This is a genomic window from Enterococcus sp. AZ040 (assembly GCF_050499185.1).
GTDB lineage: Bacteria > Bacillota > Bacilli > Lactobacillales > Enterococcaceae > Enterococcus_D > Enterococcus_D entomosocium.
The window spans coordinates 230,686-288,200 of record NZ_JBMHEW010000001.1 but is presented as its reverse complement, the minus strand read 5'-3'; the positions used below and the strand labels follow the sequence as shown (position 1 = coordinate 288,200).

The 57,515-nt window shown below is 43.3% G+C and carries 62 protein-coding genes (2 of these 62 only partly in view); 11 read left to right on the top strand and 51 right to left on the bottom strand.

Features of this window, described 5'->3' with window-relative positions; all coding sequences use genetic code 11:
• From IGK63_RS01395 to thiD, 24 genes are all read right to left on the bottom strand, one after another.
• A protein-coding gene (locus IGK63_RS01395; protein ID WP_005227100.1) for an adenylate kinase crosses the window boundary here: on the bottom strand, nt 1-289 show its 5' portion. 356 nt of this gene lie to the left of the window's left edge; only the first 289 of its 645 coding nucleotides appear in the window; it begins with the start codon at nt 287-289; the stop codon falls past the left edge of the window.
• A 60-nt stretch (nt 290-349) separates the two neighbouring features.
• On the bottom strand, nt 350-1,645 hold the full coding sequence (gene secY, locus IGK63_RS01390; protein WP_005227099.1) for a preprotein translocase subunit SecY: 1,296 nt from the start codon (nt 1,643-1,645) through the stop codon (nt 350-352).
• Complete coding sequence (gene rplO / locus IGK63_RS01385) at nt 1,645-2,085, bottom strand: 50S ribosomal protein L15 (protein WP_003128016.1); 441 nt, start codon at nt 2,083-2,085, stop codon at nt 1,645-1,647. The genes secY and rplO overlap by 1 nt, the downstream gene beginning before the upstream one ends.
• Before the next feature lie 40 nt (nt 2,086-2,125).
• A complete protein-coding gene (gene rpmD / locus IGK63_RS01380; RefSeq protein ID WP_003128015.1) occupies nt 2,126-2,305 on the bottom strand; it encodes a 50S ribosomal protein L30 in 180 nt (59 codons plus the stop codon).
• A 13-nt stretch (nt 2,306-2,318) separates the two neighbouring features.
• Nucleotides 2,319-2,819 (bottom strand): 30S ribosomal protein S5, encoded by a 501-nt coding sequence (gene rpsE, locus IGK63_RS01375; RefSeq protein ID WP_003128014.1) that lies wholly within the window; start codon nt 2,817-2,819, stop codon nt 2,319-2,321.
• Between the two features lie 20 nt (nt 2,820-2,839).
• The gene (gene rplR, locus IGK63_RS01370) at nt 2,840-3,196 is read right to left on the bottom strand and encodes a 50S ribosomal protein L18 (protein WP_005227097.1); all 357 of its coding nucleotides are present in this window, start codon (nt 3,194-3,196) and stop codon (nt 2,840-2,842) included.
• 57 nt (nt 3,197-3,253) lie between these two features.
• On the bottom strand, nt 3,254-3,790 hold the full coding sequence (gene rplF, locus IGK63_RS01365) for a 50S ribosomal protein L6 (RefSeq protein ID WP_005227095.1): 537 nt from the start codon (nt 3,788-3,790) through the stop codon (nt 3,254-3,256).
• Between the two features lie 31 nt (nt 3,791-3,821).
• On the bottom strand, nt 3,822-4,220 hold the full coding sequence (gene rpsH, locus IGK63_RS01360) for a 30S ribosomal protein S8 (RefSeq protein ID WP_005227093.1): 399 nt from the start codon (nt 4,218-4,220) through the stop codon (nt 3,822-3,824).
• 32 nt (nt 4,221-4,252) lie between these two features.
• Nucleotides 4,253-4,438 (bottom strand): type Z 30S ribosomal protein S14, encoded by a 186-nt coding sequence (locus IGK63_RS01355; RefSeq protein WP_003128010.1) that lies wholly within the window; start codon nt 4,436-4,438, stop codon nt 4,253-4,255.
• Between the two features lie 18 nt (nt 4,439-4,456).
• Nucleotides 4,457-4,996, bottom strand: a complete 540-nt coding sequence (rplE, locus tag IGK63_RS01350) for a 50S ribosomal protein L5 (protein WP_005227088.1) — start codon at nt 4,994-4,996, stop codon at nt 4,457-4,459.
• 27 nt (nt 4,997-5,023) lie between these two features.
• On the bottom strand, nt 5,024-5,335 hold the full coding sequence (gene rplX, locus IGK63_RS01345; protein WP_005232526.1) for a 50S ribosomal protein L24: 312 nt from the start codon (nt 5,333-5,335) through the stop codon (nt 5,024-5,026).
• Nucleotides 5,336-5,370: 35 nt separating this feature from the next.
• Nucleotides 5,371-5,739, bottom strand: coding sequence for a 50S ribosomal protein L14 (rplN, locus tag IGK63_RS01340; RefSeq protein ID WP_003128006.1), 369 nt, complete (start codon nt 5,737-5,739; stop codon nt 5,371-5,373).
• 60 nt (nt 5,740-5,799) lie between these two features.
• Complete coding sequence (gene rpsQ, locus IGK63_RS01335) at nt 5,800-6,066, bottom strand: 30S ribosomal protein S17 (RefSeq protein WP_005232528.1); 267 nt, start codon at nt 6,064-6,066, stop codon at nt 5,800-5,802.
• 24 nt (nt 6,067-6,090) lie between these two features.
• Nucleotides 6,091-6,279 (bottom strand): 50S ribosomal protein L29, encoded by a 189-nt coding sequence (rpmC, locus tag IGK63_RS01330; protein ID WP_005232529.1) that lies wholly within the window; start codon nt 6,277-6,279, stop codon nt 6,091-6,093.
• Nucleotides 6,269-6,703 (bottom strand): 50S ribosomal protein L16, encoded by a 435-nt coding sequence (gene rplP / locus IGK63_RS01325; RefSeq protein ID WP_005226918.1) that lies wholly within the window; start codon nt 6,701-6,703, stop codon nt 6,269-6,271. Before rplP ends, rpmC begins: the two co-directional genes overlap by 11 nt.
• A gap of 2 nt (nt 6,704-6,705) precedes the next feature.
• Nucleotides 6,706-7,362 (bottom strand): 30S ribosomal protein S3, encoded by a 657-nt coding sequence (gene rpsC, locus IGK63_RS01320; protein ID WP_005226916.1) that lies wholly within the window; start codon nt 7,360-7,362, stop codon nt 6,706-6,708.
• A gap of 13 nt (nt 7,363-7,375) precedes the next feature.
• Nucleotides 7,376-7,723, bottom strand: coding sequence for a 50S ribosomal protein L22 (gene rplV, locus IGK63_RS01315; RefSeq protein ID WP_003127973.1), 348 nt, complete (start codon nt 7,721-7,723; stop codon nt 7,376-7,378).
• Nucleotides 7,724-7,746: 23 nt separating this feature from the next.
• Nucleotides 7,747-8,025: a 30S ribosomal protein S19 gene (rpsS, locus tag IGK63_RS01310; protein WP_005226914.1), complete on the bottom strand. Its 279-nt coding sequence runs from the start codon at nt 8,023-8,025 to the stop codon at nt 7,747-7,749.
• Between the two features lie 42 nt (nt 8,026-8,067).
• Entirely contained in the window at nt 8,068-8,901 is an 834-nt protein-coding gene (rplB, locus tag IGK63_RS01305) for a 50S ribosomal protein L2 (RefSeq protein WP_005226912.1), read from the bottom strand.
• A 39-nt stretch (nt 8,902-8,940) separates the two neighbouring features.
• Nucleotides 8,941-9,234, bottom strand: coding sequence for a 50S ribosomal protein L23 (locus IGK63_RS01300; protein WP_005226911.1), 294 nt, complete (start codon nt 9,232-9,234; stop codon nt 8,941-8,943).
• Nucleotides 9,234-9,857: a 50S ribosomal protein L4 gene (gene rplD / locus IGK63_RS01295; protein ID WP_005226910.1), complete on the bottom strand. Its 624-nt coding sequence runs from the start codon at nt 9,855-9,857 to the stop codon at nt 9,234-9,236. The genes IGK63_RS01300 and rplD overlap by 1 nt, the downstream gene beginning before the upstream one ends.
• 29 nt (nt 9,858-9,886) lie before the next feature.
• Nucleotides 9,887-10,516 carry a 50S ribosomal protein L3 gene (rplC, locus tag IGK63_RS01290; RefSeq protein ID WP_003127967.1) on the bottom strand — a complete coding sequence of 210 codons (630 nt, stop codon included), beginning with the start codon at nt 10,514-10,516 and terminating at the stop codon, nt 9,887-9,889.
• 22 nt (nt 10,517-10,538) lie between these two features.
• On the bottom strand, nt 10,539-10,847 hold the full coding sequence (gene rpsJ / locus IGK63_RS01285; RefSeq protein WP_003127966.1) for a 30S ribosomal protein S10: 309 nt from the start codon (nt 10,845-10,847) through the stop codon (nt 10,539-10,541).
• 340 nt (nt 10,848-11,187) lie between these two features.
• A complete protein-coding gene (gene thiD, locus IGK63_RS01280; RefSeq protein WP_034872079.1) occupies nt 11,188-12,018 on the bottom strand; it encodes a bifunctional hydroxymethylpyrimidine kinase/phosphomethylpyrimidine kinase in 831 nt (276 codons plus the stop codon).
• A gap of 107 nt (nt 12,019-12,125) precedes the next feature.
• Here thiD and IGK63_RS01275 point away from each other — a divergent pair, with 107 nt between their 5' ends.
• Both IGK63_RS01275 and IGK63_RS01270 read left to right on the top strand, forming a co-directional pair.
• Nucleotides 12,126-13,571 (top strand): PLP-dependent aminotransferase family protein, encoded by a 1,446-nt coding sequence (locus IGK63_RS01275; RefSeq protein WP_016611501.1) that lies wholly within the window; start codon nt 12,126-12,128, stop codon nt 13,569-13,571.
• A complete protein-coding gene (locus IGK63_RS01270; RefSeq protein ID WP_005232539.1) occupies nt 13,555-14,280 on the top strand; it encodes a nitroreductase family protein in 726 nt (241 codons plus the stop codon). The genes IGK63_RS01275 and IGK63_RS01270 overlap by 17 nt, the downstream gene beginning before the upstream one ends.
• A gap of 127 nt (nt 14,281-14,407) precedes the next feature.
• Here IGK63_RS01270 and tuf read toward each other — a convergent pair whose 3' ends face one another.
• The 4 genes from tuf to rpsL all read right to left on the bottom strand — a co-directional run bounded on the left by tuf (nt 14,408) and on the right by rpsL (nt 18,863).
• Complete coding sequence (gene tuf / locus IGK63_RS01265; RefSeq protein WP_005226902.1) at nt 14,408-15,595, bottom strand: elongation factor Tu; 1,188 nt, start codon at nt 15,593-15,595, stop codon at nt 14,408-14,410.
• Nucleotides 15,596-15,743: 148 nt separating this feature from the next.
• Complete coding sequence (fusA, locus tag IGK63_RS01260; protein ID WP_005226900.1) at nt 15,744-17,828, bottom strand: elongation factor G; 2,085 nt, start codon at nt 17,826-17,828, stop codon at nt 15,744-15,746.
• 80 nt (nt 17,829-17,908) lie between these two features.
• Nucleotides 17,909-18,379 carry a 30S ribosomal protein S7 gene (gene rpsG, locus IGK63_RS01255; protein WP_003127957.1) on the bottom strand — a complete coding sequence of 157 codons (471 nt, stop codon included), beginning with the start codon at nt 18,377-18,379 and terminating at the stop codon, nt 17,909-17,911.
• Nucleotides 18,380-18,449: 70 nt separating this feature from the next.
• Nucleotides 18,450-18,863 (bottom strand): 30S ribosomal protein S12, encoded by a 414-nt coding sequence (gene rpsL / locus IGK63_RS01250; RefSeq protein ID WP_003127956.1) that lies wholly within the window; start codon nt 18,861-18,863, stop codon nt 18,450-18,452.
• Nucleotides 18,864-19,167: 304 nt separating this feature from the next.
• Between rpsL and rpiA the strand changes: the two genes are divergently transcribed.
• The 4 genes from rpiA to IGK63_RS01230 all read left to right on the top strand — a co-directional run bounded on the left by rpiA (nt 19,168) and on the right by IGK63_RS01230 (nt 22,205).
• Nucleotides 19,168-19,842, top strand: coding sequence for a ribose-5-phosphate isomerase RpiA (gene rpiA / locus IGK63_RS01245; protein ID WP_005226875.1), 675 nt, complete (start codon nt 19,168-19,170; stop codon nt 19,840-19,842).
• Between the two features lie 151 nt (nt 19,843-19,993).
• Nucleotides 19,994-20,575 carry a recombinase family protein gene (locus IGK63_RS01240; RefSeq protein WP_005226873.1) on the top strand — a complete coding sequence of 194 codons (582 nt, stop codon included), beginning with the start codon at nt 19,994-19,996 and terminating at the stop codon, nt 20,573-20,575.
• A 194-nt stretch (nt 20,576-20,769) separates the two neighbouring features.
• The gene (gene gpmA, locus IGK63_RS01235) at nt 20,770-21,456 is read left to right on the top strand and encodes a 2,3-diphosphoglycerate-dependent phosphoglycerate mutase (RefSeq protein ID WP_005226871.1); all 687 of its coding nucleotides are present in this window, start codon (nt 20,770-20,772) and stop codon (nt 21,454-21,456) included.
• Between the two features lie 101 nt (nt 21,457-21,557).
• Complete coding sequence (locus tag IGK63_RS01230) at nt 21,558-22,205, top strand: SGNH/GDSL hydrolase family protein (RefSeq protein ID WP_005232551.1); 648 nt, start codon at nt 21,558-21,560, stop codon at nt 22,203-22,205.
• 52 nt (nt 22,206-22,257) lie between these two features.
• Here the strand turns inward: IGK63_RS01230 and IGK63_RS01225 are convergent, their stop codons facing one another.
• The 13 genes from IGK63_RS01225 to IGK63_RS01165 all read right to left on the bottom strand — a co-directional run bounded on the left by IGK63_RS01225 (nt 22,258) and on the right by IGK63_RS01165 (nt 36,017).
• On the bottom strand, nt 22,258-23,445 hold the full coding sequence (locus IGK63_RS01225) for an iron-containing alcohol dehydrogenase (RefSeq protein WP_005232552.1): 1,188 nt from the start codon (nt 23,443-23,445) through the stop codon (nt 22,258-22,260).
• Nucleotides 23,446-23,643: 198 nt separating this feature from the next.
• Nucleotides 23,644-24,348, bottom strand: coding sequence for a purine-nucleoside phosphorylase (gene deoD, locus IGK63_RS01220; protein WP_005226852.1), 705 nt, complete (start codon nt 24,346-24,348; stop codon nt 23,644-23,646).
• A 25-nt stretch (nt 24,349-24,373) separates the two neighbouring features.
• A complete protein-coding gene (locus IGK63_RS01215; protein ID WP_008376402.1) occupies nt 24,374-25,192 on the bottom strand; it encodes a purine-nucleoside phosphorylase in 819 nt (272 codons plus the stop codon).
• A gap of 10 nt (nt 25,193-25,202) precedes the next feature.
• Nucleotides 25,203-26,369 carry a phosphopentomutase gene (gene deoB / locus IGK63_RS01210; protein WP_008376404.1) on the bottom strand — a complete coding sequence of 389 codons (1,167 nt, stop codon included), beginning with the start codon at nt 26,367-26,369 and terminating at the stop codon, nt 25,203-25,205.
• Nucleotides 26,370-26,563: 194 nt separating this feature from the next.
• Entirely contained in the window at nt 26,564-27,517 is a 954-nt protein-coding gene (locus IGK63_RS01205) for an ABC transporter permease (RefSeq protein WP_005232556.1), read from the bottom strand.
• Nucleotides 27,517-28,668 carry an ABC transporter permease gene (locus tag IGK63_RS01200; protein ID WP_005226844.1) on the bottom strand — a complete coding sequence of 384 codons (1,152 nt, stop codon included), beginning with the start codon at nt 28,666-28,668 and terminating at the stop codon, nt 27,517-27,519. The genes IGK63_RS01205 and IGK63_RS01200 overlap by 1 nt, the downstream gene beginning before the upstream one ends.
• A complete protein-coding gene (locus IGK63_RS01195; RefSeq protein WP_005232559.1) occupies nt 28,661-30,271 on the bottom strand; it encodes an ABC transporter ATP-binding protein in 1,611 nt (536 codons plus the stop codon). Before IGK63_RS01195 ends, IGK63_RS01200 begins: the two co-directional genes overlap by 8 nt.
• A gap of 137 nt (nt 30,272-30,408) precedes the next feature.
• On the bottom strand, nt 30,409-31,527 hold the full coding sequence (locus IGK63_RS01190; RefSeq protein ID WP_034872080.1) for a BMP family lipoprotein: 1,119 nt from the start codon (nt 31,525-31,527) through the stop codon (nt 30,409-30,411).
• A gap of 63 nt (nt 31,528-31,590) precedes the next feature.
• Complete coding sequence (locus tag IGK63_RS01185) at nt 31,591-31,989, bottom strand: cytidine deaminase (RefSeq protein ID WP_005226837.1); 399 nt, start codon at nt 31,987-31,989, stop codon at nt 31,591-31,593.
• Nucleotides 31,990-32,040: 51 nt separating this feature from the next.
• Nucleotides 32,041-32,703, bottom strand: coding sequence for a deoxyribose-phosphate aldolase (gene deoC / locus IGK63_RS01180; protein WP_008376411.1), 663 nt, complete (start codon nt 32,701-32,703; stop codon nt 32,041-32,043).
• A gap of 13 nt (nt 32,704-32,716) precedes the next feature.
• A complete protein-coding gene (locus tag IGK63_RS01175; RefSeq protein WP_034872081.1) occupies nt 32,717-34,018 on the bottom strand; it encodes a pyrimidine-nucleoside phosphorylase in 1,302 nt (433 codons plus the stop codon).
• Nucleotides 34,019-34,141: 123 nt separating this feature from the next.
• Nucleotides 34,142-35,161, bottom strand: coding sequence for a LacI family DNA-binding transcriptional regulator (locus IGK63_RS01170; protein WP_005226832.1), 1,020 nt, complete (start codon nt 35,159-35,161; stop codon nt 34,142-34,144).
• A gap of 250 nt (nt 35,162-35,411) precedes the next feature.
• The gene (locus tag IGK63_RS01165) at nt 35,412-36,017 is read right to left on the bottom strand and encodes a class I SAM-dependent methyltransferase (protein WP_016611508.1); all 606 of its coding nucleotides are present in this window, start codon (nt 36,015-36,017) and stop codon (nt 35,412-35,414) included.
• A gap of 336 nt (nt 36,018-36,353) precedes the next feature.
• On the opposite strand from IGK63_RS01165, the gene coaA reads away from it, so the two are divergent.
• The 4 genes from coaA (at nt 36,354) to IGK63_RS01145 (ending at nt 41,108) form a co-directional block, all read left to right on the top strand.
• Nucleotides 36,354-37,277, top strand: coding sequence for a type I pantothenate kinase (coaA, locus tag IGK63_RS01160; protein WP_016611510.1), 924 nt, complete (start codon nt 36,354-36,356; stop codon nt 37,275-37,277).
• A gap of 80 nt (nt 37,278-37,357) precedes the next feature.
• Complete coding sequence (gene guaA / locus IGK63_RS01155; RefSeq protein ID WP_016611511.1) at nt 37,358-38,923, top strand: glutamine-hydrolyzing GMP synthase; 1,566 nt, start codon at nt 37,358-37,360, stop codon at nt 38,921-38,923.
• 335 nt (nt 38,924-39,258) lie between these two features.
• Complete coding sequence (locus tag IGK63_RS01150) at nt 39,259-40,134, top strand: glycosyltransferase (RefSeq protein ID WP_016611513.1); 876 nt, start codon at nt 39,259-39,261, stop codon at nt 40,132-40,134.
• Nucleotides 40,131-41,108 (top strand): matrixin family metalloprotease, encoded by a 978-nt coding sequence (locus IGK63_RS01145; protein WP_016611514.1) that lies wholly within the window; start codon nt 40,131-40,133, stop codon nt 41,106-41,108. Before IGK63_RS01150 ends, IGK63_RS01145 begins: the two co-directional genes overlap by 4 nt.
• Nucleotides 41,109-41,430: 322 nt before the next feature.
• Here the strand turns inward: IGK63_RS01145 and IGK63_RS01140 are convergent, their stop codons facing one another.
• The 4 genes from IGK63_RS01140 to IGK63_RS01125 all read right to left on the bottom strand — a co-directional run bounded on the left by IGK63_RS01140 (nt 41,431) and on the right by IGK63_RS01125 (nt 47,337).
• Nucleotides 41,431-44,448 carry a polysaccharide lyase 8 family protein gene (locus tag IGK63_RS01140; RefSeq protein WP_016611515.1) on the bottom strand — a complete coding sequence of 1,006 codons (3,018 nt, stop codon included), beginning with the start codon at nt 44,446-44,448 and terminating at the stop codon, nt 41,431-41,433.
• Between the two features lie 204 nt (nt 44,449-44,652).
• Entirely contained in the window at nt 44,653-45,462 is an 810-nt protein-coding gene (locus tag IGK63_RS01135) for a PTS system mannose/fructose/sorbose family transporter subunit IID (protein WP_005226799.1), read from the bottom strand.
• Nucleotides 45,446-46,234 (bottom strand): PTS mannose/fructose/sorbose/N-acetylgalactosamine transporter subunit IIC, encoded by a 789-nt coding sequence (locus IGK63_RS01130; RefSeq protein WP_005226797.1) that lies wholly within the window; start codon nt 46,232-46,234, stop codon nt 45,446-45,448. The genes IGK63_RS01135 and IGK63_RS01130 overlap by 17 nt, the downstream gene beginning before the upstream one ends.
• A 140-nt stretch (nt 46,235-46,374) precedes the next feature.
• Nucleotides 46,375-47,337, bottom strand: a complete 963-nt coding sequence (locus IGK63_RS01125) for a PTS mannose/fructose/sorbose transporter subunit IIAB (RefSeq protein WP_016611516.1) — start codon at nt 47,335-47,337, stop codon at nt 46,375-46,377.
• Between the two features lie 190 nt (nt 47,338-47,527).
• Between IGK63_RS01125 and IGK63_RS01120 the strand changes: the two genes are divergently transcribed.
• Nucleotides 47,528-48,235 carry a GntR family transcriptional regulator gene (locus IGK63_RS01120; RefSeq protein ID WP_034872082.1) on the top strand — a complete coding sequence of 236 codons (708 nt, stop codon included), beginning with the start codon at nt 47,528-47,530 and terminating at the stop codon, nt 48,233-48,235.
• A gap of 24 nt (nt 48,236-48,259) precedes the next feature.
• Here IGK63_RS01120 and IGK63_RS01115 read toward each other — a convergent pair whose 3' ends face one another.
• The 6 genes from IGK63_RS01115 to IGK63_RS01090 all read right to left on the bottom strand — a co-directional run.
• Nucleotides 48,260-50,035 carry a glycoside hydrolase family 35 protein gene (locus IGK63_RS01115; RefSeq protein WP_429972421.1) on the bottom strand — a complete coding sequence of 592 codons (1,776 nt, stop codon included), beginning with the start codon at nt 50,033-50,035 and terminating at the stop codon, nt 48,260-48,262.
• Nucleotides 50,036-50,048: 13 nt separating this feature from the next.
• Nucleotides 50,049-51,212, bottom strand: a complete 1,164-nt coding sequence (locus IGK63_RS01110; protein ID WP_016611520.1) for a glycoside hydrolase family 88 protein — start codon at nt 51,210-51,212, stop codon at nt 50,049-50,051.
• A 150-nt stretch (nt 51,213-51,362) separates the two neighbouring features.
• A complete protein-coding gene (locus tag IGK63_RS01105; protein WP_008376442.1) occupies nt 51,363-52,190 on the bottom strand; it encodes a DUF7402 domain-containing protein in 828 nt (275 codons plus the stop codon).
• Nucleotides 52,165-53,931 carry a DUF2264 domain-containing protein gene (locus IGK63_RS01100; RefSeq protein ID WP_016611521.1) on the bottom strand — a complete coding sequence of 589 codons (1,767 nt, stop codon included), beginning with the start codon at nt 53,929-53,931 and terminating at the stop codon, nt 52,165-52,167. Before IGK63_RS01100 ends, IGK63_RS01105 begins: the two co-directional genes overlap by 26 nt.
• Before the next feature lie 445 nt (nt 53,932-54,376).
• Nucleotides 54,377-55,834: a glycoside hydrolase family 1 protein gene (locus tag IGK63_RS01095; RefSeq protein WP_016611522.1), complete on the bottom strand. Its 1,458-nt coding sequence runs from the start codon at nt 55,832-55,834 to the stop codon at nt 54,377-54,379.
• Nucleotides 55,835-55,853: 19 nt separating this feature from the next.
• Nucleotides 55,854-57,515: the 3' portion of a beta-glucoside-specific PTS transporter subunit IIABC gene (locus IGK63_RS01090; RefSeq protein WP_034872083.1), read on the bottom strand. The gene runs 195 nt beyond the window's last position; 1,662 of the gene's 1,857 nt are visible here — the last part of the coding sequence; its start codon lies off the right edge, out of view — the gene reads right to left on this strand; its stop codon occupies nt 55,854-55,856.

The following is a 57,515-nucleotide window of genomic DNA, read 5'->3' as shown; positions in this document are numbered from 1 at the left end:
CTAACGCTTTTGCTTGATCCAAAGTACGAGGAAAACCATCTAATAAGAAACCTTTCTCGGTATCAGGTTCAGCTAAACGTTCTTTAACGATCCCATTTGTAACCTCATCAGGAACTAATGCGCCTTGATCCATGTATGATTTTGCTTTAAGGCCTAGTTCTGTTTCGTTCGCCATCGCAGCCCGAAACATATCGCCTGTTGAAATATGAGGAAGACCGTATTCAGCAACGATACGTTCTGCCTGAGTACCTTTTCCAGCACCAGGTAATCCCATTAAAATGAAGTTCATTCTAATTCCTCCTGTAAGTTTTTGAATAGTGTTGAGGAAATCCTCAACACTTCAATAACTTTAATTGATGAAACCAGTATATTTCCGTTTCAGCATAAGCCCTTCTAACTGCTTGGCAGTATCAAGTGCCACACCGATAATGATCAATAGACTCGTTCCACCTAGTCCGATCGATTGCGGTAAATTCCAAGCCATCTGAGCGATGATTGGAAGTAAAGCAACCAATCCTAAAAAGATCGATCCAACCGTGCTTAATCGCATCAACAAACGCGATACATATTCTTCTGTTCCTTTACCAGGACGCACACTCGGAATGTAACTTCCTTGTTTTTGCAAGTTTTCCGCTAATTTCTCAGGGTTCACTTGAACAAATGCGTAGAAGAAGGTAAACGCAACAATCAAGACAGTGTAGATGATCGCACCCGGTACAGTGTTGTAACTAAAGATCGTTTGCACCACTTCGTACCAAGTTTCTCCTCTATATGAACTACCTAATGCTTGAATGATCGCATTTGGTGTTGTAATAAAAGAACTGGCAAAGATAACTGGGATAACCCCGGCAGCATTTACTTTCAAAGGAAGGTAACTGCTGGTAGGCGCTCCTGCTACCCGTTTTGTATATTGGATCGGAATCTTGCGTTCTGCCTGTTGAACATACGTTACTAAAGTAATGACGATCAACACAGCGATCACAAGCAGCGCCATAAAGATAGCATTTAGCCAGATATCCGATTGATCCACGTTAATGAAGTAATCTTCAATCAATTCTTTGATGCTTGCTGGTAAGCGTGAAATGATCCCCGCAAAGATGATCATTGACACACCGTTTCCGATACCACGCTCGGTGATCTGCTCTCCTAACCAAGTGACTAACATCGTTCCGGCTGTTAAAATCAGTCCGATCACGATATAGGTTGCCATATTAGGATTGTTTACAAACCCGAGTTGAGTGTAATAGTTAAATCCAGCCGTTAATGTCATGGATTGGACAAAGCCTAATACCAACGTCAAGTAACGTGTTGCCTGATTTAATTTCTTACGACCCACTTCACCTTGTTTCGACCATTCAACAAATTTAGGGACGATATCCATCTGCAACAACTGAATGACAATTGAGGCAGTGATGTAAGGCGAAACCCCCATCGAGAAAATCGAAAATTGTTGCATGGCGCCACCACTTACCAAATTCAACATGTTTAAAAATGGTAGATCCGCGATGGTATTTAGGCGACTTGCGTCTACGCCTGGCACAGTAATATGTGTTCCCAGACGAAAGACAAACAAGATTAAGACGGTGAACAATATTCTGGATCTAATATCCTTAACCTTAAAGGCATCCTTCAATAGTCTGATCATTAGATCACCTCGATTGATCCACCAGCAGCAACGATAGCTTCTTCAGCTGCTTTTGAGAATTTAGCTGCTTTCACAGTCAATTTCTTCGTTAATTCTCCGTTAGCTAATACTTTGATTCCAGCTTTTTCGTCTTTGACGATTCCAGCTTCGTGTAAAGCAACAGGTGTTACTTCAGCACCGTCTTCAAAGCGGTTCAAGACATCAAGATTGATGACTGCATATTCTTTGCGGTTCACATTTGTAAAGCCACGTTTTGGTAAACGACGGAACAATGGTGTTTGTCCACCTTCGAATCCTAGACGTACTCCGCCGCCTGAACGAGCTTTTTGACCTTTTTGTCCACGTCCAGCTGTTTTACCGTTACCAGATGAAGTTCCTCGTCCGACACGGTTACGTACTTGGCGTGAGCCTTCTGATGGTTTTAATTCATGAAGTTTCATAGGTTTGGCACCTCCTTAATCAAACTAGATCTGCTGATCCTTAGACCTCTTCAACGTCCACTAAGTGAGAAACAGTGTTAACCATGCCTTTGATTGCATCATTAGCAGGTTTTACAACTGTTGAATTCAACTTTGTAAGACCTAACGCTTTTACAGTATCACGTTGGTTTTGGGGACGTCCGATAATACTGCGTTTTAAAGTAATTTTCAATTCAGCCATTATAGTGTCCTCCTTAACCGATTAATTCTTCTACTGATTTGCCGCGAAGTGCTGCCACTTCTTCAGCGCGTTTTAATTGTTTTAAACCTTCAACTGTTGCGCGAACAACGTTGATTGGTGTGTTAGAACCTAAAGATTTAGATGTGATATCAGCTACCCCAGCTAATTCCAATACGGCACGAACTGGTCCACCAGCAGCTACCCCAGAACCTTCTACAGCAGGTTTCATAAGGATGCGTCCGCCGCCGAATACACCGATAACTTCGTGAGGGATTGTAGAACCAACCATTGGTACTTCCACCAAGTTTTTCTTCGCGTCTTCGATTGCTTTACGGATTGCTTCTGGTACTTCTTGCGCTTTACCAGTACCGAAACCTACGTGTCCGTTTTTGTCACCGACAACAACTAATGCAGCAAAACGTAGACGACGTCCACCTTTAACAACTTTAGTTACACGGTTGATCGCAACAACGCGGTCTTCTAATTCCAAATGTTTTGGATCAATATAAACCATGAATGGTGTTCCTCCTTCTCTTAAAATTCCAGTCCATTTTCGCGAGCTGCTTCAGCTAAAGCTGCTACACGGCCATGGTAAAGGTATCCACCACGGTCAAAGACTACTACTTTAATACCTTTTGCTGCTGCACGTTCTGCGACTAATTTACCGACAGCTTGTGCTTGTTCAGTTTTTGTTGCACCTGAAACTTCTTTGTCTAAGGCAGAGGCACTTGCTAGCGTCACACCCGCTACGTCATCAATTACTTGTGCGTAGATGTTTTTGTTCGAACGGAACACGTTTAAGCGTGGGCACTCAGCAGTACCAGAGATTTTGTTACGTACACGACGATGTCTTTTCTGACGTGTCTTGTTTTTATCTGGTTTTGTAATCACAATTTGTCACCTCTTTTAATTTTGCTAGCCTAAGCTGCTAGTCGTAAAGAATTACGACTATTTACCAGTTTTACCTTCTTTACGGCGTACAAATTCGCCAACATAACGAATTCCTTTGCCTTTGTAAGGTTCTGGAGGACGAACGCCACGGATATTGGCAGCCAATTCGCCAACGACTTCTTTATCTGATCCTTTAACGATCACAGAAGTGTTTGAAGGAACTTCGATTTCGATTCCAGCTGGCGCTTCGATTTCAACTGGATGAGAGTAACCAACGTTCAATACAAGTTTTTTCCCTTGTAATTGAGCACGGTACCCAACCCCGATTAATTCTAACGCTTTTTGGAAACCTTCAGAAACACCAACAACCATGTTGTTGAAGTTTGCACGGGTAGTTCCGTGGATAGTTTTCATTTCTTTACTATCATTTGGACGAGTGAATGTTACTTCGTTTCCTTCGATATTCATTGTGATATCAGAAGAGAAAGTACGTGTTAATTCACCTTTAGGTCCTTTAACTGTAATGTCGTTTCCGTTTTGCTTGATTTCAACACCAGCAGGAAGAACGACGATCTTATTACCGATACGACTCACTTAGAGGCACCTCCTTGTGGAATATTTTAAATTACCATACATAAGCGACTACTTCGCCGCCAACATTTTTTGCTCTAGCTTCTTTGTCAGTGATTACACCGTCAGAAGTTGAGATAATCGCGATTCCTAGACCATTCAATACTTTTGGTACTTCGTCAGCTTTGACATAAGCACGCAAGCCTGGTTTAGAGATACGTTTTAAGTTTGTGATAACACGTTCACCGTTTTTACCGTATTTAAGAAATACGCGGATCACGCCTTGTTTGTCATCTTCAATGTATTCAACATCGCGGACGAAACCTTCACGTTTCAAGATTTCAGCGATATCACGTTTGATTTTTGAAGCAGGTACTTCTAGGCTTTCGTGTTTAACCATGTTTGCGTTACGCACGCGCGTTAGAAAATCTGCAATTGGATCTGTCATGACCATGGGATAATTTACCTCCTTTATGCGAGTATAGTTTACCAGCTAGCTTTCTTCACGCCGGGAATTTGTCCTTTATAGGCAAGTTCGCGGAAGCAAATACGGCAAAGATGAAATTTACGATAAACTGAATGTGGACGTCCGCAACGTTCACAACGAGTATATTCTTGCGTTGAGAATTTAGCAGGGCGTTTGTTTTTAGCAATCATTGATTTTTTAGCCACGTAGTTCGCCTCCTTTTTTTATTTTTGGAATGGCATGCCTAATTGTGTCAACAATTCACGAGATTCTTCATCTGTGTTTGCTGTTGTTACAATCACGATATCCATACCACGTACTTTGTCGATCAAATCATAATCTACTTCAGGGAAAATCAATTGTTCTTTGATACCTAAAGTGTAGTTTCCGCGTCCGTCGAACGCTTTTTTGCTCACACCGTGGAAGTCACGGACACGTGGCAATGACACACTTACTAGTTTATCTAAGAATTCATACATTCTTTCGCCGCGTAGAGTTACTTTCGCACCGATTGGCATTCCTTCACGCAAACGGAATCCTGCGATAGATTTTTTCGCTTTTGTGATCAATGGTTTTTGACCTGAGATCAATTGTAATTCTTCAACAGCTTTGTCTAAGTTTTTAGCATTAGAAACAGCGTCACCGACACCCATGTTGATAACGATTTTATCAACTTTTGGTGCTTCCATGATTGAGCTGTAGTTAAATTTGTCCATTAATGATGGGACAACTTCTTTTGAATATTTTTCTTTAAGGCGGTTCATCTGTTAGCCCCTCCTTCCTTCATCAGATTATTTATCAAGAACTTCTCCGGTTTTCTTAGAAACGCGGACTTTTTTGCCGTCAACTTCTTTGTAACCGACACGCGTAGCTTCACCGTTCGATGGATCAACCACCATCACGTTAGAAACATGAATTGGTGCTTCCATTTCAACGATTCCGCCTTGAGGAGCAGTTTGAGAAGGTTTTTGGTGTTTTTTGACAACATTGACACCTTCAACAACGACTTTGTCATTTTTAGGAAACGCTGCTAGCACAACGCCTTCTTTGTTTTTGTCTTTACCAGTGATAACTTTAACTTTATCGCCTTTTTTAACAAACATGTTTGTTTCGCACCTCCTTTAGATAAGAATCACTATTACAATACTTCTGGTGCTAGGGAAACGATCTTCATAAAGTTGCCTTCACGCAATTCGCGGGCAACTGGGCCAAAGATACGAGTTCCACGAGGGCTCTTATCGTCACGGATAATAACCGCAGCATTTTCATCGAATTTGATGTATGAACCGTCTGTACGACGAGCTCCTGATTTAGTACGAACGATAACGGCTTTAACGACGTCACCTTTTTTGACAACCCCACCTGGCGTTGCTTGTTTAACCGTAGCAACAATCACGTCACCAATATTGGCAGTTTTACGACCAGATCCGCCAAGGACTTTGATCGTTAGAATTTCACGGGCACCTGAGTTGTCCGCCACTCTTAATCGGCTTTCTGCTTGGATCACGATGTGTATCCTCCTTTCAGATTTTGCAATTCACAATCTATATAGGAAAATCTCGTGTGATTAGATAATCACTGCCTTTTCAACAATCTCTACTAGACGGAAACGTTTCGTAGCTGATAATGGACGAGTTTCCATAATTTTCACGATATCGCCAACTTTTGCTTCGTTGTTTTCATCGTGTGCTTTGTATTTCTTAGAATAGTTCAGACGTTTGCCGTAGATAGGGTGGTTTTTCTTTGTTTCAACGACAACAGAGATAGTTTTATCCATTTTGTCTGATACCACGCGACCTTGGTAAACTTTGCGTTGATTTCTTTCTTCAGTCATACGCTAAATGGCCTCCTTCCACTATTACTTAACTTGTTCACGCAATACTGTTTTAATGCGTGCAATCGATTTACGTACTTCTTTGATACGTGCAGTGTTTTCTAATTGACCTGTTGCTAATTGGAATCTAAGATTGAACAATTCTTCTTTCAATTGTTTTTCTTGATCTAGCATTTCGGCAGTGGTTAATTCTCTGATTTCTTTAACCTTCATTCGATTCACCACCCATTTCCTCACGTTTTACGATCTTCGTTTTCACTGGTAATTTGTGAGAAGCAAGACGTAGCGCTTCGCGCGCAACTTCTTCAGGTACACCGGCAATTTCAAACATGATTTTACCACGTTTAACTGGTGATACCCATCCTTCAGGAGCCCCTTTACCAGAACCCATACGTACCCCGATAGCTTTGGCAGTATAAGATTTGTGAGGGAAAATTTTGATCCATACTTTCCCGCCACGTTTCATATAACGAGTCATTGCGATACGGGCAGCTTCGATTTGACGGTTTGTGATCCAGTGTGATTCAACAGCTTGTAAGCCGTATTCACCGAATGCTACTTCTTTTCCGCCTTTCGCTTCGCCACGCATTTTTCCGCGGAACTCACGACGGTGTTTTACACGTTTAGGTACTAACATGTTTATTTCCCTCCTTTCTCAGTGTTCTTTTTAGTTGGAAGAACTTCTCCACGATAAATCCACACTTTAACTCCTAGTTTTCCGTATGTTGTATCTGCTTCTTCCCATGCGTAATCAATGTCCGCACGTAATGTATGAAGTGGAACTGTTCCTTCTGAGTAACCTTCTGAACGAGCGATATCCGCACCATTTAGACGGCCAGAAACTTGTGTTTTGATTCCTTTAGCGCCAGAACGCATTGTGCGTTGGATCGCTTGTTTTTGAGCACGACGGAAAGCAACACGGTTTTCTAATTGACGTGCGATTCCTTCGCCTACTAATTTAGCATCTAAATCTGGTTTTTTGATTTCAACGATGTTGATGTGAACTCGTTTGCCAGTTAGGCTATTTAATTCTTTTCTTAGGTTTTCGACTTCAGATCCGCCTTTACCGATAACCATACCTGGTTTAGCTGTGTGGATTGAAATATTCACGCGGTTTGCTGCACGCTCGATCTCAACTGTAGACACAGCGGCATCAGCAAGTTTAGATGCGATAAATTTACGGATTTTCAAATCTTCATGTAGAAATTCAGCATACTCTTTTTCAGCATACCATTTAGCATCCCAGTCACGGATGATGCCTACACGCATTCCAATTGGATGTACTTTTTGACCCACTGATTGTCCCTCCTTATTTTTCTGATACGACTACAGTAATATGACTTGTACGTTTGTTGATCGGTGAAGCTGAACCTTTCGCACGTGGACGGAAACGTTTCATCGTTGGTCCTTCGTTTACGAATGCTTCAGAAACAATCAAGTTTTCAACATCTAAGTCAAAATTATTTTCTGCATTGGCAATAGCTGACATCAAGACTTTCTCGATGATTCCAGCTGCTTTATTTGGTGTGAACTTTAAGATCGCGATTGCTTCAGCAACGCTTTTCCCTCTGATTAAGTCAATAACTAGACGAGATTTACGAGGAGAAACGCGGACTGTTTTAGCAGTTGCTTTCGCTGATGTGATTTGTTCTGCCATTTTTGGATATCCTCCCCTCAAAATTAGCGTCTTGTTTTCTTATCATCGGCAGCATGTCCGCGATAAGTTCTTGTTGGTGCAAATTCACCTAATTTGTGTCCTACCATGTCTTCTTGGATGTAAACTGGTACATGTTTCCGTCCATCATACACAGCAATTGTAAATCCGATAAAATTAGGGAAAATTGTAGAACGACGTGACCAAGTTTTGATCACTTTTTTCTTTTCAGCGCCTTCTTGTGCTTCGACCTTTTTCATCAAATGGTCATCGACAAAAGGTCCTTTTTTCAAACTACGACCCATGGTGTACCTCCTCTCAAAATGTGCGACACACGGTCAAGTATATTACTTAGTTTTACGACGACGAACGATAAGTTTGTCTGATTTTGCTTTTTTGTTACGTGTTTTGTAGCCAAGTGCTGGTTGTCCCCAAGGAGAAACTGGTGCTTTACGTCCGATTGGTGCTTTACCTTCACCACCACCGTGTGGGTGATCATTAGGGTTCATTACGCTACCACGTACAGTTGGGCGTTTGCGCATCCAACGAGAACGACCGGCTTTACCGATGTTGATCAATTCGTGTTGTTCATTACCAACAGAACCGATTGTTGCACGACATGATGCTAAGATCATCCGTACTTCACCAGAGTTCAAGCGGATCAATACGTATTTGCCTTCTTTACCAAGTACTTGAGCACTTGTTCCAGCTGAACGAATCAATTGTCCACCTTTACCAGGTTTCATTTCGATGTTGTGGATAACAGTACCGACTGGAATGTTTTCTAGTGGTAATGCATTCCCTACTTTAATATCTGCATCTGGACCAGAAACGACAGTCATGCCAACTTCTAATCCTTTAGGTGCTAAGATGTATGCTTTTACTCCATCCTCGTAATGTACTAACGCAATGTTAGCAGAACGGTTTGGATCATATTCAATCGTTTTAACCGTAGCAACGACGTTGTCTTTGTTACGTTTGAAATCGATCAAACGGTATTGACGTTTGTGACCGCCACCTTGATGACGAACCGTGATACGTCCGTTGTTGTTACGACCAGCATTGTTTTTCAAAGGAGCTAACAATGTTTTTTCTGGTGTTGAAGTTGTGATTTCAGCGAAATCAGAACTTGTCATATTACGACGGCCGTTCGTGGTAGGTTTGTACTTTTTAATCGCCACGTCTTTTTCCCTCCCATGTAAAATTTATGCGTGAGTTGCTTATTCAGCAGCTTCGAAAATTTGGATTTCTTTAGAATCTTCAGTTAAAGTCACAACAGCTTTGCGACGTTTTTTTGTATATCCTGCATATTTACCCATGCGTTTGAATTTAGGACGAACGTTGATGATGTTCACGTTTGCCACTTTCACTCCGTCAAAGGCAGCTTCTACAGCTTGTTTTACTAAAGTTTTGTTAGCTTTTGTGTCCACTTCAAAAGTGTATTTCTTGTCATCCATGGCAAGCATTGATTTTTCAGTGATCACTGGGCGTTTAATAACGTCTAGTAAGTTCATTATGCAAGCACCTCCTCGATCTGAGTAAGAGCAGTTTGTGTCACTAACATTTTGTCGTTAGAAACGATGTCTAGCACACTAATGTTATCAGCAGTAACTACAGAAACTTTTGGCAAGTTGCGCGCAGATAAAGCGGCAAAGTCGTTTTCAGATTCTAAAACTACCAATACTTTAGAGTCAATTGTCAAGTTAGCTAAAACTTGTTTGAATTCTTTTGTTTTTGGAGCATCAAAGCTTAATCCTTCTACTGCTACCAAGTTATTTGAAGCAACTTTTTCTGACAATACAGATTTCATTGCTAAGCGACGAACTTTTTTAGGAAGTTTGTAGCTGTATGAACGTGGTGTTGGTCCGAAGACTACGCCACCTCCACGCCATTGTGGTGAACGGATTGAACCTTGACGGGCACGTCCAGTTCCTTTTTGGCGCCATGGTTTACGGCCACCGCCACGAACGGCACTGCGGTTTTTCACAGCGTGTGTTCCTTGTCTTAATGAAGCGCGTTGCATGATGATTGCATCATAGACAACTGATTCATTTGGTTCGATTCCGAAGATTTCTTCGTTCAATGTAATTTCGCCATTTTGGCTTCCATCTTGTTTGAATAATGCTACATTCGGCATTCCTTAGTTCCTCCTTTCTTCCTATCTACTTATTTAGCTTTCACAGCTGATTTGATTGTAATCAATGATTTTTTCGCGCCAGGTACATTACCTTTGATCAAGATAACGTTGCGTTCTGCGTCTACGCGTACGATTTCCAAGTTTTGGATCGTGATGCGATTTCCGCCCATACGTCCAGCAAGACGTTTGTTTTTAAATACACGGTTAGGTGCAACTGGACCCATTGATCCAGGACGACGGTGATAACGAGAACCGTGAGCCATTGGTCCGCGGCTTTGTCCGTGACGTTTGATAACGCCTTGGAATCCTTTACCTTTCGAAGTGCCGGTTACATCGATGATGTCTCCTGCTTCAAAAATATCAACTTTGATTTCTGATCCTACTTCTAAGCCCTCTAGCTCTACATTCTTGAATTCGCGAATGAAGCGCTTAGGAGCCGTGTTTGCTTTTGCAACATGACCTTTCGCAGGTTTGTTAGACAAAACTTCACGCATATCTTGGTAGCCGACTTGAATTGCTTCGTAGCCGTCATTTTCGATTGTTTTCACTTGTAGCACTACGTTTGGTGTAGCTTCTACTACAGTTACTGGAATCAATTCGCCAGATTCAGTGAAGATTTGAGTCATTCCCACTTTTTTCCCTAAGATTCCTTTGGTCATGATTACACCTCCATCTTAATTATTATAGTTTGATTTCGATATTAACACCGCTTGGCAAGTCTAGCTTCATTAAAGCATCAACAGTTTTTGGTGTTGGATTCACAATGTCGATTAGACGTTTGTGTGTACGCATTTCGAATTGTTCGCGTGAATCTTTGTATTTGTGCGTCGCACGGATGATCGTGTACAAGCTGCGTTCAGTTGGTAATGGAATTGGACCAGATACGCCAGCTCCAGTTCTCTTTGCAGTTTCTACGATTTTATCCGCTGATTGATCTAAAATACGATGTTCATACGCTTTTAAACGGATACGAATTTTTTGTTTTGCCATTGTTTTCCCTCCTTCGCCTATTTTGAAAAGTAGACATAGCTCCACGAAAATTTTCCGTCACGCTCGTCCATGGCAAAGCGTCCGGGCGTGTCGCAACCTCTCGTTTCGTAGCCGGCAGAAAATTTCTTTGCTGCCAGTGTGACTTACGTATTTACGTAAACAGCACCTTTATGATTATATTACGGATAAACATTGATTGCAAGCTTTTTTTATGGAAAAACCGGGATTCTTTTGCATTTCTTTCAGAAAATTTTCTTTTGTTTTCGAAACACAAAAAAAGAAGCGTTGCCCGCTTCTTTTAAGTGCTTCTTCAATTCCTATTTATATAGAAGAAAACCTGCTATTGCGGCGCTTCTTCCTTCATACGGTCTTGGGCGTGGGTATAGGCACCGTGCCACACATGACCCACATAAGGATTGATGACCACGCCTTCTTTGATTGCTGCTGTGACAAAGGCTTTTGCTAAGCGAATACTTTCCATGACGGGTTTGCCTTTTGCAAGACCCGCAGCGATCGCTGCTGAAAAGGTGCAGCCTGCTCCGTGATTAAAATCGGTAGCGATTTTGTCACTTTCCAACAGGAGGAAGGATTCTCCATCATAAACAAGGTCGATGGCTTTTGCTCCTGGCAAGCGATGACCGCCTTTGATCACGACGTATTTAGCACCTAATTGATGGATTTTTTCAGCAGCTTGCTTCATGGCTTCCACACTCGTCAAATCACCCAAACCTGAAAGAATCCCCGCTTCTACTAAATTAGGGGTGACAACATCTGCTAAAGGCAACAAATGCGTGATGATGGCATCGACACTTTTTGGCTGTAAGATTTCTGCAGTCCCTTTGCAAGCAATGACGGGATCGATCACCACATTTTTAACTTGCTGTTGTTGAATCATCTTCCCTGCTTGCACAATATTGTCTTCATTGCCTAACATCCCCGTTTTAAGGGCATCCATCGGATCACCTGCAAAGGCGGAGATCAATTGCTTTTCAACAAGCGCTGGTTCCATTGCCGTTACTTCATGGCTCCAACCCGCTTGTGGATCCATCGTGACGATCGAAGCAATCGTGGCAAAACCAAAGACACCATACTCCTGAAACGTTTTTAAATCTGCTTCGATACCGGCACCTCCGGTTGAATCAGACCCGGCAATTGATATTACTTTTTCCATCTTCCTCATCTCCTTGTGCTTTTTGCTAAGTATAGTCAATCTTCCCCTTGACGAAAAGAGCCATTTGGCTTATTTTTAAACCATCCAATTGAAAAAGGTGGTGCAGGATGGCTTCATCAAGTATCGACAAACAAAAGAAACAACCGATTTACCAGCAGATCGTGACCCATTTTATCGAAGAGATCCAAGCGGGAACCTATGGGCCTGGGGATCGTTTACCACCAGAGCGCAGCCTTGCTCAGACTTTTGACGTCAACCGTTCCACCGTCGTCAAAGCGTTAGATGAATTGAAGAGCTTAGGATGGATCGAACGAAAACAAGGCAGCGGCTCTCGCGTATTGGAAGGTCGTTGGGGGAACCGACAAACACCGCTTTCTTATTTGCGCTCGTCTTTAAGCAGCCCTTACTTGCAGCAAGACCCTTACGTTCAACAGATTCAGCACTTGCGCACCGAGAAGGATGTGCTGGATCTGTACACAGGTGATCTACCTACCGATCTGATTCCCGACTTCACGTTTCCCGCCTTTACATGGGAAGAGATCCGCAAAGAAAGCACCAAAGTATTACCGACGGGTTATGAGCCTTTGCAAGAAATCTTATTGCAGCACCTTGCTGATTCCTTCAATTTGCCCATCAGCGGTCAAAAACTAGTAATTACTGCCGGTTCGACGCAAGGAATCACCTTGCTGATGCAAGTCTTATTGCATGCGGGGGATTGTATTGCGACAGAGGACCCTTCTTTCTTGTTCTCTCTCCCCTTGTTTTCCACGATGAATGTCCAGCTGATTGGGATCAAACAAGATAGTGAAGGGATGCGGCCTGCGGCATTGGAAAAAGTGTTGAAGGAAAAGAAGATCAAATTCGTCTATCTGAACCCCACCTTCCAAAACCCAACTGGCCACACCATGAGCGAGCATCGGCGCCAAGCGATCATCCGCCTTTGCCAGACCTACCAAGTACCGATCATTGAGGATGATGTTTTTAGCGAGTTGGCTTTTGATGAAGTACCGCCCAAGCTAAAATCCATGGCTCCCGAAACCGTCATTTATTTAGGCTCGCTTTCAAAATTACTTGGGTCATCAATCAAAATCGGCTGGCTTTTGGTGCCAGAAGCGTTAGCCGACCAATTTGCCCAAGCGAAAAAACGGATGGCGATCGATACCACGATCTTCCCGCAAGTCCTTGCCAACATCGCCTTACGCTCCTCTGATTACCACCAGCAGCAGCGGACACTGCTTACAGAAATGGCCCAGCGCCAGCAAGACCTACTCCAACTCTTGCAGGCATTTCAGGAGGACTGGCAATGGCAGCCGACGAAAGGCGGTCTTTACCTGTGGTTGACTTGGCGTCACCGCACATTGACTCGCAAAGATTGGTCGCTCTTTTTGGCGAACGATTGCTTAGTAGCACCTGCGTTTCTTTTCAGTAACGATACGAATGGCTTGCGTTTGAACTATACCCGCTTAGCCAAAGATGATTTACCACGATTTCAAGAACGATTCACAAAAATCACCCAACAGTTAAAGGAGCAAACCTATGAACGAAACCATTGAGCTTTTGCACAATCATCGCACTTACCGACAATTTGACCCTGACTACCGCTTGAGCCAAGAACAAGTAACCGCGATTTTGACTGCCGCTCGTCAAGCACCAAGCTGGATGAATGGGCAAGCCTATTCGATCCTGGTGATCGACGACCCGCAGATCCGCCAACAAATGGTCGAATGGAATACTGGCAATCCTCATATCGCAGCAAGTTCACTCTTTCTGCTATTTTTAGCTGATTTAAATCGAACCAAAAAAGTTGCTGACGAAAAACAGACTCCCTATCCAATCGATGAGGGCTATCAGCCACTATTGATCGCCACCACTGATGCCAGCATCGCTTTGCAATCTGGTGCGATCGCTGCTGAATCACTGGGCTTAGGCACCGTCATTTCTGGCAGTGTCCGCAAAGACAGCGCCAAAATCGCTGAATTGTTGCACTTACCAGAATATGTCTATCCTGTGGCTGGCTTGAGCATCGGTAAACCAATCGTAGAAATGAAGGTCAAACCTCGCTTGCCAGAAGAAGCGGTCATTCATTACAACCATTATCAGGACTATTCTTATGAGGCGATCGAAGCGTACGATCAAACGATGACTGCTTTTGGAGAAGCCCGCGAGACCAAACCATGGTCAGAAAAATTCGCTGGCTTTTACAGCAATCGTCCTGACCAAGGATTTGACGCCTTCTTGAAGAAGCAAAATCTAATAAAATAAAAAGCACCGCTCTCTTTAGCTTCGATGAACCGTAACGGATTCATCAACGCTAGAGAGAGCGGCTTTTTTCTACAAAAGTCAAAAAAAGAGCAAAAGCGCGTACGCTTTTGCTCTTCGATCAATCAAATTAAGCTTGGATTGAAGTTACAACGCCTGAACCAACAGTACGTCCGCCTTCACGAATTGAGAAACGAGTTCCGTCTTCGATAGCGATTGGGTGGATCAATTCAACGTCGATTGTTACGTTATCACCAGGCATAACCATTTCAGTTCCTTCTGGTAATTCAACAACACCAGTTACGTCAGTTGTACGGAAGTAGAACTGAGGACGGTAGTTAGTGAAGAATGGAGTGTGACGTCCACCTTCTTCTTTTGTTAAAACGTAAACTTCAGCTTTAAATTTTGTATGAGGTGTGATTGTACCAGCTTTAGCCAATACTTGTCCACGTTGGATGTCTTCACGAGCAACACCACGTAGCAATGCACCAATGTTATCCCCTGCTTCAGCATAGTCTAACAATTTACGGAACATTTCAACACCAGTTACAGTTGTTTTAGCAGTTTCTTCAGCAATACCAACGATTTCAACTTCGTCACCAACGCGAACTTGTCCACGTTCAACACGGCCTGTAGCAACAGTACCACGTCCAGTGATTGAGAATACGTCTTCGACTGGCATCATGAATGGTTTGTCAGTGTCACGTTCTGGAGTTGGAACGTATTCGTCAACTGCAGCCATTAATTCCATGATTTTTTCTTCGTATGAAGCATCGCCTTCAAGAGCTTTCAAAGCAGAACCAGCGATTACAGGAACATCGTCGCCTGGGAAGTCATATTCTGACAATAAGTCACGAACTTCCATTTCAACTAATTCTAGTAATTCTTCGTCATCAACCATATCCATTTTGTTTAAGAAAACAACGATGTATGGTACACCAACGTTACGTGATAACAAGATGTGTTCACGTGTTTGAGGCATAGGACCATCAGCAGCAGATACTACTAAGATCGCGCCGTCCATTTGAGCAGCACCAGTGATCATGTTTTTAACGTAGTCCGCGTGTCCTGGGCAGTCAACGTGAGCATAGTGACGTGCTTCAGTTTCGTACTCAACGTGAGCAGTTGAGATAGTGATTCCGCGTTCGCGTTCTTCTGGAGCGCCATCGATTTGGTCGTAAGCTGAAGCTTGAGCCAAACCTTTTTTAGATAATACAGTTGTGATAGCAGCTGTAAGTGTAGTTTTACCATGGTCAACGTGTCCGATCGTACCAATGTTTACGTGGGGTTTAGAACGGTCAAATTTTTCTTTTGCCATTTTAAAATGTTCCTCCTAAAAATGCAGTTTATTTTTTATATTTGATAGGTAGGGAGCCGCAGCTCCCCATCCCTTATCATCGATAATATTGTACACGAAACTCAGAAAAAAATATAGCTTTTTACTTAATTTCCTATACTTCCATCAATTATTCAGCTTTGCCGCCGTTTTTCTTGATGATTTCTTCTTGAACAGATTTTGGTACATCTTCATAGTGATCAAATGTCATCATGAACGTACCGCGACCTTGTGTTGATGAACGAAGTGTCGTTGCGTAACCAAACATTTCAGCTAATGGCACGATTGCGTTCACGATTTGTGAGTTACCGTGTGCTTCCATTCCTTCTACGCGTCCACGACGAGCAGTTACGTGACCCATAACATCACCTAAGTAATCTTCTGGTACAGTGATAACTACTTTCATCATTGGTTCAAGAATTACTGGATTTGCTTTCTTCGCTGCAGCACGTAAAGCCATAGAAGCTGCAACACGGAAGGCAGTTTCACTTGAATCGACATCATGGTATGAACCATCATAAAGTTTTGCTTTGATGTCTACTAATGGGTAACCGGCTAAGACACCGTTCGCCATTGAGTCTTCAAGTCCTTTTTCAACTGCTGGGATGTATTCACGAGGAACCACACCACCGACAATCGCGTTTTCGAATTCGAAGCCTTTACCTTCTTCGTTTGGTGTAAATTCGACCCATACGTGACCGTATTGACCTTTACCACCAGACTGACGTACAAATTTACCTTCCGCTTGTGTTGCTGCACGGAATGTTTCACGATAAGAAACTTGAGGCGCACCTACGTTTGCTTCAACTTTAAATTCGCGACGCATACGGTCAACTAAGACGTCCAAGTGAAGTTCTCCCATACCAGCGATAACAGTTTCGCCTGTTTCAGCGTTTGTTTCCACACGGAATGATGGATCTTCTTCAGCAAGTTTTTGTAAAGCAACCCCCATTTTATCTTGGTCAGCTTTTGATTTAGGCTCAACAGCGACTTCGATAACTGGTTCTGGGAATTCGATTGATTCAAGGATTACTGGTGATTTTTCATCACATAGTGTATCCCCAGTTGTTGTGTCTTTCAAACCAACAGCAGCGGCGATATCGCCTGAGTATACTGTTTGGATTTCAGCACGTGTGTTGGCGTGCATTTGTAGGATACGACCGATACGTTCGCGTTTGCCTTTTGAAGCATTCAATACGTATGATCCAGAGTTCAAGATACCTGAATACACACGGAAGAATGTCAAACGACCTACGAATGGGTCAGTCATTACTTTAAATGCTAATGAAGCAAATGGTGCTTCATCGTCAGCCGGACGATCAGTTTCTTCGTCTGTTTTAGGATTGATCCCTTTAATCGCAGGAACATCAAGTGGTGAAGGCAAGTAGTCGATGACTGCATCCAACATCAATTGAACCCCTTTGTTTTTAAAGGCAGATCCACAAAGAACAGGGAAAAAGTCAACAGTCAGTGTTGCTTGACGAATACCAGCTTTCAATTCTTCTTCAGTGATTTCTTCACCTTCCAAGAATTTCATCATTAGTTCTTCATCAGTATCAGCAACAGCTTCGATTAATTTTTCGCGCCATTCTTCAGCTAATTCTACATATTCTTCAGGAATTTCAGTCTCTTGGATTTCAGTTCCTAAGTCATTTGTGTAGATTTCAGCTTTCATTTTTACTAAGTCGATAATACCAGTAAAGTCATCTTCCGCACCAATTGGTAATTGGATTGGGTGAGCATTTGCTTGTAAACGATCATGTAAAGTTGATACAGAGTATAAGAAGTCTGCACCAATTTTGTCCATTTTGTTACAGAATACAACACGTGGTACGCGGTAATCTGTCGCTTGACGCCAAACTGTTTCTGTTTGAGGTTCTACACCTGATTGTGAGTCCAACACAGTTACAGCACCATCAAGTACACGCAATGAACGTTGCACTTCGATTGTGAAGTCCACGTGTCCTGGTGTGTCGATGATATTTACGCGGTTTTCTTTCCATTGCGCAGTTGTCGCAGCAGAAGTGATTGTGATCCCACGTTCTTGTTCTTGTTCCATCCAGTCCATTTGAGAAGCACCTTCATGTGTTTCACCAATTTTATGGATTTTACCTGTGTAATAAAGGATACGTTCAGTTGTCGTTGTTTTACCAGCGTCAACGTGGGCCATGATCCCGATATTACGAGTTTTTTCTAGCGAAAATTCTCTTGCCATTCTAGGTTGTTCCCCTCTCATTCTTACTTAACTTAAGCTAAGGTTGTCTCAGTACCTTCCAATAAAAAGCAGTGAGGATCTTACCAACGATAGTGAGCAAATGCGCGGTTGGCTTCCGCCATTTTGTGTGTGTCTTCGCGTTTTTTCACAGAAGCACCAGTGTTGTTTGCTGCATCCATGATTTCTTTTGCAAGACGTTCTTCCATTGTGTGTTCGCCACGCAAACGAGCGTAGTTTACCACCCAACGAAGACCTAGAGTTGTACGACGTTCAGGACGTACTTCTACTGGTACTTGGTAGTTAGAACCACCGACACGGCGAGCTTTAACTTCCAATACAGGCATAATGTTTTTCATTGCTTGTTCGAAAACTTCCAATGGATCATTTCCTGTAGATTCTTTGATAATGCCAAAAGCATTGTAGATAATATTTGCAGCAACACCGCGTTTACCATCAACCATTACACGGTTGATCAAACGAGTTACTAATTTTGAGTTATAAATAGGATCTGGTAAAACATCACGTTTTGCAACAGGACCTTTACGAGGCATCCGTAACTCCTCCTTCCGAGATATCAGTTCTGATTTAAATAAGATTCATTTGATCTGTTTGTCTTAAAGATTAAGCTTTAGGACGTTTTGTACCATATTTAGAACGAGATTGTTTACGATCGTTAACACCGGCAGTATCCAATGCACCACGAACGATATGGTAACGTACCCCTGGTAAGTCTTTTACACGTCCACCACGTAACAAGACCACGCTGTGTTCTTGTAAGTTGTGTCCGATACCTGGAATATAAGCTGTCACTTCAATCAAGTTTGACAAACGAACACGCGCATATTTACGTAGAGCTGAGTTCGGTTTTTTCGGTGTCATAGTTCCCACACGAGTAGCTACCCCACGCTTTTGAGGTGAGTTAACATTCGTTTGAGCTTTCTTGAAACTGTTATATCCTTTGTTCAATGCTGGTGAATTTGATTTTTCAACCTTGGATTTACGAGGTTTACGTACTAATTGATTAATTGTAGGCATCCCTAGTTGTCCTCCTTCCTTGATTCGCTTTATAGTCCCACACATCCAGGTGGTTCTTTTTTTGCGATAAAAAATAATGCATTCTCTGCATTCATATCAACTATGCTTTGATAGACAGTCAGCACGTCTCCAACGAGAGACCTGTAGATAAAGCACCTTTGATAGAATATCATGCTTATTCTTACCTGTCAAGTATCCTCCCAAGCTTTTTTCAAAAGAAATCTGTTACGAAAAAATCCGCAAATTTTGCGCTTCTTCCTATATAATAGAGACAAAGCATTTATTTAAAAAAGGCGGGAAGAAAATGAACCTAAAAGAAATGGTCGGCATTGAAGCGGCTAGTTATGTAAAAGATGGCATGGTCGTTGGCTTGGGCACTGGCTCAACAGCCTACTACATGATTGAAGAACTGGGTCGACGTGTAAAAGAAGAAGGTCTATCGATCACTGGTGTCCCAACTTCTTGGGCATCGAAAAAACAAGCAGAAGGATTAGGTATCCCGATTCGCACCATCGATGAAGTGGACGCTGTGGATCTAACGATCGACGGTGCAGATGAGATCAGCAAGGATTATCATGGCATCAAAGGCGGCGGTGCAGCCCTTTTATTCGAAAAAATCGTGGCGTCTAACTCCAAAAAAGTTTTGTGGATCGTTGATGAATCGAAAATGGTCGAAACACTTGGTGCCTTCCCGTTGCCAGTGGAAGTGATCCCTTATGGCAGCCAACAACTGTTGCGTCTGTTCGAGAAGAAAAACTACCATCCAAAACTGCGTCTGAATGAAGAAGGCGAACCTTTAAAAACCGATTGCAGCAATTACATCATCGATCTTCATCTAGAAACGATCACCGCTCCTACTGAGTTGGCACAGGAATTAGATGCTACAGTGGGCGTGGTTGAACACGGTCTGTTTTTGGATATGGTTCATACGATCATTGTCGGATTGCCTGAAGGACCGAGTACCAAGCACGTTAGATAAAGGAAACAAAAAAGGAGAAGCAAAAATGCTTCTCTTTTTTTCGTTATTTTTCTTCAATCGACTTAATTTTTATTATTTTTTGTGCAAATTACCCTATCATTTAAGAAATAATTATGATACATTCAATAAAAAGGGAAAGGTAGGAGGGTTTATGAAAATCATAGGCTATGCTCGTTCAACGATCACCGATAACTCAACAAGTGAACAATTAAACAAGCTCGAAGAATTTGGGTGTCATGAATTTTTCCATGAGACATTTAGCGTGGAAGAAAGTGAAGAAAATCATTCATTGGAGTCAGTGGTGGCACAAATGCAGCCCGGTGACACCTTAGTCGTTACGGAACTGCATCGTTTAGGGAAGACGACCAGACAGCTGACCGATCTCACGGATCTATTAAAACAGCGAGAGCTTCATCTGGTTTCACTGGCAGAACAAATCGATACCCGCGGTCCGATGGGACAGGTTTACTTCAATTTGATGGAAGGACTTGCGATCATGGAACGCTCACTCATCAAAGAGCGCACGCTGGTCGGCTTAAATAAAGCCCGCAAAAAAGGCAAAATTGGCGGTCGTCCAAAGATCGATCCAAAAACGATCAAAAAAATCCGTCAATTGTACTACGAAAAAAAAGAAACGATTCAATATATTTCTGAAAAATGCGGTGTTTCTGTAGGTACATGCTATAAATACATAAAATTATCCGAAGAAGAATGGAACAAGTTACGTTCATAGTTGTCGACTCCCCCTAGAACAGCATGAAACAAAAGCGGTCCTCTTTTTAATGATCCCCTTTTGTTTTTCCTTAAGAATGGCGTTTTCCCCCAGCTTTTCCTCCAAAACCATGGAAATTCTTTGAGAAAGAGTGTACAATAAATACGGAATTGAAAATTTCAGAAAAATATCGAATATCTAAAGGAGAGTTTTACATGCCAAAATTAGTATTTTCTCGTCATGGACTAAGCGAATGGAACAAATTAAACCAGTTTACCGGTTGGGCTGATGTTGATCTAGCGCCAGAAGGTGTCGAAGAAGCAATCGAAGGCGGACGTAAAATCAAAGAAGCAGGCATCGAATTTGACGTTGCTTACACATCTGTTTTAACTCGTGCCATCAAAACTTGTAATTACATTTTAGAATATTCTGATCAACTTTGGGTACCAACGATCAAATCATGGCGCTTAAACGAACGTCATTACGGTAAATTACAAGGTTTAAATAAAAAAGAAACTGCTGAAAAATACGGTGACGAACAAGTACACATCTGGCGTCGTTCTTACGATGTTTTACCTCCATTGATGGAAGCTTCAGATGAAGGTTCTGCTGCAAACGACCGTCGTTATGCAATGCTTGACCCTCGCGACGTACCTGGTGGAGAAAACTTAAAAGTTACTTTAGAACGTGCATTGCCTTTCTGGCAAGATGAAATCGCCCCAGCATTAAAAGACGACAAAACTGTCTTAGTTGCGGCTCACGGAAACTCTCTACGTGCATTAGCAAAACATATCGAAGGTATTTCTGACGAAGATATCATGGATCTTGAGATCCCAACTGGTCAACCACTTGTTTATGAATTGAACGATGATTTGACTGTTGCGAAAAAATACTACTTATAAGCCTCGCTTATCGCTGCCCTTTTTAACCAAAGGGCAGTTTTTTTATTGGCATTTTCTCCCCCCTCTTTTATAATTGAGGGCATACTCGAAAGGAGCTTATTATGAAACTAGTCAAAAATGATACCGTTTTATTTTTAGGTGACAGCATCACAGATTGCGATCGTGATCGCCAAGACCCCCACGATTTAGGACATGGGTTTGCCCGTCTCGTTGCCGATCAGCTGGCAGAGAAATTCCCCACTGCGGGCTTTACCTTTTATAACCGCGGGATCGGCGGCAATAAAGCTGCCGATGTCTTAGCCCGTCTCCAAGAAGATTGCCTCCAATTAGCGCCTGACGTCTTGGTCTTTATGATTGGGATCAACGACACGTGGCACAATGCCGGTGGTCCCGATTTTGGTTCAGAAGCTGCGGCAACGTCCTTTGAGGCAACCTACCGTCAAATTCTGGAACAAGTGACCCAACAAGGGATCACGCGTATTTTCTTGCTGGAACCTTTTGTATTGCCATATCCTGAAGATCGCCAAACCTGGCGGATCGATCTTGATCCGAAAATCCAAATCGTTCGTCGCTTAGCTGCCGCCTTTCATTGTCAACTGCTGCCGCTGGATGGCTTGTTTGCCGAAGCATCCGTCGCTAGCTCCCCACAGGCACTGACAGGCGATGACGGTGTGCACCCTACTCCTGCAGGACACGCCTTGATTGCGAATCAGCTAATGGCCCGTTTGGCTTTTTCTTCTGAAGGGTAAATAAACAGACCGCTCCGCGACAACCAAGTCGCAGGAACGGTCTGTTTAATGATTAAAGATAGGTTGAAGGAGTCAAGGAATCTTGGTAGATTGCGATCACGTCTTCTTCTTGTAGCGGTACATACGCATTTGTTGCAATAGAGCTGAATTGAACTGCTTGAGCCGCCATTTCAGCAAAATGAGTGTCATCGGCGATTCCCACTTCTGGCAAAGTCATCGGAATATCGCAAGAAGCAAAAAAGTCATACAGTTTTTGAATCCCCATTCGGGCAGCTAATTCTGGCACTGCTTCTTGGACACCAAAGACTTCTCTGGCAAAACGCGCAAATTTCGGCGCCGTTTCTTCATTCAATACATGAAGCATCCAGCGTGGGGTCAGGATCGCTAAGCCGATGCCATGGGTAATGTCATAAAACGCACTCAACTCATGCTCCATCGCATGACAAGACCATGCACCACCCTTGCCGCTTCCAGTCAAACCATTTAAGGCTAAGGTGCTCGCCCACATCAAATTCGCCCGTGCGTCATAGTCCGAGGGATCCTTTAATGCGATGGGCAGATTTTTAATGACTGCTTTTAGCAATCCTTCTGCTACACCGTCTTGGACATCTGTTCCTTCTGTTTTACTGAAATAATTTTCAATCAGATGGCTCATGATATCCGCTGAACCGGCAGCCGTTTGATAACGACTGACACTAAAGGTCGTTGTTGGATCTAAAAAGGATACTTTCGGTAAAAATTCGGGTCCGTGAACGCCAAGTTTTTGTTTCGTTTCTAGATTAGAGATCACTGCGCCGCGATTCATTTCACTGCCGGTAGCCGCAAGGGTCAAGATCGTTACTAATGGAATCGCTGGTCCTTGATAGCTTCTGGAAAGTACTAAGTCCCAAGGCTCTTGCTCACTGCAAGCCGCCCCAGCAATCACTTTGCTGCAATCAATTACAGAACCGCCGCCAACAGCTAAAATGACGTCGATCTTTTCTGAACGACAAAGAGCGGCTCCTTGACGAACGGTTTCGATTCGTGGATTTGGATCGACACCAGTCAATTCAGTGACTTGATTGCCGTTGGCAGTCAATTGCGCCATGACTGCATCGTACAAGCCGTTTTTCTTGATACTGCCGCCACCATAGACTAGCAAGACGTTTTTTCCAAATGTATTCAGTACTTCTGGCAATTCGTTCAGACGGTCTTTCCCAAAACGAATGTCCGTCGTTACATGAAACGTAAAATTATTCATTGTCTCGTCTCCTTTTTACACCTTTTCTTTTCATTAAACCATTTTCTGGCAAAAGTGCAACGCTTCTTCGTGGCTTTTTGCCAACAAAAAAAGATAACACATTCTCGGTTGCATGCAAACCAATACGATTTGGCTGCTTGCTCTCTCAAAAGCAAGCAGCCCTCGCATCGTTCATGCACCGATCCTGTGGTATCTTTTTTACGCAATCGCTGTTTCTAAGCCAACTTTGATCATGTCGTTAAACGTCGTTTGTCTTTCTTCTGGCGTTGTTTCTTCTCCAGTGATGATGTGGTCGCTGACAGTACAGATCGCTAAGGTTTGAACGTGGAATTTCGCCCCTAAATAGTATAAGGCTGCGGCTTCCATCTCAACACCCATCACTCCAAGGTCTGCCAACTGTAACGTTTCCGTCATGTCATCTTTGTAGAAGGTATCTTCAGATAAGATGTTGCCGACGTGGGTCGTAAATCCTGATTCAATCGCTGTATCATAGGCTTTACGCAGCAGTGCAAAGTCAGCGATTGGTGGGAAATGGAAACTTTGGAAGTTTTTTGCCACCATCGAGGAACTTGTTGCTGCCGCTTGGGCAATCACAAGATCACGCACATGGACATCTTTTGAGATGGCACCACACGTACCGACCCGAATCAATTTCTTCACGCCGTAAGAGTTGATCAATTCATGGGCATAGATGCTCGCTGAAGGCATGCCCATGCCGGTTCCTTGGACAGAGACCCGCTCGCCCTTATAAACGCCTGTATAGCCCAACATTCCCCGAACATTGTTGTAACAGATCGGGTCTTCTAAAAATGTTTCAGCAATATATTTTGCCCGCAGTGGATCACCTGGTAACAAGATTTTGTCTGCGATCTCGCCTGCTTTTGCTTCGATATGAACGCTCATTCGTTTTTCTCCTTTGGTCTGCTTTTTATAGTACTGCTAACGTTTCTTTGATCAACGCTTTAAATTCTGCCTTGACCCGTTCCGTCGTTTCCACGACTTCTTCGTGATTCAAGCTCGCTTGCATACCAGCAGCCAAGTTTGTGATGCAAGAAACACCTAAGACTTTCAAGCCACTGTGAACAGCAACGATCACTTCTGGGACAGTCGACATACCGACAGCATCGGCACCGATCGTCCGAGCAAAGCGGATCTCTGCTGGCGTTTCATACGTAGGACCTGAGAAGCCCATATAGACGCCTTCTTTTAAGTGCAATCCTTTTGATGCGCCAACTTTTTGTGCCGCTTCCCGATAAGGCAAATGGTAAGCTTGGCTCATATCTGGGAAACGTGGACCCATTTCTTCTTCGTTTTCACCAATCAGTGGGTTGTCCCCCATAAAGTTGATTTGATCGGTGATCAACATCAAGTCTCCAGGCTGGAAGCTTTCGTTCACACCGCCACAGGCATTGGTCACGACTAAGGAATGAGCTTTCAATGCCGCCATCACACGGACGGGGTAAGTGACCGTCTGCATCGAATGGCCTTCATAATAATGGAATCGTCCTTGCATCGCTAAGACTTTTTTCCCAGCTAATGTTCCATAGACCAATTGTCCAGCATGACCGACCACTGTCGAAACAGGAAAATGCGGGATATCGTTATAAGGCAACACGATTGGATTTTCGATCTCATCGGCTAGTTCACCTAAGCCAGATCCTAAAATCAACCCAAATTCCACTTCACCGACGCCGCTTCCTTTGATAAATGCCGTTGTTTCTTGTAATTTCTCATGTAACGTTGTCATTTCATCACCTCTAATTTAAATGTTTTAAAAAGCTTGTTCCGTTTTCTGTAGCTGAAACACCAAAGTTTTCAGCGATCGTTGCGGAAATATCCGCATAGTAGCCTTGTGGCAATTGGCCTTGGCCTTGAAATTTCTTGCTGTACGCTAGTAATGGCACATATTCTCTCGTGTGATCCGTTCCCGTAAAGGTTGGGTCATTGCCGTGGTCAGCTGTGATCAACAGCAGATCCTCGTCTCCCATTGCTTCTAAGAGTTCTGGAATACGCAAATCAAAATCTTCAATGGCGTGGGCATACCCTACGACATCGCGACGGTGACCATAAAGCGCATCGAAGTCGACTAAGTTCGTAAAGCTTAGACCCGTAAAGTCTTGTTTCATCACCTTCAATAATTGATCCACACCGTCCATATTGCTCTTCGTCCGTACAGAATCGGTGATTCCTTGCCCGTTGAAGATATCATTGATTTTCCCAACGGCGATCACGTCTTTTCCAGCTTCTTTCAATGAATCTAACACTGTATGGCCAAATGGATCGAGTGCGTAGTCATGACGATTGCTCGTACGAGTAAAGTTTCCAGGCTCACCGACATAAGGACGCGCGATGATGCGGCCGATCATATACGGCTCATCTTTCGTGATATCCCGAACGTACTGACAAATACGATACAATTCTTCTAATGGAATGATTTCCTCATGAGCGGCGATCTGCAACACTGGGTCAGCCGAAGTGTAAACGATCAGATCCCCGGTCTTCATTTGATGTTCGCCAAAGTCATCAATGACTGCTGTCCCAGAATACGGCGCATTGCAGACGATTTTGCGTCCAGAGAACGCTTCGATCTGTTGCAATAATTCATCGGGAAACCCATCTGGAAATACGCGGAAAGGCTTTTGGATATTCAAGCCCATGATCTCCCAGTGACCCGTCATCGTATCTTTCCCAACAGAAACTTCTTCCAATTTGGTTGCATACCCATCATGGTCAGCTACCGCCTTTACGCCTTCTAAAGGACGAATCGTCCCTAGGCCTAATTGTTCCAAGTGAGGGATCGTTAAGCCTGCTTCTTTTGCAATATGGCCTAATGTATCTGAACCGACATCACCAAAAGCTGCCGCATCAGGTGCTTCACCAATTCCGACTGAATCCATCACGATCAAGTGTACACGTTTAAACATTCTATTCCCTACTTTCTTTATTTTATGCTTTTACAAGCGGATCTACTACCTCTATCATACTAAACTTAAGCAAAAATTGCGCTGGGTTGCTTTGGAAATTTCCTGACGCTTTCCTTTCACCCAGAGGATAGAAAAAGGGCAGGACACAGCAACACATTCATGTCCCATAGCCCCACCCTTTCATACTGAAAAAATTATTTAGATTTAATGTAGTTCTTCCCGTTAGCTTTCGGACCAGCAGCTTTTCCAAGGAAAAGAACGAGCACGATGATCGTCAAGGCATAAGGCGCAGCTTGTAAGTAAACTGCTGGAATGGAAGAGATGATTGGCAGCTGGCCACCTACGATACTGATGTTTTGCGCGAAACCGAAGAAAATCGCTGCTCCCATCGCACCAAGTGGATTCCATTTACCAAAGATCATCGCAGCCATCGAGATAAACCCTTGACCGGCGATCGTTGTCACAGCAAAGCGACCCGCGATCGATTGAGCAAACAAGGCACCGCCCATCCCACCAAGGAATCCAGAGATCAAGACGCCTGAGTAACGCATCACGTAAACATTGATCCCTAAGGTATCAGCTGCTTGAGGATGCTCACCGACAGAACGAAGACGCAACCCAAAGCGTGTTTTGAAAATCACGAACCACGCGATCACTGAGATCAAAATGGCGAAGTACGCCGGTAAGAACGTTTGATTAAAGAAAATCGGGCCAATGATAGGAATATCTTTAAGAATCGGGAAATTGAAATACCCCAATGTCCGTTGGATGTTATCGGTTTGCCCTTTGTTGTAGATCGCTTTAACTAAGAACACGGCCAAAGCTGGTGCCATCAAGTTCATCACCGTACCACTGATGATGTGGTCTGCACGGAAGTTGATGGTTGCCACCGCATGCAGCAAGGAGAAAACCACACCGACAAGTCCGCCGACGAGCATCCCTAACCACGGTGTCCACGCACCAAATTGTGACGCAAATTCAATATTGAAAACAATCGAGCTAAAAGCACCCATAACCATGATTCCTTCAAGACCCACGTTAACGATCCCGCTTCGCTCTGAGAACACGCCACCTAGCGCCGTCAAAATCAGAGGAGACGCATAAATCAATGTTTGAGTGACGATAGAAGAAATTAAACTAATATCCATTAGATGGTTCCTCCTTCCTGATCTTGATCGTTTGGTTGGGCTTCAATCTCCTGTACGACCAGCGCTTCTTTTTTGCCGTCAAAGATTTTTGCCAACAAGAAACGAATCACAAAACTGATCGCTACGAAGAAAATAATAATTGCGATATTAACATCAACTAATTCAGATGGAATACCTGCAAACTGCATGCCTTGTCCACCTAATTTCAAAATACTGAACAAGAGGGCTGAAAGCAAGATTCCGATCGATGAGCCGCTTCCTAACAAGGATACAGCCATACCGTCAAACCCGATGCTTAATGATGACCCTTGAACGAAGAAGTTTTCAAACGTTCCTAGTCCTTGAACAACTCCACCTAATCCGGCAAGTGTCCCAGAGATGATCATGGAGATAATGATCGTCCGTTTGCTGCTCATCCCAGCATATTCAGAAGCGCTTGGGTTCAAGCCCACCGCGCGGATCTCATAACCAAGAGTGGTTTTTTTCATCAAGAACCAAACCAAAACTAAGAAGATCAAGGCTAAGAAGATCCCTAAGTTCAAGCGAGAGTTGCTCGTGATGCTTGCTAGAAACGGCGTCTGCATGGAGGCATTTTCCCCCACCATTTTCGTGACCCCTTTTGTCGTGATCATGGATTCACTCATCACATTATTGACTAAATGGTTCCCCGTATAAAGCAAGATATAGTTCATCATGATCGTCACGATGACTTCACTTGTTCCAAAGAATGCCCGTAGGAAACCAGGAATCGCAGCTGCGATCGCCCCGCATAAAGCCCCTACGATCACGGCTAATGGCAAGACCACCAACCGAGGCGCATCCGGCATCGCCAGTGCGACCCAGATACTGGCAACCCAACCTGCTAGCGCTTGACCAGAAAGACCGATATTGAAGAATCCTGCTGAGTTTGCAACGGCAAATCCCAGAGCAGTAAAGATCAAGGGTCCTGCTGTAACAAAAATCTCACCAATGTTGCGGGCATTTAACCCACCTGTTTGTCCGTTGATAAAAACGGTCCGGAACATTTGTGTATACCCTGTGATCGGGCTGTAGCCGAAGGCCGCCATGATGATTCCGCCAAGGACGAATCCCAACAAGACAGCGATGATCGGCACTAATATATTGCGGATCTTTTCTTTGCGGTTATTCAACCGAACCACCTACTTCCTCCATTTGCAGCTCTCGTCTTGCTTCCTCCAAGGAGTACCCTGCCATCAACAAGCCAAGCTCTTTCTCTGATGTTTCTTTCGGATCAACGACCCCAACGATCTCACCAGCATGAATAACAGCAATGCGGTCTGATACATTCAAAATTTCATCTAATTCAAAGCTGACTAATAAAACAGCTTTGAACTTATCCCGTTGTTCAATCAAGCGTTTGTGGATAAATTCGATCGCTCCGACATCCAACCCACGGGTCGGATTGGCAACGATCAATAGATCAGGATCGCGGCTGATTTCTCGTGCGATAATCGCTTTTTGTTGATTCCCGCCGGACAATGCCCGTGCCGGTACGATCTCATTGACTGTTCGTACGTCAAATTCTTGAATCAAGTCACGAGCAAACTCGTTGATTTCTCCATAATCTAAGACACCTGCATTACTCAAAGGTTTTTTGTAGTAGGTTTGTAAGGCGATGTTTTCTGATAACATCATATCCAAGACAAGCCCGTATTTATGGCGGTCTTCTGGCACATGACCAACGCCGGCTTCGGTGACTTTCCGAGGCTTGAAGTTGGTGATGTCATCGCCATTCAGCAAGACCTTGCCACTTTCGACTTTCCGTAAACCAGTGATGGCTTGTAACAGCTCTGATTGCCCATTGCCATCAATACCAGCAATCCCCAATACTTCACCTGCACGTACTTCTAAGCTTAAGTTTTTGACTGCTTCTAAGCCACGGTTTTCTTTTACGACTAAGTTTTCAACAGAAAGCACGACTTCTTTTGGTGACGCCTCTTTCTTCGGTGTCTTGAAGGACACAGAACGACCAACCATCATATCGGCCAACTGTTGGGAGCTGACGTCTTTGACATTGACAGTGCCGATCCCTTGCCCCCGACGGATAACTGTACAACGGTCTGCCACCGCTTTGATCTCATCCAGTTTGTGGGTGATCAAGATGATCGATTTCCCTTCACGCACCAATCCGCGCATGATCTCGATCAGTTCTTCGATTTCTTGCGGTGTCAAAACTGCCGTTGGTTCATCAAAAATCAGTACATCTGCGCCGCGGTAAAGAGTCTTCAAGATCTCTACCCGTTGTTCCATCCCAACAGAGATGTCACGCACATAGGCATCTGGATCAACCGATAAACCATATTGTTCAGAAACTTTTTTGATTTCTTTGCGGGCTTTCTTGCGATCTAACACACCGAGATGATGGGGTTCGCTCCCCAAAATGATATTTTCTGTTACAGTAAAGGCGTCTACCAGCATGAAATGCTGATGCACCATCCCGATCCCCAATTTGTTTGCTGCGGTCGGACTCGTGATATTCACTTTTTCACCATTCATCCAGATTTCACCAGATGTTGGTTCCAATAATCCTGACAGCATATTCATCAAGGTCGACTTGCCCGCTCCATTTTCACCAAGCAATGCGTGGATTTCTCCTGGCCTTACTTGCAAGTTGACATCGTCATTGGCTTTGAACGTTCCAAACTCTTTGGTGATATGACGCATTTCTACAACATATTTTTCCTCAGCCAAATTACTCACATCCTTACTTTCTAATTCGCTTATACAAACCATTCGTCATGTCAAAAAAATAATTGCTATTGCTTAGGATGATTACTATCCTCATGAAAACCCGTAGCTTTCATCAACATAGTAATCCAACAACGATCATCTTGCCCTAGGCTAGGGCAAGATAACCGAAAAGAACCACTTTATTTTTCAGGTGTTTCTGGTACTTCTACTTTGCCGTCGATCACGTCTTGTTTCGCTGTTTCGATCGCTGCTTTGGCATCATCTGAAAGGAACCCTTCAGTAATGTCTACACCGCCATCTTTCAAGCCGTAAACAATGTGTTCGCCGCCAGGGAAGTTATCTTCTAACGCACGAGTTGAGATATCTTGTACCGCTGCGCCAACACCTTTCAATGTTGAAGCCAGTGTGAAGTTATCTTCTTTGCCGTCAGCAGTTGTGAATTTTCCTTCGTCTTGTTGATCGCTATCCACACCGATGACCCAAACTTTTTTGTCTTCTAGGTCTGCTTCGTTCAATTGTTCGTTGATTGCTTTTGCTTCCTGGAAGACACCTGCACCAGTACCGCCAGATGCGTGGAAGATTACGTCAGCGCCGCCTTGATACATTGAAGCTGCCAATGCTTTTCCTTTGGCAGGATCACCAAATGATGCTGCATATTGAGAATCAATGGTAATTTCTTTGCCTAGTTTTTCAGCTGCGTCTTGAACACCCTTTGTGAAACCAGCTTCGAAACGGTCGATAACGACGCCTTCTTCACCACCGATGAAGCCGACTTTGTTTGTTTTGGTTGTATAAGCTGCAGCATAACCAGCTAAGTAAGCTGCTTCATTATCTTTAAATGTTGCTGAAACAACGTTGTCTTTGCCTTCGATCACATCATCGATGATCCCGAATTGTGTATCAGGGTTTTGGTCAGCTGCTGCTGCGATTGAATCTTTCAATAAGTAACCCACACCGAAAATCGTTTTGAAACCATTTTGAACGGCACCATTTACGTTTGTTGTGTATTCTGATGCTTCATTTGATTGCACGTAGTCATAACCACCAGCACCGCGAGCGATCCCGTGTTCTTCCCCCCATGCTTCTAAGCCTTCCCATGCGGATTGGTTGAATGAACGGTCATCCACCCCGCCGATATCGGTAACGATTGCGACACTATGCGCTGCATCAGTCGTACCGTCTGCAGAACCGCCACCAGTTGAATCAGTTGAACCTGAATTTCCTCCGCCACAAGCACCAAGTAAAGTCAACCCAGCTACTGCAACAATACCTAAACTAAATAATTTTGCTTTTTTCATTGCTGTAAAGCCCCCTAAAAATATAGTTTTTTTCAACAGCCGCATCGACTGAATGAACATGGTTTATAAATCTTTGTTCGTAAAGTAATAAGGCAATAGGCCTTCTACCGTGGTTTCTTTGATGACACCATCATCGCCGACTAAGGTCACCGGCATATCTGGCGCACAAAATTCCACCATGACCTGGCGGCAAGCACCGCAAGGAGAGATCGGTTCTGGCGTATGACCCGCCACAACCAAATGTTGAAACTCTTTTTCGCCTTCAGAAACGGCTTTGAAAAAAGCCGTTCGTTCTGCGCAATTTGTTAAGCCATATGAGGCATTTTCAATGTTGATCCCTTGATATATCGTCCCATTTTTGGCAACGAGACAAGCACCGACCGGAAACTTAGAGTACGGCACATACGCTTTATCTAAGGCGGAAACGGCGGTGTCGATCCACTCTTTTTTCGCTATTGTCATTGTCTTCCCCGCTCTTGTTTTTAATTTTTGCTACTTTACTTAATGCTAGGCTTAATAGCCAGCACCTGTTGAGCCAGTCACGATGGCAACACTTGCGCTTGTTCCTAAGCGATTTGCCCCCGCTTCGACCATAGCTGCCGCTTCTGCTTCGTTGTGGATACCACCGGAAGCTTTGACACCCATTTCTGGTCCTACAGTTTCACGCATCAAGCGAACATCTTCAATGACTGCCCCACCAGTTGAAAAGCCAGTTGAGGTTTTCACGAAATCTGCACCGGCTGCTTTGGCTAATTCACAGGCTTTGACGATTTCTTCGTTGTCTAATAACGCTGTTTCAATGATTACTTTGACAAGCGCTTTGTCTTTGGCTGCTTCAACGACTGCTTCGATGTCTGCTTGAACTTTTTTGTATTGTTTTGATTTCAAGGCACCTACGTTGATTACCATATCGACTTCATCTGCGCCGTTTTTGATCGCATCTGTTGTTTCATAAGCTTTGACCTCAGATGTGTTTGCCCCTAAAGGAAAACCGATCACGGTACAAACAGCCGTTGGTTCGCCTTGTAATTTTTCTGCTGCTAATGAAACCCACGTTGGATTGATGCAGACAGAATAGAAGTGATAGGTTTTTGCCTCTTCGATGATTCGTAAAACATCTTCCTCCGTTGCGTCTGCTTTCAAAATCGTGTGGTCGATCATGCGATTCAATTCCATTTTTATTCGCTCCTTATTCTGTAATAATGTCATGGATCAATGGCGGTTCTGCGCCATCTTCCCCAATTTCAATATTTTGGTCGATCAATGCTTTGACATCCTCGATTGCTTCGGTATTGCTATAGATCGTCAATAGCGATTCCCCTTCAGATACGGATTCGCCAACTTTCTTATGCAATTTGATGCCCACTGCATGGTCGATGTCTTCGTCTTTGGTCTTACGACCTGCCCCTAACATCATCGCCGCGATCCCTAGCTCATTGGCAACTAATTTCGTCACCACGCCGCTAGTTTTCGCTGGGACCTCAACTTCATATTTTGCTGTCAAAATCTTGCTCGGGTCATCGATCACTGAAGCGTCTCCGCCTTGATCTATGATCATCTGTCTGAATTTTTCTAACGCTTTGCCTGAATGCAAGGCTTCTTCCAACAGTTGGCGTGCTTCTTCCAATGAATCAGCTTTTTTCGCTAAAACGACCATTTGGCTGCCCAGTGCATAGCACATTTCTTCCAAGTCTTTCGGTCCTTTTCCTTGCAGTGTCTCAATAGCTTCCACCACTTCCAAACTGTTCCCGATCGCTTCCCCTAGAGGTTGTGACATATCAGAAATGACTGCCATCGTTTGGCGATTTGCCAATTTTCCGATGCGGACCATCGTTTGGGCTAAGCGTTTGGCATCCTCCAAGTTTTTCATAAAGGCGCCATCGCCTGTGGTTACATCTAACACGATCGCATCGGCACCTGCCGCGATTTTTTTACTCATGATCGAGCTGGCGATCAATGGGATCGAACTAACCGTTGCCGTCACATCTCGTAAGGCATACAGTTTTTTGTCCGCAGGAGCTAAATCTCCTGATTGACCGATCACGGCCACTTTACTTTCGTTGACTAATCGGATAAAGTCGGCTTCAGAAAGCTCGATTTTAAATCCAGGGATCGCTTCAAGCTTGTCTAACGTCCCTCCGGTATAGCCTAAGCCGCGGCCAGACATTTTCGCAACCGGTACGCCAACACTAGCCACTAATGGCGCTAGGATCAACGTGGTCGTATCACCAACACCACCAGTCGAATGCTTATCGACTTTGATTCCTTCAATTGAGGATAGGTCGATCACTTCACCAGAATTTGCCATTGCTAGCGTTAAGTTCGTGATCTCTTCATCTGTCATATCTACATAAAAAATAGCCATCAACAAGGCACTCATTTGATAATCTGGAATACTTCCTTCAGTATACGCAGTTACAATGTAGTCAATTTCTTCCTTCGTCAATGACTTGCCGTCACGTTTCTTTTCAATTAAATCCACCATTCGCATCGAAATGACCCTCGCTTCCTTTAACATTATACAATAATTTTTCGTAGGGTAAACCACTTTAGTAAAACAGTTTACTAAATATCGCAAAACTATGAAAACACTTACAAGAAGAAATATACCGCATTATTTCTCGCTTGTCAATGTCTTCACGCTCTCACGAATAATTAATTTTGTATCAAAAATCTTATTTGGAATTCGCCGTGTCGGAAACTCAATGGCGTCCACTAAAAACTTCGCTGCGGTAAAACCGATCTCAAAGGTCGGCTGCATGACCGTGGTAAGCGGTGGTGTGATGTATTCCGATAATTTCAAGGCATCAAAGCCGATCACCGAGTAGTCTTCTGGTACTTTTTTACCCGCCTCATAAATCGCTTGATAACAGCCGATCGCCATGGCGTCGTTGCCGCAGAAGAACGCTGTGATCTCTTTGTACTTCAATAATTCTTTCGTTGCTTCGTACCCGCCGGTAACCGTTAATTCAGCATTTTCTACATATCGGCCTTTAAAAGGGATCTGATGGTCCTTTAAGGCATGGCGATAGCCATTGAACCGTTCCTCTAATTGATAGTAGCCGGTGATTTCTTTGAGCATCGCAATGTTGCGGTGACCGTTTTTGATCAAATAACTGACGGCTTGGTAGGCACCTTCGTATTCTTTCACGATCAAACGACCATTGTCCCGCTGATTGATCCCGCGATCGACTAAAATAATTGGTCGGTCATCAAAGAACCCGCTCTTCAAGGAATAATCCTCCGGCAGTAAATGCGGCGTCGCTAATAAGATACCATCTACCGAACGATGAGACAGTTCATTCAAATATTGAACCTCTTTTTCTTGGCTGTGGCGCGAATTGCATAACACTAGCATGTAACCTAGTGGATTGAAATAACTTTCCGCCCCTTCAATGACTTTAGAGAAAAAGAAATCCGTCACATCAGGCACGATCATTCCGATCGTTTTTGAATGGCGGTTGATAAGATTCGAAGCAAAAAAATCCGGCTTATAGTGATATTTATTTACGATATCTAAGACCCGCTTCCGGGTTTCTTCACTAAAACGGCTGCCTTTATTGTTTAGGATCTGCGACACGGTCGTGACAGAGACGCCAGCCATTTCAGCAATCTGTTTAATCGTCAATTTCATCTGCTTCTCTCCTCTCTTGCCTAAAGTGTAGCAAATTTTTCTCAAAAAAAATAGCACACTTTCAACAAGTGTGCGACTTTCTTTTTCGTTGATCAAAAATAGCCCGATGATATAGACAGCTGATTAACCAACGCTGCAATTGCCCGAAAGGCTGTTGGCAATAGGCTTTTTGAGAAACCAACTGGTCCAGTTGCTGCTAACCAGCGCTTGCCTTGGCGATGCCTTTGATCTGCTGAGAATCAAAGAGCAGCTACGCTTCTTTTACGCTTTGAATGATGTAATAGCCTTTGTCTTTTTTGATGATTTCGGCATTGCCAAAGGTCTCTTGCATTTTCTTTTGAGCACTCGGCGCCCCTTGTTTCTTTTGGATCACGATCGTTAAAGTTCCCCCTGTTTTTAGTAGCGGAAACGCCCCTGTCAAAATCTCATGGACGACTTCTTTTCCTGCCCGAATCGGTGGATTGCTGAGGATCGCCGCATAAGCAGGTTGATTTAATTGGGCATAGATATTGGATTGATGGATATCTACCTGTTCAATGCCGTTACGCTGGGCATTGCCTTTTGCCAAATCCACTGCCCGCTGATTGATATCGATCATCTCGACAGGTCGCTGACTTGCATAAGCCAACGATAAGCCAACAGGACCATAGCCACACCCAACGTCTAGCAGACTTCCTTCTGGCAGCTCCGCCCACTCAAACGCATCGATCAGCACCCGCGAGCCGTAGTCCACCGTGTCTCGGGAAAACACCCCGCTATCTGTCACAAAATGAAACTTCTTTCCTCTTAATTCAAACGACCACTGTTCAAAATCATGGGCTGTATCAGGATTTTCTGTATAGTAATGATTACTCATGTTTATGCTCCTTTCTTCTATTCCCTTTTCGCTTGTTTTTTCTACTGGCTTCTACTGGTTTTTTCCTTGTTGCTTCTATTAGAACGAGTGAACGTAGTGAAAACACCAGTAAAAAGGCGTGCAAGATTTGTCTGCTGCTTCTTTCTAATCATACCGAAAAACAGCCAGAAGTAAACGCCCAGCAAAAAAAACAACGAAAAAACAGTTTTTTGTTGTTTCTGCAAAGGAAATCATGTCTTTTTTCCAAGTTCAGCGGGTTTCTATGGTAAAATACTTTCGAACAGTGGCCTATCGCTTCTAAGAGAAACCGATGATGCCGCAAAAAAGGAGCCTACTATGCAAGAAACCATGAATTTTTATCAAATTCCTCGTGAGCAATGGCAAGGGTTTTATACGAACGGAATGATGCCTTTCACTCAAGAAGAATTGGATAATATCAAAAGTTTGAACGACCGGATCTCGGTCCAAGATGTGGAAGATGTTTACGTGCCTTTATGCCATCTGATCCATCTTTATATGAAAGAGTTTGAATCATTGACCCTCAGCAAGGGACTCTTTTTACACCGCTATGTTAAAATGCCGCCTTTTATCATCGGCATCGCCGGAAGCGTCGCCGTCGGCAAGAGTACCACCGCACGGCTCGTCCAAAATTTATTGGCCCGTTTGTTTCCCCGCAGAACCGTCCAACTGATCACCACTGACGGCTTTTTGTATCCGAACGAAGTCTTGGAAGAACGCGGCAGCTTGAATCGCAAAGGATTTCCAGAAAGTTATGACATGGAAGCCTTGATCAACTTTTTGAATGCGGTCAAATCAGGAGAACCAGACATCCAGATCCCCGTCTACTCCCATGAAGTCTACAATATTATTCCTGATACGTATGAAACGATCAGTCAACCAGATATCTTGATCGTGGAAGGCATCAATACCCTGCAACTACCTGCCAACCAACAAATCTATATCAGTGACTTTTTTGATTTTTCAATTTTCGTGGACGCCCAACCGGTACTGATTGAAAAATGGTATTTGGAACGATTTGAATCATTACTAGACACTGCCTTTCAAGACCCTAGCAATTATTATTACCAATATGCGATCGGGGATCGCAAGGAAGCGATTAAAATGGCAAAAGAAGTATGGAAAAATGTGAATTTAAAGAATTTACACGAGTATATCTTGCCTACACGCAGCAGAGCCGATATAATTCTTCATAAAACAAAGCACCATTTGATCGATGAAGTGTTCTTGCGCAAGTATTGACCGCTTCATTTTTATAATTATGCTGTTGAAAAGGCCTAGCCTTTTTTCAATAAAAACTAAAAGAATTGAGGTAATTTATTGTGACAAACGTTGACACTTTGCCAAACGTCGAAAAAATTATCGTACTTGATTACGGTAGTCAGTATAACCAGCTGATTACACGCCGTATTCGTGAGTTCGGTGTTTTCTCAGAATTATTGAGCCACCGCATTACCGCTGAAGAAGTAAAAGCGATGAATCCAAAAGGGATCATCTTATCTGGCGGACCAAACAGCGTCTACGACGAGAACTCTTTCGGTATCGACGAGAAAATTTTTGATTTAGGCATCCCAGTTTTAGGGATCTGTTACGGCATGCAGTTGATTACTTATAAATTAGGCGGAAAAGTTGAACCTGCCAAAAACCGTGAATACGGCAAAGCAGAATTGGAAGTCACTTCTGATGCAGCGGCCCTTTTCCAAAACACGCCCGCAACCCAAACCGTGTGGATGAGCCACGGGGACTTGGTCACTCAAGCACCTGCAGGCTTTGATGTTGTGGCGACGAGCAAAGATTGCCCGATTGCTTCTATCCAAGATGCAGAACGCAAAATGTACGGTATCCAATTCCACGCAGAAGTTCGCCATTCAGAATACGGCAACGACTTACTGCGTCACTTTGCCATTGACGTTTGTCAATGTACAGGTGATTGGACAATGGATAACTTCATTGATATGGAAATCGCAAAAATCCGCGAACAAGTGGGCGACAAAAAAGTCTTGCTTGGTCTTTCCGGCGGGGTCGATTCTTCTGTCGTTGGTGTTCTTTTACAAAAAGCGATTGGCGATCAACTGACTTGTATTTTTGTTGACCACGGCCTCTTGCGTAAAGGCGAAGCCGAGCAAGTAATGGAAAGCTTAGGTGGCAAATTCGGCTTGAACATCATCAAAGTTGATGCCAAAGAACGTTTCCTATCAAAACTTGCTGGGGTTTCTGATCCTGAAGAAAAACGCAAGATCATCGGGAATGAATTCGTGTATGTCTTCGATGATGAAGCAACCAAACTAGCTGGCGATGAAGGCGTTTCTTTCCTTGCCCAAGGAACCCTTTATACCGACGTCATCGAATCAGGAACCGAAACTGCTCAAACCATCAAATCACACCACAATGTGGGTGGGTTACCTGAAGACATGCAATTCAAATTGATCGAACCATTGAACACCTTGTTCAAAGACGAAGTCCGTGAATTAGGGACTCAACTTGGCATGCCAGACAGCATCGTATGGCGCCAACCATTCCCTGGACCAGGTCTAGGTATTCGTGTCCTTGGCGAATTGACAGAAGAAAAACTAACGATCGTCCGCGACTCGGACGCAATCTTGCGGGAAGAAATCGCAAATGCCGGCTTAGACCGCGACATTTGGCAATACTTCACCGTCTTACCAGGCATCCGCTCCGTCGGTGTCATGGGTGATGGCCGGACCTACGATTATACCGTCGGCATCCGTGCAGTCACTTCAATCGATGGCATGACCGCTGACTTTGCCCGCATCCCATGGGAAGTCCTACAAAAAATCAGCGTCCGCATCGTCAACGAAGTCGCACACGTTAATCGGATCGTGTATGATATTACGAGTAAACCACCTGCTACTGTGGAGTGGGAATAAAGTAGCAACCTCACTTGGTTGCGAAATATTGATTTAACAGTTTTTTAGTTCACTTGGAATGGATAACAATGACCTGTTTTACCTAGGTTCACCACCAAAATCCCGTCAGATTTCTCTGACGGGATTTTTGATTTAGGCTTAATCTGACAACCCTTTTGGGAAAATACGATAAGAAATTGTTGATTCTCGTTAACTATGTTAATCCCAATAGTGGGACTAACGCTCATATTGGAAATCAGATACGATAAAATAAGCTTAAATGCTTTTATTGCCTAAGTTTCTATAGAAGGTTTTTATTAAAAAATAAAAAACACTAAAAAGGGTGGACCTGAACTATGAAGAAGAAAGCTGTCGTTTATTGTGTTACGGGGTCACATATTCAATTAGCTGCAGTATCCATTGCGTCAATAGTAAATACTTATGAAGGGAATGAACCTTTAGATATATTAGTAGTTGTAAATGAACTAGGGAACGAAGAAATACTGAAATTGAAAAGTATTTCTAGATTATATGGAGAAAAAAATGTAATTATTACTATTTGGTATCCACCTAAAATAATAAACGAAATAAAGAATTATAGTAATTCGCGTTTTCCTGAAGTCACTCTGTGGAGATTATTTCTACCTTCATATTTTAGCAATTATGATTACATTCTCTATTTAGATAATGACACTATTGTATACGATGACGTATCCAATTTCTTTGATTTGATCCCTGATCAAAAATCAATTGCTGCAGTTAGAGACTTCTACTTCTCAGTTATAAGTGATACAGAGGACAGCTTTAAATATTTTGGCGTAAAAACTATGAAGAATTACTTCAATTCTGGAGTTATTTTATTTAATGTAGTTGTGTTCAATGAACAGATACGACCAGAAGCCATAGTACGTATGATAAATAAGAATGAATACTTGTATTTAGATCAAACCATTTTAAACATTCTTTGTGAGAGAAGTGTTGAGTTGTTGCCTTATGAATACAATTACCAGAAAGATGATCATTGGTTATTTGATTGGGCAAAAAATGTGAATCCACTCAAATTTTTGAAAATTGAAAAAGCTAGAAAAAATATAAAGATTCGACATTTCGTTGAATTTGAAAAAAATTCGATGCCCTGGGAGCATCTTTCCATACAAGATAGATGGGAAAAAGATTTTTGGAATTATCTGTATGAAATCAAGTCAACAAGTTTAAGGAGTGGAAAACAATGAAAAAAAAATTTTCAAGAATTCGTTCGTTATTTTTAATTGCATTAATTTACTCTATAGGAACAATTTCTGTAGATGCAAAGTCAGCCGACATAGCGAAGACGCCTATTGTTGATTATTACTATCCTGGAATATTGTATGGTACAGCTACTTGTGTTAACGAATACGGAACCATCATTTACGACTCAAACTCACTAGGACAAGCCTACCAAGAGGCTGTCAATGAAGCTGCGCAATCATGGAATCAGTCGATTGGGAGATCGGTAATTGTCGAAAAATCAAGTGTAAATGCAGCAGATAACCAAGTTGATTTAGTTTTGCAATCAACGGATGGCGATTCCTATGCAGATATGGGGTACTCCGGATTTGGTTGGGGGAATAGTACGAACAGAATATTTTTGAATAAAGCTGCTTTAAATGACGCATCATCTGGAAAAGGAACCTCCGGCTACGTACAGCTGGTTTCAACTATCCGACATGAAATGGGGCATACTTTAGGTCTCCAACATGACAATGGATCAGTGATGGCTGATTTATATGATGCCCAGGTTAGCAACAATCAAGAGATGCTGGATGCAGCGCAAAAAACGGCGGACTCAATTTCTAAGGGGATACTTCCTGCTGTCCCATTATTCAACAAATATGCGATACTAAATATCCTTAATAATAGGGATAAAGTCTATTATTTGAATAATCATCGTTCTAATCAAATTGCCTCAATCTTTTTAGATTCTCCTGCTGGAAAAATTTCTGGCGTTACTTTCATCGATCAAACAGGTGAAATAACAGGTAACTATAATTTGTATAAACTGTCTTTGTCCCCAAGAGATCCATATGTAGGAACAATTTCGAGTAATAATCTTATGAATAGAACTGTTTCAGTTACTGAAGATATTGTTTCTATTTATGGTCAACACTATTATCTTTTTGAAATTGATGGAGAAGAGTATATTGTTAATCGCCGCGCCTTCGGATAAATTCGCTACCAATTCTTACTTGAAAAGTTGCCACTGCAATCTTGGAAAAGTGTGCTTGCAATCTTAGATACATTCTTTAGTGGCAAACATACGCCTTTTAAGTAAGAAGAAAATTAGCAAACATTCCATGCTAATGCGCAAGTTTTCAGCATTTTCTGTGAGGATTTTTTTGACAAAACCTCGGCCCTTGAAAAGTAGTTAAAGGAATTAATAGTCAAAGAAAAATCTATGTTTAGCCTTTCATCGTTTCATTTTCTAGCTGACAAAAAACAGCTAGAGATTGATCCCTAGCTGATGATGAGATAGATAGTATTGAACGACCTTACTCCACCACAATCACTTTATTTCCACCGTCTTGCTCCGCAAAGTTTACCGTAAATAGATCCGTCGAAGCATCATAACTGATTCCATCACTTTGAGAGACGATTTTTTGGTAGTCTTTTGGCAATTTTAAGGTCATGGTCGTCGTTGTTTGAGTTGGATCAGAAAAGGCATAGATGGTTTTGCCTTCTCTACTTGTTCTAATCAATGAAAGAGGTTTGTTAGTAGTAATATCGGCGACACTACCTCCATCATTCTGCCAAAAATTGATACCTAAATAGTCAGTTTGATCAAGTTTTACGGCTTGAACTTCCGAGGTATTGGCTAAAATCTCCAGCGGTTTTTCTTGGGCATAGGCAGTCAGTTCTGTTTCATTGATACCTGGCAACATGACATACGCATAATGATCCTCCATGGGATTTTTGCCATGATTGATCAAGAATTTTCGATATTCTCCGGTATAAACCGCATTACTTGGAAAGGCCTCATTGATTTCTGTATAGCTGCCTGTTCGTGTTTCACTTACCACGTTTACTGTCGTTTCTTCTGGAAAATAGTAACCGATATTGGCCTGGGAATGATCGGAGTCTAACAACAACCACTGCTTGCTACTTGTTTCATTTGACTGATCAATACTTCCTTGATCAGAAAGGATTTGATAGGTATACGCATCGTTTAGTAAGCGATTATCCACGACCGTCTCAATAGAAGCTGTCGTATCACCAGTGATTCCCGCACCTAAAGCGACAATCTGCCCATCAATGATAAACCACGATTTTTTTGCCCGCACGTTCATAGGTAAAACATTCCCGTTATTTTTTGTACCCGTTTTGTTTAATGCCATTCCCACCGCAGCTGCACCATCATAAGCCACACCGCCTACCCACTTTTCTGGAGACGTTACCGTTGTAAAAGCTGAATTTTCATCCGCTAATTGTATGGTGTCCACGGTTGTTCCTGGCAAGCGATATGGATCGACGGTCGGCCAATAGCTAGAATTGAATTGAACTTGATCATCATTATAGAGGTAGAGCATCCCGTCTGCTGTATGCCACCCACGCTTGTTTTCCTTGTTGCCAGCTTCAAAGGAAGAAATGCGACTGGAATATAGTCCTAAACCCACCATATAATCAGTTGTTCGTTGAACAAAGCGATCCATTGAAGCGTACAGTTTTGTTCCCGTAAAAGGTAATGCATCCCCTGTAATCGATGGGTCTGCCAAGAGATTCATTGTCATTTGTAAATCATTGAAGTCTCTTGCATTCGTCAAATAATAGTCTGGATTTTCTTTGAGCCAATACTTGGCAGCTTCACGGAATTTTTGCTGGTATTGGGTTGGTGCGAATTGGGATACGATCAGCAAATTATAAACTGTTGATGAGCCATAACCGACTTTGTTTTTGGCTGGAGCTCTTGAAATCGAACGACCATTGACCAACGGCAGCATTTCTCCTTGATAGATCAACGGCAAGAATGCTTGATCAACATTTTTAACAAACGTTTGTACGAGATCAGCGTCCATCTCAAAACTTGATCCTTGCGTGATAGCTAGAATTTGTCCCACACCCTTGATCAGTACATTTCCATAAGAACCAGTATAAGGGATCGTATTATGCTGAATAAAGGAGCCATCTTTATAAAAACCATCGCCTTTTGTGACTAACTGAAATACTTCTTCGATACTTGCTGAAGCTTGAGTGATTTTCCCAGCGTCCCTTTGCAAAATGCCCAAGCCTAATACAGTAAGCGCGAGATCTGTACGATTAGCACCAGAAGTCACAAAATTTGGAATAAAAGCAAGCTCAGTAAAACTGCCTTGTGTCTTCGTATACAATTGCTTGAAGGGATCTGGTACATAACTGCTGATAATGGCAGTGTATTGCTGTAATTTCTCGGACGGTAACTCAGCGCCTAAAATCATTAAAGTACTGATCAGTTTTTGCGGGACACCGATTTGCCAATCCCACCAGTTTCCATGGTACTTTTTCCCATCATACCCTTTTCGAGTGACCATGAAATCTATCCCATCAATAATCGTCGTCGCCACTGCATCATCTTGATACAAAGAACTACCTTTCGTGCCATAGGCTAAAGCCATTTTCTGTAATTTTGTAAATTGAGTCGTTACATCCGCTGAAGCAGTATTCCCTTGTTCGAGGGGCCATAGGCTCGTTCGATCAGATGCTTTATTTATGGTTTGATACAACGCCTCAGCTTCTGAGGTGACCATCTGCACGTAATCAGCCATAGTCGGATTATTTGGATCATAGTGATCGGAAACCAGTTGATTTTGCCATTTTTCTTGCAGCTTCATAAATTCTGCTGTATGATCTTCCACGGGCAAGCTGCCGATAGGACCGCTGCGCATCGATAATACCTTCAGCTTAGATAAATTGCCAAACAAACGGATACCCACATACCCGGACCAGTCCCCATCAATTGCCGTACCATTGGGATAGTTTACCTTTTGATTCTCATAAAATAGCTGATCATTTAAAAAGGCACGAAAACTCGAGCCCTCATACTGAAGCAAGAGTTTATATTTTTGTCCCGCAATCAAAGTAGGTCCAGAAATAGCTGTCAGCCATTTTCCACCTGGTTGACCAAGTTGCCACTGCCCATCACGATTATAAGCAAACGATTGCCACTGATCTGTCTTTTGTTCATCTGCGCGAAAGACCACCCCAATGTTCGCTTGGTCTTCATATAAGAAAGTAGTTTCAAAATCCCCTGAAGACCGCTTGGGAGCATCTTTGTTGAGCGTTACTGATTCCAGATTGGTGCCTTGCTTCGTATTACTGATCATTAAACCAGTAGCATTTTGTGCTACTTCGGCTTTCCCGACTAAATCTTGCCAAGACCCTTTCTGGTTAGAAAAATCCGAGTGATAGATCGATTCTGCTTCCGGCAATTCGGGTATTTGTTCCTCGGCATTTCCAGAAAGACGAGTGGCGCCAACTACCGAATACAGCAACAAGAAACACCCCATGATCAGCAGATATTTTTTCCCTTTTTCCATCCTTTACTCCTCCTATTTCCCCGCGCAAAAGATAGCGCTATCATTTTGTGGAATGGGAAAAGAGTGAAGAAATTCATTTCCGCACTCTTTTCCATTTAGTTCAACTATTCTAAAAAAGAAAACAGGTTGACTACCCTAACTACTTATACGATTTACAAAACAATAACAGCAGCTGCCCATTTCCTTTTACACCATGATTCTTTCTTAACCCAAAATACCAAACGCACTCAAAACGATCGACAAGATCAAGATGATCCAAATCACTCGAGTGGAATTTAGTTTCTTTTGGCCTAACATCCAGTAGGTCAGCAAGACGAGCAAGATAGGTACAAGGGATGGCAAGATGGCATCCAATGTGTCTTGGATCACTAATTCGACGCCGTCTTTTTTATAGACAAAAGGAACGGTCGCTTTAACGACAGAGGGAATCAAAGCACCAATCACTGTGACCCCTAAAACGGTTGCGGCATTGGTGAAGGCAGATAATTTGTCTTTCAAGGTCGTCACTAATTTGACCCCTTGTTTGTAACCTAGGGGAAGCAACGCTGCCCGACCGAAAAGTAACGCGATGTTGGCGATGATCCAGATGACACAACCAACGACGGAACCATTTTGCGCCAATGTGCCAGCAACAGAGCCAAAGATCGTTCCCCAAATCACGTGGAACAAGGAGTCACCGACACCGGCCAAGGAACCCATCAAGGCCGTTTTCAAGGCGATGATCGTTTCTTTGGCTTTGTGTCCGTCTTGTTCTTCGATAGCGACATCGATCCCCATGATCAAGTTCCCAAAGATCGCATTGGTATTGAAAAATTGATTGTGGGTCCGCAGCATATCTTGCAGCTGGGTTTCATCATGGCCATAGAATTTTTTCAAGACGGGCAGGATGCCGTAAAGGTAGCCTGAACTCATCATTCGCTCATAGTTCCAGTTTAATTGGCTTGCCAAAATATAGCGCCAGCTAATGGTATTCAACTCTTTTTTTGTCAGTTTTTGATCACTCATCGCCATCATATCCTCCTTCAAAATCTCCAGCAGCTGCCGTTGCAACCGTGCCTTTTTCGCTATCACGTTTAAAGACTAACATTGCTGCTACAAGTCCGATGATGGAAACGCCGAGCATTGGTACTTGCAGATACGCAGCTAAAAAGAAGCCTAATAACAAATAAGGAATGTAGTGCTTTGTTGGCAAGTAGCGCAATAAGATCGCTACCCCGACGACTGGCAAGACGCCACCAGCGGTTTTTAGTCCGGTCATCAGCCATTCTGGCGTGTTATCGGTAATCGTCGTAACGACTGCATCTCCAGCTAAAAGCATCAATAAAATCGGAATCGCCCGTGACAATCCCCATAAGAAAGAACCCGATAAAACTAACCGTGGGATTCGTTTGACTTGCATGTTGTCGATGGCTCTATCGATCCGGTGTAGTAGAAATACGTTACAAAAACGAGCCACGACATCCAGTTGCAGCATCAGCAAGGACACTGGAACTGCTAAGCCGATGCCATATTCCGCGCCGTTTCCTGAGATCACGGCAAACGCTGTTCCCAGTACTGCGCCGGTAAAATAATCCGGGACGGATGCACCACCAAATGCGGCGATCCCCAAACGCATCAACTGTAAGGTCCCACCGACCATCAAACCGGTCTTTAAGTCCCCCATGATCATTCCAGAAATCATTCCGGCGATCGCTGGTTGGGTCAACGTATTGGAAATAAGTGAATCATTAATAGCAATAAAAGCATAAACAGTAATAAGAATGATTTGATACGCTGCTAAATGCATGAATTTTCCTCCTAATTGTATGAACGAGTCTTAACTGGCTAGTTATCGATCGTTATGTCGCCTCAGATAAATCGTGAAAAACACTCGTTTTTTGACAAATCTTCCGCTACATATTCTCCTCGATTCAATCCCTGCCTGGTTTATCCTCGTAATTTCTTCATAAAGTCGATCGATGGTTCATTGGGTACAAGCTGTGCCGTGACGGTGATGCCTTTTGCGGCGATCGCTTCAAAGATCGGCTCTTCTTCTGGCAGTACTTGAATGCTTTTGGTCACTTCCCGTGCGCCTTCTTTGTAGCTCATGTTGCCGACGTTGATCGCTTTGATCGGTCCATCTGCTTCAATATAACGCAAAACATCTTGGGGATTTTTGAAAAGTAAAAACAACCGTTGTTTTCCATAACGACCGGCGCGAATATTTTTGGCTGCCGTTGCCACTGGAAGGACGGAAAGTCGCATCGAAGTTGGCGCTGCCATTCGTAAAGAAGATTTTTGTAATGGGTCTACGGCGGCTTCATCATTGGCTACGATGATCCGTTGCGTGTTTAAACTGGTGGACCAGATACCGGCGACTTGTCCATGGATCAAGCGCTCATCGATTCGACTATTGACGATATTTTCTTGCCCAGCATACGCACTGTAATCCCCTAATTCCTCTTGCTTTTCTTCTAACATCTCTTGTTCTGCTTGGTTCATCCCTGCTTTGACATCAACGATGTTTTCTTTGGCTAAGCAAAGCAGCTCTTTGATCGTCGCTCGTTGATTGACGACTGCCTCGATCACTACGGACAATGTCATTCCAGCGAAGATCGCCACTTCGTCATCCTCTAAATAATTCTTGACTGCAACGTTGCACGGGGTTCCTCCTAATAAATCCGCAATAATCAATGTTGAACCGTTAAGGGCTTTCATTTTCTCGTTCAATTCTTTCTCAAATTGTAGATTGTCACTATCTGGTCGTAATGAAACGGTGTGAACGTTTGCTTGCTGGCCTACGATCATCTCCAGACTGCTTTTGACCCCTTCTGCCATGCCGCCATGACTGATCAATACAATGTTTTCCACTAATTTCCCTCCTACTCCGCAGGTCGCCCCACTTAACATGTTATGTTCCTTGTAAGCATACTATACCACATGGCAAGCCATTCGTAAACCTAATATCTTAACATATTGAATTTTATTTTTCAGGCCTGTATAGACTGGAAAACAACGAATTTTCTACACTAATTAAGTGGCAGGAAAGGATTTAACATGTTATGCTTGATGTATTCATATGGAATGGAGGGAAACCACTGTGCTGCCAAAGTATGAGCAGATCAAGCAAGATCTTTTACAAGAAATCAAAGACCATAAATTCATTCCCGGTGATAAGTTTTATTCAGAGGCAGATATCAAGCGGATGTATTCTGTTAGTTCAATCACGGCAGTCAAAGCGTTGAATGAATTGACGAGTGCTGGCTATCTGTATCGCATCCAAGGCAAAGGGACCTTTGTTTCAAAAGCAAAAGTATCTCAGAGTGTGAAGTTTTCCGACATTGAGCTGCATTCACTGGACCAAGAAAAGGTCAAGGTCCTTGCGGTGGAAGAAGGAAATGACCCAGAGATTTTGAAAGAATTAGGATTGGCTGCCAGTGCTTCCTACTACCGAATCAAACGAGTCCGCTATTTTGGCGACGTTCCTTTCTTGGTTCACATCACTCATTTGCCGAAGAAGCTGATGAAAGAACCGATCGCCAAAAACCTCAACCAATATGCTAGTGTTTATGAGCGGGTCCGAAAAGACTTTGCGATCGACATTTTCTCATTGGCTTCTGTTGAAACCAACGAAATCGTCTTTCCTGATGACGCTGAATTGTTGAACTTATTGCAACTGAGCTTCCGAGAGCCTGCGGTCAAACAAGTCAAGCACTCCTATTTGGCAGATGGAAGTGTCGCTGAATACATCGTCAGCTACAAGCATTGGAAATATTTCAAAACAAAAATAGAAGTAGAGCCCGCGTAAATTTGGGTCTCTACTTCTAGTTTTTTATTCTACGACAGGTTGATCACAGAAAACGAGTTCCTTGATCTCAACGCCATCGGTTTCAAATACCACGACTTCGTTGCTGCCTTTTTTCAAAAATTCTTTCGGACAGTATAAGGAATGCACGGGGCCACGTTGCCAATAGCGACCAAGATTGATGCCATTGACGATAACGACGCCTTTCCCATACCCACGGCAATTGATAAACGTATCTCCTACCTCTGTCAGCGTGAAGGTCGTTTGATAAAAGGAGGGGTGTGTCGGATTTTTTCCTGCTTGATAATCGATGGCTTGTAGCTGCTCTGCGGAAAGCGTCAATGGGTAATGACGATAGCCTTGATGAAAATGAATATCTTGCATGATGCCTCCACGGATACCTTTGGCTTGTGTAGGCCCGTTCAATTTAAACCCGTAATTCACGCGCCCTAAGTTTTCCACTAAGACATCTAGCTCGATGGTTTCTTTATCTGGTGCCCCTTGGATCAACAGCTCCTCGCCTAGCGTTTCTTGGTATTGAATCGCCTGTAATTGGCCGTCGGTAAAAATATGCAACCGATCGCTAGCTTCTACCACTTTTAATTTGTTTTCTCGATGATAGTTTTTTAACTGAACCGAATAGAGCAAATAGCCGTAGCCTGTGCTGACAGTTTCCATTGTTAGTGGATACATGTTTTCTTGCGGTGCCATCAGCTGATCTTTGATAGCCAATAATGAGACACTGTTTTCGATGGGAAAGGTTCCTAATGCCGCTAATTGCTTGGTCCGTGGTTTGGCTTGCCACACTTCGGGACAGGCTTCTTTTATGGCTTTTTGTACCTGATAGTATTTGTCGGTAGGTTCTCCTGCTTCTGTCAGTAAAGCATCGTAATCATAGCTGGACACTTGTGGTAGATCCAGCGCTCCCCGAGCGGAACAGCCATTGTAAAAGCCAAAGTTCGTACCTCCATGGAACATGTAAAGATTCAAGGAGCCGACTGCTAACATCTCTTTGACTTCATTGGCTAAGTCTTGACCGTCTCGCTTGATGATTGGCTCGCCCCAGCGGTTGAACCAGCCATCCCAGTATTCCATGCACATGATGGGCCAATTTTTGCCATGTTTTGCCATGAAATCTTTCATCACAGCCGCATTTTCCTTGGAACGACTGCCGAAATTGCCTGTGACAAAGACGTCGTCTTCAATCAATGTTCCAGCGTCCAAGACTTCTTCCCATGCCCCATCTGAGGTAAACAAGGGTACATCGATGCCGTATTCTTCCATCAACTCCTTGGTCTGGCGCAAATACGCTTTTTCCATTCCATAAGAGCCGTACTCATTTTCCACCTGCATCATGATCACTGGTCCCCCATGGGTGATCTGCAACGGCACAAGCTTTGGCAACAAGACCTGGAAATAGTTGCGCACCTTTGCCATGAAGCGTGGGTCGGTTGAGCGCAACCGCATCGGTTCATTTAACAGCCAAGCTGGCAACCCGCCAAATTCCCATTCAGCACAGATGTAGACGGAAGGTCGTAAAATGACCATCAAGCCAAGCGTTTGGGCTTGCTTTACAAAAGCACAGATGTCTTTCATTCCTTCAAAGTCGTAGACTCCTTCACGAGGTTCGTGGAGATTCCAAGGAATGTAGGTCTCAACTGTGTTGGCTCCCAGTGCTTTTAGATTGTAGAGGCTATCTGTCCATTGCGCCGGTGTCATGCGGAAATAATGGATCGCTCCGCTGATCAATTTGATTGGTTTTCCATCTAACAAAAAATCTTCTTTTATCTCAAACGTTCGCATGTCGTCTTCCCCTTTACCAGTATCTTTGCCAATCAGGCAATGCCAATCGGATCAATCCTTCTAAATAGAAATAATCACCCCAAAGATTGGGCTCATCGATGCCTTTGCCTTCCGCATGAGCATACACACCATGCAGCAATAATCCTTCATTTTCTGGCACTTGGCTCGCTGCATAATGTTCGCCTAATTGGTAAAGCATCCCTTTAGCGATTTTTTTAGCATCGGGATATGCCCCCATTTTCTCTGCTTCCAACAAGCCACAAGCCGCAATCGCTAAAGCAGAGCTGTCTTTTTCAGCAGGATGTTGGTCGTTAAAATCAAAGTCCCAATACGGTACCAAATCTGCTGGCAAATGAGCCAAAAACACCTCCACGATCTGCGGATAATTTTCTGGAAAAGGCTGACTATGCAGGTAGCTTTCATTCAAAGGAAGCCCTAAAATCGCCCAGCTCTGCCCTCGTGCCCAAATCGATTGGTCGCTGTTTCCTTGATGCGTCGCACCGTGACTTGGCTGCCCCGTCTCAGGATCGAAATAATACGTATGAAAGGTGGTGGCGTCATTCTTAATGACGGTCTTTCGGACTGTCTGATAATGCTTACTCGCAGCCTCTGCGTAGCGAGGCTCTCCCGACAATTGAGTTGCTGCAAATAAAAGCGGCAAGTTCAGTAGCGAATCAATAATCAAGCGGTATTCTTGTGGGTCGCCATAAGCGCCCCAAGCTTGAATAAATTCCCCCTTTTCTTGAAACCGTGCCGACAAAACATCTGCTGCTTGAATGACTTCTTGCTTGCAGTGTTCATCGCCAGTGATCTTGTAGCCCGCACCGGCAGATAAGCTATATAAAAAACCAATATCATGATGATCTAATACAAAATGGTCGTCTAAACGCGTTTGAAAACTGTCGATATTTGCCATAGCTCGATCAAGAAAGTTCTTTTCCTTGGTCCACTCATAGGCGAGCCACAACATCCCGGTCCAAAAGCCATTGGTCCAATCATCGTTGCCTTTCAGCCGATATTTGCCATTGGTGGCACAGGCTGAAGGAAATTGTGTGCCAAAGCGCTGACTATTTTTTTCGATCTGTTGGATGCACGCGGTGATTTTATCCGCTAACCACACATCGGTCACTTTTTCTCCTAACAGGATCAAGCGTTGTTTGTTCTCTTGCAGACGCATATTTATCCTCTCCTTAACTTGTTAACATATTAACTGAAATCATTATAACGTAAACGCACAAAAAAAGCGACCTTCCTTCCTTGATTCCTAAAAAAAAGAGCATGACAACTGCACACAAATGCAGACCTGTCATACTCTCGTCCTCTTTTTTTAACAGTTCCAACCAAATACTTCGATTTGTGTAAGAGCTGGGAAGGGGGAATCATCCTCTGCTTTTTGCAGCTCTTTATAGGTCAGCTTAGTCGTTTCTTTTTTCGGAAAACGAACTTCTTGAAAAGACGCCGTATTTGTCGTTTCCACCACCAGCTCTTCTCCATCAGCAAAGACCAAGGTCCCTTTGGTCCAGTAGCTATCATGGGGATAATCTGCCCGCAATAGGAAGCGAACCCGATCAATCAAGACGGGACGACCAAACTCAATGGTCAACGCAGCATCGGCTTGCTGATTGATGCCCCAAGAAGCAAACGGATACGACCCGTGGGATCGGTTGCCATATTTTCCATCAATCGCATTCTTGGCAAAAAAGACGGAATCATCTCGCGTTTCCACATTCGCTGAAGCATGAGGATACGCCCCTGTCGCTGACTTTTGATCATGGGCATTGAAGGATAAATTTTGATAATTCGTGATCTCAAACGCATGGGCTTTGCGCACCATCAGGTGATGGCGCTGCGAGGTAAAGGCCGTTTCCACCGAGGACTTTCGAGCGGACTCCGTCCAAGGAATCTGATACTCCCAAGTGGATTGGGAAAGATAGATCAGTGATGGTGCTAAGGTTTCATCAAGCTGAAGGACATAATACGGATTTTCCCCCGTCACCTCAATAACGATCTTATCTCCTTCCTCATAGGGATAGTTTTTAATGGCTAATACGGCCAAATCATCATCAGAAACTTGAAATGGCGCGGGTTCTTTTTCATGGTCGATGCGACCGACGATCACCTGGTCCTGCTTATTTTTTATTGCTAGCGTAATCATTTGGATCGCTCCTTTCTTTTTCTACGATACCACCGACTAAACAAATCAAACGGTGCTTCCCGGGCGGAATATGTTGTGCTAAGTATGGAAAACTGGTTCTTGGAAAAAAGACGGAGGTATTGGCTTCTGGCTGAACAATACTGGCTTGTTGATAGCCTTCGATGTTGATGATTTGAGAACAAAAGCCCCCTTCACTGACTCGACTCCAGGTCGGTCCTGTTTGGGCCTGAGGCAACCGTCCAGTTAGCGGTACACTAAATCCGCCCTCACGAAGGTCCAACGAAATCGTCGTCGTCAACTCGTGCACGCGCACATGCCACTGACCAAATGGATAAATCTCAGTTTCAATAACTACCTCCTCAAAGGGAGCCCATTGGAAAAAGACGCCTTTTTCCGTCACTCGATAATCCATGACTGCGCCCTTCGTGCGAAAATAGCTGCCATCTCGAGCAATAGCTAATGTGCTATCGAAGGCGCCTTCGGCATACGTGACGCCGGCTTTCGGCACACTGAAGCCAAATTTGCTCGAATAGACGAATTTGCTGTATTTTGCTTGAGCATGCGCTTGCTGTTCAAGCATCAAACCTGCAGGATACCCCAACAAATGATGGTTTTTTTCATTGTGCACCAGCAACATATTGCCTTTTTCAATCCGTTTTTGCGGCTCTCTCTTGATTGGCTCAGGTTCAGCCCGCCAAAAAGGATGCGTTTCTGCGACCGCTAAAAGCAAAAAGGTCTTAAGCCCCCAGTAAGGCGAGCCTGGTGCATTGTACCCTTCTGCCATCACTTGATTTTCATAGTGGTATCCGATGGACAAGCGACCATCGAAAGTGAAAATCTCCTGCGCCATCCAATTGCGCAAGTATTTCGCCAGTAGTCCTCGCACCTGTCCCCATGGGATCGCTTCGACATCTGCGAAAACCAGCGCCGAGAAAAAAGCACCTTGCGCAAACCGATAGGTCAGGCTGCGGCCATAGGGCAAGGCTTCGCCGTCTTCATCAAAATAATAGATGAAATCTTGGGCAAATCGGGTGGCTCGTTCTTTAAAACGCTGTGCCCATTCTGGGTCTTCGTCTTGCATAAATGTAGCGTAAATCAAGCCATAATAATGAAACGCAAAAGGAATATAGTAATCTCGCTGCGTCGTTTTCCCATCTACGTACCAACCATCGCCAATGTACATGGAATCGATCAATGCCAACTCTTGGGACAATGCTTCTTTTGCCAACGGTTCCCCACAGTGAAACAGGGCAACGCGAATCAACACTTTGAAGAATGTCCAGTTGTTCTTAGGAATCTTGCACTCAAGTGCTTGGGATAGCCAAGCCACTAGCTTTCGCTGGTTCTTCTGCGGCAACGCTGTCCAAAAAGCGTCCTTTTGCAATAAAAGAGTCAATGACAATGCGGCTGCTTCCACGATGTATTGATCATAATCCGTGATCCTTCCCCAGTAAAATGCGTGTTCAGGATCTGTCCCCGCGATCACTTTTTCCACATAAGCTGCTCGTAACGGATCATCTGAGCAAATCCTCCAATAAGGCGCCAGCCCCCACAAAGGACGCACAAGCGCTTCCATCTCAGCCCGTGTTCGGTCATACACGGCCCCACTGCTACCTAGATTCAATCCTGGATAGTCATCTGCCAAGATCGCTTCTCGCAAAGGAGCGATCATGTCTTCCACTGCCCGCTGATAATCCAGACGCGTCAAAAACGGATTCTCTTTGATTGCCATTTGCTTCATACGCTATCTCCTTCTGTCAATTTACAGAACAGAATAGCAAGCCACGACTTTTTTATCAAGCGATTTTCTACTGGCAATACTTCTGAAAAATGAGAAAAGATTTTGAGGGATTTTTAACTTAACCTGTTAAGAAAAAAAGAGGAATTGAAACTATGGGAAAGTGATTGGAGAAATGGTGAAAGTTAACTGATTTAGTATTAAGAAAATATGATAATCAATAGGAATATTTATTAAAAAAATCATAGAAAAGTTTTAAACTCATTTACTAATCAACACATACAAACACCATTGAAATACAAATACGCGACAGCAGTTGAAACTGCTGTCGCGCGCTTTGGGTCTTATGCTTTTAAAAAGCCAAGCATGAGGCACACTCCTACTTGCAACGATTGTCTGAGTTTTTCTGTTTCTATCTTTTTGCTCCCCTGCTCATTCACAGCCTTTTTTATAATTCATCTCCATTAGAAGCAATCACTTTCTTGTACCAATAAAACGAGTCTTTCCGATAACGAGCCAAACTTCCTTGTCCTTGGTCATCTTGATCCACATAGATAAAGCCGTAGCGTTTTGACATTTGAGAAGTTCCGCAACTGATCAGATCAATGCAGCCCCATGGCGTGTATCCCATGAGATCAACACCGTCTTTAACGGCTTCGCGCATTTGTTCAATGTGTTTTTTTAAATAATCGATTCGATACGCATCGTGGACTTCCCCATTGACTAACTCATCTTTCGCTCCTAATCCATTTTCACAAACAAATAAAGGTTTTTGGAAACGATCATATAATTTGATCAATGATATTCTTAACCCAATTGGATCAATTGGCCAGTCCCATTGAGAGAGCTCTAAATATTCATTTTTAATTGGGCTATCAAAAGTACCTGCTAATTTAGATGCATCTTCTCTCGCCTCCGCAACATGAGACATATAATAACTAATGGCCACAAAGTCCACTGTCCCCTCTTTAAGGATATCCGCGTCTTCTGGTCGGATATCGATGGACAAGTCATTCTCTGAAAAGTAGCTATAAATATAGCTAGGATAATACCCCCGTGCTTGAACATCTGGATAAAACATATTCAACTGGTTGGATTTCACTGCTTGCAGTTGATCTTCTGGCTTTGTCGTATGTGCATATGCTTCTATTTGATTGATCATACACCCAATCTCTACATCAGGAATAATTTCTTTCGCAGCTTTTACAGCCAATGCGCTTGCCAAGAATTGATGGTGAGACGCTTGATATGCCGCTTGCAATGAATCATCCACTAAATCTTCTAAGATCCCCGCCCCTGTATATAAGCTATTAAGATTCATATTCATTTCATTGAACGTGATCCAATACTTCACCTTATTTTTATAGCGTTCAAGAATGACTCGGGCATACTTCTCAAACAAGGGAACTAGCTCACGACTGATCCATCCGTTGTACTTCTTCGTCAGTTCGATCGGCATTTCATAATGTGACATCGTTACCAAAGGCTCAATACCATATTTCGCACACTCATTGAAAACAGCATCATAAAAAGCTAGTCCTGCTTCATTCGGCTCATCTTCAAGTCCCGTGGGGAAAATCCTCGCCCATGAGATTGATAAGCGAAAACATTTAAATCCCATTTCTGAAAATAAAGCAATATCTTCTTTGTACCGATGGTAAAAATCAATGCCCCAACGTTTTGGGAAAAGATAATGTTCAGGATGCATCGCATACTCAGCTAACTCTTTTGAAGTAACGTTAAAAGTAAAATTATTTACTTTTCCAGAAGCATAAGGGTCTTTGTATGCGGCAAAATCTGAAGTGGATAATCCTTTTCCGCCTTCTAAATAAGCACCTTCGATTTGGTTAGCAGCGGTAGCTCCTCCCCATAAAAAATCATCTTTAAATCCTGTAAATTTTTTCATTATTTTCTCTCCTTTTCTATTATTGAATGCACATCATCAAGCGCGATGTCGTTGACTCCACATGCCTATCTCCAGTAATGATCACGTCTAAAAATTCTGAGCTATTGGTCACAATGATCATTGTTGTTAGATCATACCCACTTCTAGCTATTTTTTCTAAGTCAAACCTAATGATGGGTTGTCCTTTTTCGACTGTTTCGTCTGCTGCAACAAGATAATCAAAAGATTCGCCTTGCAGCTTGACAGTATCGATCCCAACATGGATCAAAAGATCGACACCTTCTTCTGAACGTATTCCTACCGCATGCTTCGTCGGAGTCATCATCGTGATTTTCCCGGAAAATGGTGCGTAGACTACGCCTTCTTCTGGAAAAATTGCTACCCCTTTTCCCATTAGCCCTGTTGAAAATGTCTCATCTGCAACGGTCGCTAAATCTCTGACCTCGCCTTCCATAGGAGAATAAATTTCAATTGGATATTTGGTTTCAACTGCTATATTGGTCGTTTTTTCTGATGCTTTTTCTGATGCTTCTTCTTCAAATCCCAAAAACATTGTTAGAACAAACGAAACGACAAAACTAGCGATATAACCGATCAGCGCATAAATAAAATTATTCGAATCCTGAATAATGTATGTTGGTAAAGCAGTAATACCAGGAATAGAAAATGCGGTCACTTTGACAGCAAAAAAGCCAAAAATCGTTCCTCCTACAGCGCCCCCTGCCAATGAGGCATAGAAAGGTTTCTTCAAGCGCAACGTTACGCCATAGATAGCTGGTTCAGTAATTCCGAAAATTGCAGGAATCAGAGTAGAAAATGCCAAAGATTTCGTGGTCGCTTTTTTCGCCTTCAAAGCTACCCCTAAAACAGCTCCAGCCTGTGCACTATTCGCAACCAAATTCATCGGCAAAAGCATAATATCGTAGCCTAATTTTTGAAGACTAGCAAATGTTCCAGGAAAGAAAGCATAATGCATACCTGTTATGACGATCAGCGGCATCAGTCCTCCCATCAACAAGCCCGCTAAAGGACCTGCAACGGTGAACAACGTGGTAAAGATTTCTTCTAAATATTTACCTAAAAAATTTCCTAGTGGTGCAACGATCGCTAATAGAATCGGTGCCGTGACTAGTAAGGTCAACATTGGACTAAAAACGATGTTAACTGTTTTAGGAACTACTCGATCCATCCATTTATTGATATAGCTCATAAGAAGTACACCTAAAATAATCGGTAATACCGTAGAAGAATAGTTATTTAATGGAATGGCTAGACCAAATAACGATAATGCACTTCCTCCTTCTGCCGCACCATTGATCAGCGTGGGATACATGAGGATCGCTGCTAATGCAGCAGCCAGCGACTCTTTCGTCTGAAATTTTCTAGCTGCTGTGATAGCAACAAAGAAAGGCAAGAAGTAAAATACCGCATCTGAGAAGATATTCAATACTTCATAGGCAGAGCTCTCTGGTGAAAGCCACCCAACTACAACGAATAATGCCATGAGACCTTTGATCAAACCTGACCCGATGATTGCAGGCATCAGTGGCGTGAAGATTCCACTAATCACATCGAAAATTTTATCTAAGAAGTTCATTTTCTTATTCGAAGACCCTTCCATAGTAACCTCTTCCCCTAATTGATCGGCAACTTCTTTGTAGACTTCAGCCACCTTGGCACC

Excerpts from the sequence above, each read along its gene's own strand:
- IGK63_RS01115 (WP_429972421.1), bottom strand. The coding sequence starts at position 50,035 with ATGCGAACGTTTGAGATAAAAGAAGATTTTTTGTTAGATGGAAAACCA.
- rplX (WP_005232526.1), bottom strand. The coding sequence starts at position 5,335 with ATGTTTGTTAAAAAAGGCGATAAAGTTAAAGTTATCACTGGTAAAGAC.
- rpsQ (WP_005232528.1), bottom strand. The coding sequence starts at position 6,066 with ATGACTGAAGAAAGAAATCAACGCAAAGTTTACCAAGGTCGCGTGGTA.
- deoB (WP_008376404.1), bottom strand. The coding sequence starts at position 26,369 with ATGTTTAAACGTGTACACTTGATCGTGATGGATTCAGTCGGAATTGGT.
- rpmC (WP_005232529.1), bottom strand. The coding sequence starts at position 6,279 with ATGAAGGTTAAAGAAATCAGAGAATTAACCACTGCCGAAATGCTAGAT.
- rpsS (WP_005226914.1), bottom strand. The coding sequence starts at position 8,025 with ATGGGTCGTAGTTTGAAAAAAGGACCTTTTGTCGATGACCATTTGATG.
- rpsE (WP_003128014.1), bottom strand. The coding sequence starts at position 2,819 with ATGGTTTATATTGATCCAAAACATTTGGAATTAGAAGACCGCGTTGTT.
- tuf (WP_005226902.1), bottom strand. The coding sequence starts at position 15,595 with ATGGCAAAAGAAAAATTTGACCGTTCTAAACCCCACGTAAACATTGGT.
- IGK63_RS01100 (WP_016611521.1), bottom strand. The coding sequence starts at position 53,931 with ATGAAGCAAATGGCAATCAAAGAGAATCCGTTTTTGACGCGTCTGGAT.
- IGK63_RS01130 (WP_005226797.1), bottom strand. The coding sequence starts at position 46,234 with ATGCATTTAGCAGCGTATCAAATCATTCTTATTACTGTTTATGCTTTT.
- IGK63_RS01110 (WP_016611520.1), bottom strand. The coding sequence starts at position 51,212 with ATGCGTCTGCAAGAGAACAAACAACGCTTGATCCTGTTAGGAGAAAAA.
- IGK63_RS01165 (WP_016611508.1), bottom strand. The coding sequence starts at position 36,017 with ATGAGTAATCATTACTATACAGAAAATCCTGATACAGCCCATGATTTT.
- rpmD (WP_003128015.1), bottom strand. The coding sequence starts at position 2,305 with ATGGCTGAATTGAAAATTACTTTAAAACGCAGTATTATCGGACGTCCC.
- IGK63_RS01125 (WP_016611516.1), bottom strand. The coding sequence starts at position 47,337 with ATGTTAAGTGGGGCGACCTGCGGAGTAGGAGGGAAATTAGTGGAAAAC.
- IGK63_RS01135 (WP_005226799.1), bottom strand. The coding sequence starts at position 45,462 with ATGATGGCGATGAGTGATCAAAAACTGACAAAAAAAGAGTTGAATACC.
- gpmA (WP_005226871.1), top strand. The coding sequence starts at position 20,770 with ATGCCAAAATTAGTATTTTCTCGTCATGGACTAAGCGAATGGAACAAA.
- IGK63_RS01300 (WP_005226911.1), bottom strand. The coding sequence starts at position 9,234 with ATGAACTTACTAGACGTTATTAAACGCCCAGTGATCACTGAAAAATCA.
- IGK63_RS01150 (WP_016611513.1), top strand. The coding sequence starts at position 39,259 with ATGAAGAAGAAAGCTGTCGTTTATTGTGTTACGGGGTCACATATTCAA.
- rplC (WP_003127967.1), bottom strand. The coding sequence starts at position 10,516 with ATGACCAAAGGAATCTTAGGGAAAAAAGTGGGAATGACTCAAATCTTC.
- IGK63_RS01275 (WP_016611501.1), top strand. The coding sequence starts at position 12,126 with ATGGCTTCATCAAGTATCGACAAACAAAAGAAACAACCGATTTACCAG.
- IGK63_RS01230 (WP_005232551.1), top strand. The coding sequence starts at position 21,558 with ATGAAACTAGTCAAAAATGATACCGTTTTATTTTTAGGTGACAGCATC.
- IGK63_RS01095 (WP_016611522.1), bottom strand. The coding sequence starts at position 55,834 with ATGAAAAAATTTACAGGATTTAAAGATGATTTTTTATGGGGAGGAGCT.
- IGK63_RS01175 (WP_034872081.1), bottom strand. The coding sequence starts at position 34,018 with ATGCGAATGGTGGATTTAATTGAAAAGAAACGTGACGGCAAGTCATTG.
- rplP (WP_005226918.1), bottom strand. The coding sequence starts at position 6,703 with ATGTTAGTACCTAAACGTGTAAAACACCGTCGTGAGTTCCGCGGAAAA.
- IGK63_RS01170 (WP_005226832.1), bottom strand. The coding sequence starts at position 35,161 with ATGAAATTGACGATTAAACAGATTGCTGAAATGGCTGGCGTCTCTGTC.
- secY (WP_005227099.1), bottom strand. The coding sequence starts at position 1,645 with ATGATCAGACTATTGAAGGATGCCTTTAAGGTTAAGGATATTAGATCC.
- IGK63_RS01185 (WP_005226837.1), bottom strand. The coding sequence starts at position 31,989 with ATGACAATAGCGAAAAAAGAGTGGATCGACACCGCCGTTTCCGCCTTA.
- IGK63_RS01240 (WP_005226873.1), top strand. The coding sequence starts at position 19,994 with ATGAAAATCATAGGCTATGCTCGTTCAACGATCACCGATAACTCAACA.
- deoD (WP_005226852.1), bottom strand. The coding sequence starts at position 24,348 with ATGAGCGTTCATATCGAAGCAAAAGCAGGCGAGATCGCAGACAAAATC.
- coaA (WP_016611510.1), top strand. The coding sequence starts at position 36,354 with ATGCAAGAAACCATGAATTTTTATCAAATTCCTCGTGAGCAATGGCAA.
- deoC (WP_008376411.1), bottom strand. The coding sequence starts at position 32,703 with ATGGAATTGAATCGCATGATCGACCACACGATTTTGAAAGCAGACGCA.
- rplV (WP_003127973.1), bottom strand. The coding sequence starts at position 7,723 with ATGGCAGAACAAATCACATCAGCGAAAGCAACTGCTAAAACAGTCCGC.
- rplE (WP_005227088.1), bottom strand. The coding sequence starts at position 4,996 with ATGAACCGCCTTAAAGAAAAATATTCAAAAGAAGTTGTCCCATCATTA.
- IGK63_RS01190 (WP_034872080.1), bottom strand. The coding sequence starts at position 31,527 with ATGAAAAAAGCAAAATTATTTAGTTTAGGTATTGTTGCAGTAGCTGGG.
- IGK63_RS01205 (WP_005232556.1), bottom strand. The coding sequence starts at position 27,517 with ATGGATATTAGTTTAATTTCTTCTATCGTCACTCAAACATTGATTTAT.
- rplO (WP_003128016.1), bottom strand. The coding sequence starts at position 2,085 with ATGAAACTTCATGAATTAAAACCATCAGAAGGCTCACGCCAAGTACGT.
- IGK63_RS01225 (WP_005232552.1), bottom strand. The coding sequence starts at position 23,445 with ATGAATAATTTTACGTTTCATGTAACGACGGACATTCGTTTTGGGAAA.
- thiD (WP_034872079.1), bottom strand. The coding sequence starts at position 12,018 with ATGGAAAAAGTAATATCAATTGCCGGGTCTGATTCAACCGGAGGTGCC.
- IGK63_RS01215 (WP_008376402.1), bottom strand. The coding sequence starts at position 25,192 with ATGACAACGTTACATGAGAAATTACAAGAAACAACGGCATTTATCAAA.
- IGK63_RS01270 (WP_005232539.1), top strand. The coding sequence starts at position 13,555 with ATGAACGAAACCATTGAGCTTTTGCACAATCATCGCACTTACCGACAA.
- rpsH (WP_005227093.1), bottom strand. The coding sequence starts at position 4,220 with ATGGTCATGACAGATCCAATTGCAGATTTTCTAACGCGCGTGCGTAAC.
- IGK63_RS01140 (WP_016611515.1), bottom strand. The coding sequence starts at position 44,448 with ATGGAAAAAGGGAAAAAATATCTGCTGATCATGGGGTGTTTCTTGTTG.
- rpsG (WP_003127957.1), bottom strand. The coding sequence starts at position 18,379 with ATGCCTCGTAAAGGTCCTGTTGCAAAACGTGATGTTTTACCAGATCCT.
- fusA (WP_005226900.1), bottom strand. The coding sequence starts at position 17,828 with ATGGCAAGAGAATTTTCGCTAGAAAAAACTCGTAATATCGGGATCATG.
- rpsJ (WP_003127966.1), bottom strand. The coding sequence starts at position 10,847 with ATGGCAAAACAAAAAATTCGTATCCGTTTAAAAGCGTATGAACATCGT.
- rplD (WP_005226910.1), bottom strand. The coding sequence starts at position 9,857 with ATGCCGAATGTAGCATTATTCAAACAAGATGGAAGCCAAAATGGCGAA.
- IGK63_RS01145 (WP_016611514.1), top strand. The coding sequence starts at position 40,131 with ATGAAAAAAAAATTTTCAAGAATTCGTTCGTTATTTTTAATTGCATTA.
- IGK63_RS01195 (WP_005232559.1), bottom strand. The coding sequence starts at position 30,271 with ATGGTTTGTATAAGCGAATTAGAAAGTAAGGATGTGAGTAATTTGGCT.
- rpiA (WP_005226875.1), top strand. The coding sequence starts at position 19,168 with ATGAACCTAAAAGAAATGGTCGGCATTGAAGCGGCTAGTTATGTAAAA.
- rpsL (WP_003127956.1), bottom strand. The coding sequence starts at position 18,863 with ATGCCTACAATTAATCAATTAGTACGTAAACCTCGTAAATCCAAGGTT.
- IGK63_RS01105 (WP_008376442.1), bottom strand. The coding sequence starts at position 52,190 with ATGATTACGCTAGCAATAAAAAATAAGCAGGACCAGGTGATCGTCGGT.